Origin of the sequence: Marinobacter sp. NFXS9 (assembly GCF_040148665.1) — a bacterium.
Taxonomy (GTDB): Bacteria; Pseudomonadota; Gammaproteobacteria; order Pseudomonadales; family Oleiphilaceae; genus Marinobacter_A; species Marinobacter_A mangrovi.
On the sequence record NZ_JAGDDW010000007.1, the window covers coordinates 172765 to 229921 of the forward strand.

The 57157-nt window shown below is 61.6% G+C and carries 55 protein-coding genes and 1 tRNA gene (2 of these 56 running past the window's edge); 26 read left to right on the plus strand and 30 right to left on the minus strand.

Annotated elements, in window-relative coordinates; genetic code table 11:
• Together J3364_RS12865 and J3364_RS12870 are read left to right on the plus strand one after the other, a co-directional pair.
• A protein-coding gene (locus J3364_RS12865; RefSeq protein WP_349558733.1) for a YajG family lipoprotein crosses the window boundary here: on the plus strand, nt 1-39 show its end. Its footprint begins 606 nt before the window's first position; the window shows 39 of its 645 coding nt (coding positions 607-645); its start codon lies beyond the left edge, outside the window; its stop codon occupies nt 37-39.
• A 4-nt stretch (nt 40-43) separates the two neighbouring features.
• Nucleotides 44-580, plus strand: coding sequence for a hypothetical protein (locus J3364_RS12870; protein WP_349558734.1), 537 nt, complete (start codon nt 44-46; stop codon nt 578-580).
• A gap of 184 nt (nt 581-764) precedes the next feature.
• On the opposite strand, the gene J3364_RS12875 is transcribed toward J3364_RS12870, so the two are convergent.
• From J3364_RS12875 to rpmH, 7 genes are all read right to left on the minus strand, one after another.
• Nucleotides 765-1517 (minus strand): substrate-binding periplasmic protein, encoded by a 753-nt coding sequence (locus J3364_RS12875; protein ID WP_349558735.1) that lies wholly within the window; start codon nt 1515-1517, stop codon nt 765-767.
• Nucleotides 1518-1718: 201 nt separating this feature from the next.
• Nucleotides 1719-2480, minus strand: coding sequence for a substrate-binding periplasmic protein (locus J3364_RS12880; RefSeq protein ID WP_349558736.1), 762 nt, complete (start codon nt 2478-2480; stop codon nt 1719-1721).
• Between the two features lie 195 nt (nt 2481-2675).
• Complete coding sequence (gene mnmE / locus J3364_RS12885; RefSeq protein WP_349558737.1) at nt 2676-4037, minus strand: tRNA uridine-5-carboxymethylaminomethyl(34) synthesis GTPase MnmE; 1362 nt, start codon at nt 4035-4037, stop codon at nt 2676-2678.
• 97 nt (nt 4038-4134) lie between these two features.
• Nucleotides 4135-5844 (minus strand): membrane protein insertase YidC, encoded by a 1710-nt coding sequence (gene yidC, locus J3364_RS12890; RefSeq protein ID WP_349558738.1) that lies wholly within the window; start codon nt 5842-5844, stop codon nt 4135-4137.
• A gap of 3 nt (nt 5845-5847) precedes the next feature.
• A complete protein-coding gene (yidD, locus tag J3364_RS12895; RefSeq protein ID WP_349558803.1) occupies nt 5848-6132 on the minus strand; it encodes a membrane protein insertion efficiency factor YidD in 285 nt (94 codons plus the stop codon).
• A 21-nt stretch (nt 6133-6153) separates the two neighbouring features.
• Nucleotides 6154-6528, minus strand: a complete 375-nt coding sequence (gene rnpA / locus J3364_RS12900) for a ribonuclease P protein component (protein WP_349558739.1) — start codon at nt 6526-6528, stop codon at nt 6154-6156.
• Between the two features lie 19 nt (nt 6529-6547).
• Nucleotides 6548-6682 (minus strand): 50S ribosomal protein L34, encoded by a 135-nt coding sequence (gene rpmH / locus J3364_RS12905; protein ID WP_004579611.1) that lies wholly within the window; start codon nt 6680-6682, stop codon nt 6548-6550.
• 878 nt (nt 6683-7560) lie between these two features.
• Here rpmH and dnaA point away from each other — a divergent pair.
• The 5 genes from dnaA (at nt 7561) to gyrB (ending at nt 15759) form a co-directional block, all read left to right on the plus strand.
• Nucleotides 7561-9054, plus strand: a complete 1494-nt coding sequence (gene dnaA, locus J3364_RS12910) for a chromosomal replication initiator protein DnaA (protein WP_349558740.1) — start codon at nt 7561-7563, stop codon at nt 9052-9054.
• 50 nt (nt 9055-9104) lie between these two features.
• Nucleotides 9105-10208, plus strand: coding sequence for a DNA polymerase III subunit beta (dnaN, locus tag J3364_RS12915; protein WP_203142094.1), 1104 nt, complete (start codon nt 9105-9107; stop codon nt 10206-10208).
• Between the two features lie 71 nt (nt 10209-10279).
• Complete coding sequence (locus tag J3364_RS12920) at nt 10280-11542, plus strand: ABC1 kinase family protein (RefSeq protein ID WP_349558742.1); 1263 nt, start codon at nt 10280-10282, stop codon at nt 11540-11542.
• 656 nt (nt 11543-12198) lie between these two features.
• A complete protein-coding gene (gene recF, locus J3364_RS12925; protein WP_349558743.1) occupies nt 12199-13320 on the plus strand; it encodes a DNA replication/repair protein RecF in 1122 nt (373 codons plus the stop codon).
• 24 nt (nt 13321-13344) lie between these two features.
• Nucleotides 13345-15759 (plus strand): DNA topoisomerase (ATP-hydrolyzing) subunit B, encoded by a 2415-nt coding sequence (gyrB, locus tag J3364_RS12930; RefSeq protein ID WP_123633884.1) that lies wholly within the window; start codon nt 13345-13347, stop codon nt 15757-15759.
• Between the two features lie 103 nt (nt 15760-15862).
• Here gyrB and J3364_RS12935 read toward each other — a convergent pair whose 3' ends face one another.
• The 10 genes from J3364_RS12935 to def all read right to left on the minus strand — a co-directional run bounded on the left by J3364_RS12935 (nt 15863) and on the right by def (nt 26465).
• Nucleotides 15863-16621 carry a VC0807 family protein gene (locus J3364_RS12935; RefSeq protein WP_349558744.1) on the minus strand — a complete coding sequence of 253 codons (759 nt, stop codon included), beginning with the start codon at nt 16619-16621 and terminating at the stop codon, nt 15863-15865.
• Nucleotides 16622-16799: 178 nt separating this feature from the next.
• Nucleotides 16800-16876 (minus strand) — tRNA-Pro (locus J3364_RS12940).
• Nucleotides 16877-16956: 80 nt separating this feature from the next.
• The gene (gmhB, locus tag J3364_RS12945; RefSeq protein ID WP_349558745.1) at nt 16957-17511 is read right to left on the minus strand and encodes a D-glycero-beta-D-manno-heptose 1,7-bisphosphate 7-phosphatase; all 555 of its coding nucleotides are present in this window, start codon (nt 17509-17511) and stop codon (nt 16957-16959) included.
• A 9-nt stretch (nt 17512-17520) separates the two neighbouring features.
• Nucleotides 17521-19599, minus strand: a complete 2079-nt coding sequence (gene glyS / locus J3364_RS12950) for a glycine--tRNA ligase subunit beta (protein WP_349558804.1) — start codon at nt 19597-19599, stop codon at nt 17521-17523.
• Between the two features lie 2 nt (nt 19600-19601).
• Nucleotides 19602-20546, minus strand: a complete 945-nt coding sequence (gene glyQ / locus J3364_RS12955) for a glycine--tRNA ligase subunit alpha (RefSeq protein WP_349558805.1) — start codon at nt 20544-20546, stop codon at nt 19602-19604.
• A 187-nt stretch (nt 20547-20733) separates the two neighbouring features.
• Nucleotides 20734-22182 (minus strand): TrkH family potassium uptake protein, encoded by a 1449-nt coding sequence (locus J3364_RS12960; protein WP_349558746.1) that lies wholly within the window; start codon nt 22180-22182, stop codon nt 20734-20736.
• 19 nt (nt 22183-22201) lie between these two features.
• On the minus strand, nt 22202-23575 hold the full coding sequence (gene trkA / locus J3364_RS12965) for a Trk system potassium transporter TrkA (protein WP_123633889.1): 1374 nt from the start codon (nt 23573-23575) through the stop codon (nt 22202-22204).
• Nucleotides 23572-24900 carry a 16S rRNA (cytosine(967)-C(5))-methyltransferase RsmB gene (rsmB, locus tag J3364_RS12970; RefSeq protein WP_349558747.1) on the minus strand — a complete coding sequence of 443 codons (1329 nt, stop codon included), beginning with the start codon at nt 24898-24900 and terminating at the stop codon, nt 23572-23574. The genes trkA and rsmB overlap by 4 nt, the downstream gene beginning before the upstream one ends.
• A 1-nt stretch (nt 24901) precedes the next feature.
• Nucleotides 24902-25837, minus strand: coding sequence for a methionyl-tRNA formyltransferase (gene fmt, locus J3364_RS12975; RefSeq protein WP_349558749.1), 936 nt, complete (start codon nt 25835-25837; stop codon nt 24902-24904).
• A 124-nt stretch (nt 25838-25961) separates the two neighbouring features.
• A complete protein-coding gene (gene def, locus J3364_RS12980; protein WP_123633892.1) occupies nt 25962-26465 on the minus strand; it encodes a peptide deformylase in 504 nt (167 codons plus the stop codon).
• Nucleotides 26466-26839: 374 nt separating this feature from the next.
• On the opposite strand from def, the gene J3364_RS12985 reads away from it, so the two are divergent.
• From J3364_RS12985 to J3364_RS13020, 8 genes are all read left to right on the plus strand, one after another.
• Entirely contained in the window at nt 26840-27862 is a 1023-nt protein-coding gene (locus J3364_RS12985; protein WP_123633893.1) for a LysM peptidoglycan-binding domain-containing protein, read from the plus strand.
• 117 nt (nt 27863-27979) lie between these two features.
• Complete coding sequence (dprA, locus tag J3364_RS12990) at nt 27980-29134, plus strand: DNA-processing protein DprA (RefSeq protein WP_349558750.1); 1155 nt, start codon at nt 27980-27982, stop codon at nt 29132-29134.
• Nucleotides 29135-29241: 107 nt separating this feature from the next.
• Nucleotides 29242-29832 carry an L-threonylcarbamoyladenylate synthase type 1 TsaC gene (tsaC, locus tag J3364_RS12995; protein ID WP_502882513.1) on the plus strand — a complete coding sequence of 197 codons (591 nt, stop codon included), beginning with the start codon at nt 29242-29244 and terminating at the stop codon, nt 29830-29832.
• Between the two features lie 18 nt (nt 29833-29850).
• Nucleotides 29851-30777 (plus strand): oxygen-dependent coproporphyrinogen oxidase, encoded by a 927-nt coding sequence (gene hemF, locus J3364_RS13000; RefSeq protein WP_349558751.1) that lies wholly within the window; start codon nt 29851-29853, stop codon nt 30775-30777.
• Nucleotides 30774-31598: a shikimate dehydrogenase gene (gene aroE / locus J3364_RS13005; protein ID WP_349558753.1), complete on the plus strand. Its 825-nt coding sequence runs from the start codon at nt 30774-30776 to the stop codon at nt 31596-31598. Before hemF ends, aroE begins: the two co-directional genes overlap by 4 nt.
• Before the next feature lie 138 nt (nt 31599-31736).
• Entirely contained in the window at nt 31737-32510 is a 774-nt protein-coding gene (locus J3364_RS13010) for a motility protein A (RefSeq protein WP_349558754.1), read from the plus strand.
• A 3-nt stretch (nt 32511-32513) separates the two neighbouring features.
• On the plus strand, nt 32514-33365 hold the full coding sequence (locus J3364_RS13015; protein ID WP_123633899.1) for a flagellar motor protein MotB: 852 nt from the start codon (nt 32514-32516) through the stop codon (nt 33363-33365).
• A gap of 321 nt (nt 33366-33686) precedes the next feature.
• The gene (locus J3364_RS13020) at nt 33687-33998 is read left to right on the plus strand and encodes a PA4642 family protein (protein WP_349558755.1); all 312 of its coding nucleotides are present in this window, start codon (nt 33687-33689) and stop codon (nt 33996-33998) included.
• 55 nt (nt 33999-34053) lie between these two features.
• On the opposite strand, the gene J3364_RS13025 is transcribed toward J3364_RS13020, so the two are convergent.
• Complete coding sequence (locus tag J3364_RS13025) at nt 34054-34731, minus strand: GntR family transcriptional regulator (protein WP_123633901.1); 678 nt, start codon at nt 34729-34731, stop codon at nt 34054-34056.
• A gap of 304 nt (nt 34732-35035) precedes the next feature.
• Here J3364_RS13025 and J3364_RS13030 point away from each other — a divergent pair, with 304 nt between their 5' ends.
• The gene (locus J3364_RS13030; RefSeq protein WP_349558756.1) at nt 35036-36097 is read left to right on the plus strand and encodes an aromatic ring-hydroxylating dioxygenase subunit alpha; all 1062 of its coding nucleotides are present in this window, start codon (nt 35036-35038) and stop codon (nt 36095-36097) included.
• A 53-nt stretch (nt 36098-36150) separates the two neighbouring features.
• Nucleotides 36151-37104, plus strand: a complete 954-nt coding sequence (locus J3364_RS13035) for a PDR/VanB family oxidoreductase (RefSeq protein WP_349558757.1) — start codon at nt 36151-36153, stop codon at nt 37102-37104.
• Nucleotides 37105-37177: 73 nt separating this feature from the next.
• Here the strand turns inward: J3364_RS13035 and J3364_RS13040 are convergent, their stop codons facing one another.
• Nucleotides 37178-37633, minus strand: a complete 456-nt coding sequence (locus tag J3364_RS13040) for an Hsp20/alpha crystallin family protein (RefSeq protein ID WP_123633904.1) — start codon at nt 37631-37633, stop codon at nt 37178-37180.
• A gap of 208 nt (nt 37634-37841) precedes the next feature.
• Nucleotides 37842-38384: a gamma carbonic anhydrase family protein gene (locus J3364_RS13045; RefSeq protein ID WP_349558759.1), complete on the minus strand. Its 543-nt coding sequence runs from the start codon at nt 38382-38384 to the stop codon at nt 37842-37844.
• A gap of 158 nt (nt 38385-38542) precedes the next feature.
• Between J3364_RS13045 and prlC the strand changes: the two genes are divergently transcribed.
• Together prlC and J3364_RS13055 are read left to right on the plus strand one after the other, a co-directional pair.
• Nucleotides 38543-40588 carry an oligopeptidase A gene (gene prlC / locus J3364_RS13050; RefSeq protein WP_349558760.1) on the plus strand — a complete coding sequence of 682 codons (2046 nt, stop codon included), beginning with the start codon at nt 38543-38545 and terminating at the stop codon, nt 40586-40588.
• A 51-nt stretch (nt 40589-40639) separates the two neighbouring features.
• Nucleotides 40640-40903 carry a YheV family putative zinc ribbon protein gene (locus J3364_RS13055; protein ID WP_349558761.1) on the plus strand — a complete coding sequence of 88 codons (264 nt, stop codon included), beginning with the start codon at nt 40640-40642 and terminating at the stop codon, nt 40901-40903.
• A 231-nt stretch (nt 40904-41134) separates the two neighbouring features.
• Here J3364_RS13055 and J3364_RS13060 read toward each other — a convergent pair whose 3' ends face one another.
• The 9 genes from J3364_RS13060 to J3364_RS13100 form a co-directional block, all read right to left on the minus strand.
• The gene (locus J3364_RS13060) at nt 41135-42463 is read right to left on the minus strand and encodes a Na+/H+ antiporter family protein (protein WP_349558762.1); all 1329 of its coding nucleotides are present in this window, start codon (nt 42461-42463) and stop codon (nt 41135-41137) included.
• A gap of 105 nt (nt 42464-42568) precedes the next feature.
• A complete protein-coding gene (locus tag J3364_RS13065) occupies nt 42569-42784 on the minus strand; it encodes a DUF1653 domain-containing protein (protein WP_349558763.1) in 216 nt (71 codons plus the stop codon).
• Nucleotides 42785-42859: 75 nt separating this feature from the next.
• Nucleotides 42860-43246 carry a DoxX family protein gene (locus tag J3364_RS13070; RefSeq protein WP_123636523.1) on the minus strand — a complete coding sequence of 129 codons (387 nt, stop codon included), beginning with the start codon at nt 43244-43246 and terminating at the stop codon, nt 42860-42862.
• Between the two features lie 53 nt (nt 43247-43299).
• Entirely contained in the window at nt 43300-43770 is a 471-nt protein-coding gene (locus J3364_RS13075) for a group I truncated hemoglobin (RefSeq protein WP_349558764.1), read from the minus strand.
• Nucleotides 43770-44630 (minus strand): DUF3034 family protein, encoded by an 861-nt coding sequence (locus tag J3364_RS13080; protein ID WP_502882514.1) that lies wholly within the window; start codon nt 44628-44630, stop codon nt 43770-43772. Before J3364_RS13080 ends, J3364_RS13075 begins: the two co-directional genes overlap by 1 nt.
• A gap of 15 nt (nt 44631-44645) precedes the next feature.
• A complete protein-coding gene (locus J3364_RS13085; RefSeq protein WP_349558765.1) occupies nt 44646-47009 on the minus strand; it encodes a putative bifunctional diguanylate cyclase/phosphodiesterase in 2364 nt (787 codons plus the stop codon).
• Complete coding sequence (locus tag J3364_RS13090) at nt 47006-47659, minus strand: methylamine utilization protein (RefSeq protein WP_349558766.1); 654 nt, start codon at nt 47657-47659, stop codon at nt 47006-47008. Before J3364_RS13090 ends, J3364_RS13085 begins: the two co-directional genes overlap by 4 nt.
• A gap of 102 nt (nt 47660-47761) precedes the next feature.
• A complete protein-coding gene (locus tag J3364_RS13095; RefSeq protein ID WP_349558767.1) occupies nt 47762-48418 on the minus strand; it encodes a hypothetical protein in 657 nt (218 codons plus the stop codon).
• A gap of 199 nt (nt 48419-48617) precedes the next feature.
• Nucleotides 48618-49889, minus strand: coding sequence for an MATE family efflux transporter (locus J3364_RS13100; RefSeq protein WP_349558808.1), 1272 nt, complete (start codon nt 49887-49889; stop codon nt 48618-48620).
• A 441-nt stretch (nt 49890-50330) separates the two neighbouring features.
• Between J3364_RS13100 and coxB the strand changes: the two genes are divergently transcribed.
• The 3 genes from coxB to J3364_RS13115 all read left to right on the plus strand — a co-directional run bounded on the left by coxB (nt 50331) and on the right by J3364_RS13115 (nt 54068).
• On the plus strand, nt 50331-51449 hold the full coding sequence (gene coxB / locus J3364_RS13105; RefSeq protein WP_349558809.1) for a cytochrome c oxidase subunit II: 1119 nt from the start codon (nt 50331-50333) through the stop codon (nt 51447-51449).
• A gap of 93 nt (nt 51450-51542) precedes the next feature.
• Nucleotides 51543-53129, plus strand: a complete 1587-nt coding sequence (gene ctaD / locus J3364_RS13110; RefSeq protein ID WP_123636526.1) for a cytochrome c oxidase subunit I — start codon at nt 51543-51545, stop codon at nt 53127-53129.
• A 51-nt stretch (nt 53130-53180) separates the two neighbouring features.
• Complete coding sequence (locus J3364_RS13115; RefSeq protein ID WP_349558768.1) at nt 53181-54068, plus strand: cytochrome c oxidase subunit 3; 888 nt, start codon at nt 53181-53183, stop codon at nt 54066-54068.
• A 12-nt stretch (nt 54069-54080) separates the two neighbouring features.
• Here J3364_RS13115 and J3364_RS13120 read toward each other — a convergent pair whose 3' ends face one another.
• Nucleotides 54081-54284 (minus strand): twin transmembrane helix small protein, encoded by a 204-nt coding sequence (locus tag J3364_RS13120; protein ID WP_349558769.1) that lies wholly within the window; start codon nt 54282-54284, stop codon nt 54081-54083.
• Nucleotides 54285-54334: 50 nt separating this feature from the next.
• Here J3364_RS13120 and J3364_RS13125 point away from each other — a divergent pair, with 50 nt between their 5' ends.
• The 4 genes from J3364_RS13125 to cyoE form a co-directional block, all read left to right on the plus strand.
• A complete protein-coding gene (locus tag J3364_RS13125) occupies nt 54335-55072 on the plus strand; it encodes an SURF1 family protein (RefSeq protein WP_349558770.1) in 738 nt (245 codons plus the stop codon).
• Complete coding sequence (locus J3364_RS13130; protein WP_349558771.1) at nt 55065-55682, plus strand: redox-active disulfide-containing membrane protein; 618 nt, start codon at nt 55065-55067, stop codon at nt 55680-55682. Before J3364_RS13125 ends, J3364_RS13130 begins: the two co-directional genes overlap by 8 nt.
• 67 nt (nt 55683-55749) lie before the next feature.
• Nucleotides 55750-56835, plus strand: coding sequence for a COX15/CtaA family protein (locus J3364_RS13135; RefSeq protein ID WP_349558772.1), 1086 nt, complete (start codon nt 55750-55752; stop codon nt 56833-56835).
• Nucleotides 56832-57157, plus strand: partial view of a heme o synthase gene (gene cyoE / locus J3364_RS13140; protein ID WP_349558773.1) — the 5' portion only. Its footprint extends 577 nt past the window's final position; the window shows 326 of its 903 coding nt (coding positions 1-326); its start codon is at nt 56832-56834; the stop codon falls past the right edge of the window. The genes J3364_RS13135 and cyoE overlap by 4 nt, the downstream gene beginning before the upstream one ends.

Here is a 57157-nt window from a genome sequence, read left to right on the forward strand (position 1 = left end):
GCGGAAGTCCTCAACCAAGATATCAGTCACAGCGAGTGAACCGATGATCAACCTGCGTAATGGCGTTCTTTCAATGCTGGCTGCCGGCACCCTGGCCGGCTGTTCCAGCCAGTCCCTGACCCTGGGCAGCAACGATCCCTGCACCGATCTGAAAGCGGTGGTGGCGGATTACCCCAGCGGCTTCTCGGATTTTCGTGGCAAAGCCAATCAATTCAACCTGCTCACGATCTATGCCGCCAAGCGGGAGCTCATCGAAGGTCATTGCGAAATCTGGGCCTGGAACCAGGCCGATGCCGCCTATGTGTGTACGGCCAACGCGCCCAACGTCGACGTAGCCGACGCCCGCTGGGAGAAAGCCGATCGCGCGGTGAGCCAGTGCCTGGGAGAAAGCTGGCAGCGCCAGGAGCAGGCACGTACCCGTAACGAAGACGCCGCCGGTCACCTGGTGCGCTACACCCGCGACGGGACGCCAGCGGTCATTTCTATCCACAGCATTGTCCGCAAAGGCGGCCCTCGGGATCGCCTCTCCACCAGCCTCTACGTCGGCAGTCCCGCTCGGGTTAATGAACTGACGCAATAAGTCAGTCGCTACGCCTGGCGCAGCTTGTGGAAAATTGAAGCAAACCCGCCCCTAAAAAGGCTTTCATAGGGTTATCCACAGGGCCAATCGACCGGTTGCGTGCCGTAACCTACACCTCAATTCACACACAAAAAAAGGCACCCGAATCGCCCCGGGTGCCTTTATCAACTATAGAGCCGGCTGATCAGAGGCCGTACTTGTCCTCGATGGCCTCGTACATGCCGTTCTCGTGAATCTTCTTCAGCCCTTCCTTCATCTTTTCGACGATCGCGTCCGGCGTGGATTTGTTGATCGCCAGATACAGGTCGGTCTTATTGAAGGAGTACACCGGCTTCAGACCTTCCACATCCTGCTGGGATGCGAAGTAGGGGCCGGCCAGGCGGTCGGCAATCCACAGGTCGATCTGGCCCAGCTCGAGGCGTTTCGGGTTCAGGTCGTCGCTGTCCAGTTGGGACACGGTGTAACCACGCTTGAGCAGATACTCGGTCATGACGTCACCCCGGTAGCCGCCAATGGTTTTGCCTTTGGCATCTTCCAGGCTGTCCATCTTGATGTTGCTGTCGGCGCGGGCAAAGATCGTCCACAAGTTATGGGTGAGCGGTCCGACCCACTTGAACAGCGGCGCACGATCCTCGGTGTAGGTGGTGCAGAAAATACCGTGGTTCTTCTTCTCCAGAACGCGGTTATAGCCATAGTCCCAGTTCCGCAGCTTCATACGGTATTTCAGATCAGTCTGGGCCATCAGGGCCTTGACCATTTCGGCACAGATACCGTCGATGTCCTCACGCTTATGCTCGAACGCACGACCCGAGGCGCTCATGTTATAGGGAGGGAAGTTCTCGGTGTAGAAATACAGCTTGTCGGGATCTGCCGCCTGGACGCCGGCGGAGGACGCCAGAGTCAGGGCGAACAGGCACAGGGCGAGCACGTTGCGCATCAGGGAACCTCTCCGTCGATTGTGTTTTTTTGGCGAACCGCTCCCGGTCCGTCCGGATTATAAATCGGCGGAAAGTCTACCTTACTCTGGGGTTGCTCTTCGTTGGTTACGCTGTTCGTTTTTGTAAAGCAAACAGAAAATAACCCGATGAATCAATAAGTGAATTCCGTTTCACGAATGAACCAGCAGGCCGTGCCGTCGCTACAGCCCGTACTTGTCTTCGATGGCCTGGTACATGCCGTTCTCGTGGATGGCTTTCAGGCCGTCCTGCAATTTCTGGACGACGGCATCGGAGGTGTCCGGATTCATCGCCAGGTAGAGTTCCGTCTTGTTGAAGGAATAGGCCGGAATGAGCCCCTCCACATCCTGCTGGGAGGCCACGTACGGACCTGCCAGACGATCTCCGATCCAGACATCGATCTGCCCCAGCTCCAGGCGCTTGGGATTCAGGTCGTCGCTGTCCAGCTGCGACACTTTGAAGCCGTGCTTTTCCAGGTAGACGGTTTTGACGTCGTTGCGGTAGCCGCCAATGGTCAGACCGCGAATGTCGTCCAGACTGTTGATCTTCAGCTTCGAATTGGCCGCGGTGAAAATGGTCCACAGGTTGTTGGTCAGCGGTCCGACCCACTTGAACAGCGGTTTGCGATCATCGGTGAGGGTGGTGCAGAACAGGCCGTGATTCTTGTGGTCGAGCACCCGCTTGTAGCCGTAGTCCCAGGTTCTCAGCTTCATGCGGTAATCCAGGTCGGTGTGCGCCATGATCGCCTTGACCATTTCGGTACACAGGCCGTCGATATGGTCCCGATCGTGCTCGAAGGCCCGTCCGGACCCGCTCATGTTGTAGGGCGGGAAATTTTCAGTGTAGAGGTACAGCTTGACCGGGTCCTTGTCGGCGGCCTGCAGGCCGGCCATTGGCAGGATCACGGAAAGCAGTAACGAGCAGAAAGCGAGTATCTTGCCCATGACGTGGTTCTCCAGGGTGCATCACATTCACAAATGCCAATGCATTGCACAGACCAAGCCACTTTCAGTGGATCGACGTAACCCCGCCCGGCCACAGGCTTTTTCCGGACACAGGGCCGGTTACACAAGGTAACATACTGAATTTATGGGCAATCCTGGTGCCACCCGAGCCATTTGAGGGCACCGGATTAGGGGTCACTTGCCGATGCAGAAGCTGCTGAAAATCTTGCCCAGCAGATCGTCCGGGGTCATGGCGCCGGTGATTTCGCCGAGCGCATCCTGGGCCTGGCGCAAATCCTCGGCCAACAGCTCGCCGGCACCATAGCCTTCCAGTTGGGCCTGGCCCTGCTGCAGGGACGCCTGGGCCTGCTGCAGCGCCACCAGATGACGGCGCCGGGCCAGGAAACCGCCCTCGGTGGTGGTGGCGTAGCCCATGCAGGCTTTCAGGTGATCGCGCAGGGCCTCGATGCCGTCACCGGACTTGGCGGCGATACGGACCACCGGAACCGGGCCATTTTCATTCAGGCCCGCCGCTTCCCCGGACAGGTCTACCTTGTTGCGAATCACGGTCAGGGGTGCGCCGGTGGGTAACCTGTGGATAAAGTCGGGCCAAATGGCCTCCGGATCCACAGCATCGGTGGTGGTCGCGTCCACCATCAACAGGATACGGTCGGCCTGCTCGATCTCCTCCCAGGCGCGGGCGATGCCGATTTTCTCCACTTCGTCGGGGCTGTCCCGCAACCCCGCCGTATCGACAACGTGCAACGGCATCCCGTCGATGTGGATATGTTCGCGCAGGACATCCCGCGTGGTGCCTTCGATGGCCGTGACGATGGCGGCTTCACGGCCGGCGAGGGTATTCAGCAGGCTGGATTTGCCGGCATTGGGGCGCCCGGCAATCACCACCCGCATACCATCCCGCAGGATCGTGCCCTGCTGGGCCTCGACCAGGATGCGGTCGAGATCATCCATGATGGACTGCAGGTCGCCAGCCACCTTGCCGTCGGCCAGGAAATCGATCTCCTCCTCGGGGAAGTCGATCGCGGCTTCCACATAGATCCGCAGGTGGGTGAGGGCTTCGACCAGGCTGTCGATCCGCTGGGAAAACGCCCCCTGCAGCGAGCGCATGGCGCAGCGCGCCGCCTGCTCCGAGCTGCTTTCGATCAAGTCGGCGATGGCCTCAGCCTGGGTCAGGTCCATCTTGTCGTTGAGGAACGCCCGTTCCGAGAATTCCCCCGGCCGGGCCAGACGCGCGCCCCGCTCACAGACTTCCCGCAACAGCAGATCGAGAATAACGGTGCCGCCATGCCCCTGCAGTTCCAGCACGTCTTCACCGGTAAACGAATGCGGGTTAGGGAAAAACAGGCCGATGCCTTCGTCGATCACCTGACCGTCACCGCCGAGAAAGGGTCCGTAGTGGGCATAGCGGGGTTTTGGATCCAGGCCCAGCAATTGACGGCCGATGGTCCCGGCCAACGGCCCGGAGACCCGGATGATCCCCACACCGGCCCGGCCGGGTGCGGTGGCGATTGCAGCTATGGTGTCGTTTACAGTCATCGGTGCTCTTTCGGCTGGAGACAGGGAAACCGTTTTCAGCATCCTAAACGAAAACAGGGCTCCGTGCGGAGCCCTGTCTCGAGTCAGACATGAAGGATCAGGACTTGTTGCCGATCCCTTCCGCCTGGATCTTGCGAGTGATGTAGTACTGCTGGGTAATCGACAGCACGTTGTTCACCAGCCAGTACAGGACCAGACCGGCCGGGAACCACAGGAAGAAGATGGTAAAGACGAACGGCATCGCCTTCATCACCTTGGCCTGCATCGGATCCGGCGGCGTCGGGTTGAGGCTCATCTGTACGAACATGCTGATACCCATCAGGATCGGCAGCACGAAGTACGGGTCCATCACCGACAGGTCGTGGATCCACAGGAAGAACGGCGCGTGGCGCAGCTGCACACTTTCAAACAGAACCCAGTACAGCGAGATAAACACCGGCATCTGCACCAGGATCGGCAGACAGCCGCCCAACGGATTGATTTTCTCGCGTTTGTACAGCGCCATCATTTCCTGGGACATGCGCTGCCGGTCGTCGCCGTAGGTTTCCTTGAGCCGCTGCAACTGGGGACCGACCGCACGCATGCGCGCCATGGACCGGTAGCTGGTGGCAGACAGCTTGAAGAACAGCGCCTTGACGGTGCAGGTCAGCAGGATGATCGCGATACCCCAGTTGCCGAAGATGCTGTGGAACCAGTTCAGAACGACGAACAGCGGTGTGGCGATGAAGAACAGCCAGCCGAAGTCGACCGTGCGGTCCAGGTTCGGGGCCACGTTTTCCAGGCGATCGATGATCTTGGGGCCGACGTAGGCGCGTGCGCCGATTTTTGCCTGCTCGCCTGGAGCGACCGTTGTGGCGCTGCTGACAAAGCCCATCACATTCAGGTTGTTACGCTGAGTGGTCTGGTACTTGTGCTTGGTGTCCGCATCCGGAATCCAGGCGCTGAGGAAGTAATGCTGCAGGAAAGCGACCCAGCCGCCTTCCGCGGTCTGGCTGATGGGCGTCTCCTTGAGATCGTCCAGGCTGTACTTCTCGTAAGGGTCTTCGTTAGAGCTCAGCACCATACCCAGGAACGAGCGGATACCAACGCTCTTCTGAGCCGTGGGATCCGGGCTGCTGTCCCGCACGATCTTGCCGGCAAAGTTCGCCTGCCAGGGCTTATCGGACTGGTTGTCGACCAGGTACCGGACGTCGATCTCATAGCTGTCGCGCTTCAGGGTGTAGCGCTTGGTGATCTTGACGCCTTTGTCGCCGCTGTAGGTCAGGTCGACGGTGAGGGTGTCCGTCCCGTCGGCCAGGGTGTATTGGGTCTGCGCGGCCGAGTAGGTGGGTACCGCCCCGTTGCTGGGGGAATCAATCCCGTCGCGACCAATCAGGCTGCTTTCCATCACATAGGTGCGGGTCGCGTTGTTCTGCAGCAGCTCCAGGGGATTGGGCTTGTCCAACGACTCCTTGTACTTGAGCAGGGACGCACGGGTGATGTTACCGCCCTGGAGATTGATGCTCAGGTCCAGGACATCGGTCCGGATATCGATCTTCTGGCCGTTATCGGCTGCCTTGACGGCGGAGCCTTCAACCTGGGTCTGGCCCTGGTCTTCAGGGGTGGCGAACTCGTTGTCGGCCGCCTGGCTGCTGGCCTGCTGCTGCCCGGAATCCGAAGACAGCGAGGGCGTAGACCCGTCGGTCGCCTGCTGGCTTTGTGCCACCGGCTCAGTGGGCGTCTGGTGATAATCTTCGTTCCAGGCGAGCACCATCATGTAACTGACAATGGCAAGGCCTACCCAGAGGATCGTGCGTTGAATATCCATAGGTTAATGTGTCGGCTGTTTTGTTTGGTGAGAACAATGTGTGTGGTGCTCGTCCTGGCCGTGATCGTGGCCGCATACCGACGGTACCGGATCATATCCTCCCGCGGTCCACGGATGACAGCGCAAGAGCCGTCGAATCGTCAGGTAGCCGCCGCGCAGAATACCATGTCTTTCAATCGCTTCCAGTGCGTAAGCGGAGCAGGTGGGGTAGTGGCGGCAGTGTGATGCCATAAGGGGACTGATGGCATACCGGTAGAACCGGACCGGGAGGAGGACGAGCTGTCGTATCATGAGATCCGGTACCCCTGGTCAGCCGGAGGCAGTATCCGCTCGTTGGGCCTTGCGCCGCAAGCGCTGCCACAGCTCATTGAGAATTCGATGAGTGGCCGGGTTGTCGAGTTCAGCCAATCCCTGCCGCCCGAGGACCACGATGTCCATGGCGGGCATATCCGTTTGCTGGCGAAACGTTTCGCGCACCAGCCGCTTGATGCGGTTGCGCTGGACGGCCAGCTTCAGGTTTTTCTTGGAAAAAATCAAACCAATCCTGGCGTGCCCGAGAGTGTTGGGCGTCGCCAGGATCAGGAAATGCCGGTGAGGCACTCGGACAGTGACCTGACTGAACACCCCACTGTAATCACGGGGTTTGAGCAGACGGTCTTGCTTGGTAAATCGCCGGTCCGGCATCGGTACCTGTCAGTCTGAATCAGGCAGACAGGCGGGCACGACCTTTCGCACGACGACGGGCAATGACCTTGCGGCCGTTGGCAGTGGCCATACGGGCACGGAAGCCGTGAACGCGCTTACGCTTCAGGACGCTGGGTTGAAACGTTCTTTTCATGATGTCGATCTCACACTGGTGATGTATGTAAAACGGAATCCGGGTTCTGGCTGCCAATTACCGGTGGCCAGCACCGGTTCCGGGAATCGTTCGATCCCTGGAAACCTGTCAAAAAATGAACAGCCAAAATAGGAGCGGGATTTTAGACAAATGAGTCCGGGAATTCAATCGTTATGGTTCCAGGATGCGGGATTTACGGAGCTGGGTCTCGAGAGTGCGGATGAGCGAGGGGATTCCGGTCGCTCCGGAGTCACCAACAATAACTTCATAAAGTCTTTTTCTTATTTAAAAGAATTTAAGACAGTTACTGTTACTGTTAGTCACCCGCTTTTCTGTGGAAAACCAATAAATATCCTTTTATATCAGTCGATTGTCAGCTTTAGAAGCCTGGGTGTAACCCACCCTGAGCTCTGGGGAAAACCGGTCGTTGAAATGGGGATAAGTGGTGGTTGTTCTCCGGCATGGAGTTATTCATGGATTCGGACTCAGGTTACTCACAGCGTTGCTGACGGGATAACCACAGACTCTTGTGGAAAACTTTTTTTAAGGGAATTTCTGTACACAAGCCAGTGCGTAAGTTGTTAGTTTGTTGATATTTAAATTAAAAGATATTCACAGGGTGTTTATGGCCTGGTTGGAAGGTCTTTTTTTGGTGGCCTTCAGCGCGTAAAATGAGCGGCTATTCAGGCTTTCCATACGCGTCCATTGCTGTTGCCTCTGGATAACTCGCGCTCGTGCGATGTTGTCCGGGATCGTTTTGTGCATAACAAGATGCTCCGGGTACCGTCCGGCAACGTGATGACGCGATAAGAAGAAAGCGATCCGTTTTTTTATCGTCCTTGAATCAGGGATTGGATACGCATTGGAGGCAGGCTTTCGTGCCGCAGAGTATCTGGCATCAGTGTCTTGACGTGCTGAGGGACGAGTTTCCCGCACAACAGTTCAATACCTGGCTTCGTCCCCTGCAGTCTGATCACCGGGAGGACCAGCTGTTGCTGTTCGCCCCGAACCGGTTCGTGATGGACTGGGTCAATGAGAAGTACCTGCGTCGGATCGAAGAGGTGCTCAAGGACCTGCAGGGCGGTCAGGCGCCACGCATTAATATGAAGGTGGGGTCTGCACCGGTACAGAGTGAACCGGTCAAGCGAGCTGCTCCTCCGCCTCCCGCTAACGGTCACGACGAGAATGCGGGTCCGGTCAGTGAGGAAGAGAAAGGCGTGGCGGCGACCGTAGTGGATCGTCCGTCACTGTCGTCGCCGGCCAGCCACAGGGCAAGACCGGCAGCGGCACCAACCCCGACGCCGGCCGCCCCCGAACGTCGCCGGGTGCAGGTCGAAGGCGATATCAAGCACCAGAGCTTCCTGAACGAGAGCTTCACCTTCGAGACGTTTGTCGAGGGTAAGTCCAACCAGTTGGCGCGGGCGGCGTCGATGCAGGTGGCGGAGAACCCCGGTGGTGCCTACAACCCGCTGTTTCTCTATGGGGGCGTGGGCCTGGGTAAAACCCACTTGATGCATGCGGTGGGTAACGAGATCGTGCGTCGTAACCCGCGGGCCAAGGTGGCTTACCTGCGTTCCGAGCGGTTTGTGGCCGATATGGTCAAGGCGCTTCAGCTGAACGCCATCAATGAGTTCAAGCGCTACTACCGGTCGGTGGATGCACTGCTGATCGACGATATCCAGTTCTTTGCCCGCAAGGAGCGCTCGCAGGAGGAGTTTTTCCACACCTTTAACGCGCTGCTTGAAGGCGGGCAACAGGTCATCGTCACCTGTGACCGGTTCCCCAAGGAAATTTCCGATATGGAGGAACGGCTCAAGTCGCGGTTTGGCTGGGGCCTGACGGTGATGGTCGAGCCGCCGGAGCTGGAAACCCGGGTGGCGATCCTGATGAAGAAGGCGGAACAGGCGAACGTTCGCCTCAGCAGCGAAGCCGCCTTCTTTATCGCCCAGAAAATTCGCTCAAACGTGCGGGAGCTTGAAGGGGCGTTGCGTTTGGTGATAGCGAATGCTCACTTCACCGGGCAGGAGATCACCCCGCCGTTTATCCGCGAAAGCCTGAAGGACCTGTTGGCACTGCATGAGAAGCAGGTCAGCATCGACAATATTCAGCGCACCGTGGCAGAGTACTACAAGATCAAGGTGGCAGATCTCCTGTCCAAGCGGCGCACCCGCTCGGTCACCCGTCCCCGTCAGGTGGCGATGTCTCTGGCCAAGGAGCTGACCAACCACAGCCTGCCGGAAATCGGCGATGCCTTTGGCGGGCGCGATCACACCACGGTACTGCATGCCTGCAAGAAGATCGTTGAATTGCAGGAATCGGACGCCAATATCCGGGAAGACTACCAGAATTTCATGCGGTTACTGACAACCTGATCCCATTGCGTATCCTATAACTCTCAACCGACAAGCAGAATCCGAGTGCCATGAAACTGACGATCAGCCGAGAATCCCTTCTTACCCCGCTGCAATCCATTGCCGGCGTGGTGGAACGCAAACAGACAATGCCGGTCCTGTCCAACGTGCTGCTGGTAGCCGAGGACAACACGCTGACCCTGACCGGTACCAACATGGAAGTGGAGCTGGTTGCGCGGATTACGCCCGTGCATGTGGATCAGCCGGGACGCATCACCGTACCCGCCCGCAAGCTCTCGGACATCTGCCGGGCATTGGGTGACGAAGCCCCGATCGAGCTGAACCTGGAAGGCGATCGGCTGCACCTGCGCGCCGGGGCCAGTCACTTCACCCTGTCCACCTTGCCGGCCGAGCACTTCCCCAACGTGGAAGACGATGAGGAAAGCTTCCGGCTTGAGTTGGCCCAGGCGGATCTGCGCAACATGCTGGACGCAACTGCGTTCGCCATGGCTCAGCAGGATGTGCGCTATTACCTAAATGGCCTTCTGCTTGAAGTGGATCCGGAGCATCTGCGTGCGGTAGCGACGGACGGACACCGTCTGGCGCTGTCGGGCCTGGGTGTGGCCACCGGCATCAGTGAACCGAGGCAGGTGATCGTGCCGCGTAAGGGCGTGCTGGAACTGGCTCGCCTGCTGGACGATGTGCAGACGCCGGTAACGCTGGTCTTCGGTGACAATCACCTGCGAGCCACGGTTGGCGCTTACACCTTTACCTCCAAGCTGATCGAAGGCAAGTTCCCGGACTACAACCGCGTGATTCCGCGGGGTGGCGACAAGACCGTCATGGCCGATCGCACCACTTTGAAGAATACGCTGCAGCGGGCCGGAATCCTGTCTCACGAGAACATTCGCGGTATCCGGCTGAGTCTGGCCCCGGGCGAACTTCAGATCTTCGCCAATAACCCGGACCAGGAACAGGCCGAAGACGCCATGTCGGTGGACTACCAGGGTGAAGGTTTGCAAATCGGCTTTAATGTCGGCTACCTGGTGGACGTCCTGAACGCACTGGACGAAGAGCAGGTCAAGATCACCCTTTCCAATCCCAACAGCAGTGCCCTGATCGAGGCCCAAAATGACCCCAGCTGTCTGTATGTGGTCATGCCCATGAGGCTGTAAAGTAGAGGCTGGGCACACCGGGGGGGATTGCAGCCGCGATCCCCTTAGCTTATTGAAGGAGGCAGTCTGCTATGGTGGTGAACGGCATCAAGGGTGCGTTGCGCATCGGTCAGACGCTGACGGTGCTGAGTCGCACGGGAATCAACTGGCTGCGAGGGGATCGACCGCCTACGCCGCGCCTGCTGCGCCAGACGTTCGAGAATCTGGGCGCCACCTACATCAAGCTCGGCCAGTTCATCGCCAGCTCTCCTACCTTCTTTCCTGCCAGCTATGTGGAAGAGTTCCAGCAGTGTCTGGATCGCACACCGGCCCTCCCCTTCAGCGTGATGCGCCGGATCCTGCAGGACGAACTCAAGGTGCCTCTGGAATCCATCTATGCCGAGATTGACCCGGTGCCGCTGGCGTCTGCGTCCATTGCGCAGGTTCATGCGGCGACCCTCGTTTCCGGTGAACAGGTGGTGATCAAGATCCAGAAGCCCGGTGTGGAAAACATCCTGCTGACGGATCTCAATTTCCTCTATGCCTCGGCGCGAATTCTGGAAACCATTGCGCCGAAGCTGTCCTGGACGTCGCTGTCCGGGATTGTCGAAGAGATCCAGCGCACCATGATGGAGGAATGCGACTTCATCAAGGAAGCCAACAACCTCAAGACGTTCCGTCAGTTCCTGCTGGACACGCACAATACCGATGCGACGGTACCCCAGGTTTATGAACGGTGGAGCACTCGGCGGGTCCTGACTATGGAGCGGTTTTACGGTGTGCCCCTGACGGATCTGGAAACGATTCGCACGGTGACATCGGATCCGGAACGCACACTGATCACGGCGATGAACACCTGGTTCTCCAGCCTGACCCAGTGCGAGTTCTTCCACGCGGATGTGCATGCTGGCAACCTGATGGTCCTGAAAGACGGTCGCGTCGGCTTTATCGATTTCGGTATCGTCGGGCGCATTCGTCCAGACACCTGGCAGGCGGTGTCTGATTTCATATCGGCGGTCATGGTGGGCCAGTTTGAAGGGATGGCCGACGCCATGGTGCGAATCGGCGTCACTCACGAAACCATCGATGTGAATCAGCTGGCCAACGATCTGCGCCGGCTGTACAACCAGATGGACCGAATGGTGCCTGACACCCCATATGCGGCCGAGGAAGCTGAAGACGAGGTCAACAATATCCTGATGGACATGGTGAAGATCGGCGAATCCCACGGCCTTCATTTCCCCCGGGAATTTGCGCTGTTGATCAAGCAATTCCTCTACTTTGACCGCTATGTCCATATCCTGGCGCCCGAGATGGATGTGTTTATGGACGAGCGGTTGAATTTGTTGCATTGAGGCCTGAGATTGCAGCCAGGAGATAGAGAGGTGTCATTTGGCCTCATAAAAAAAGGTTCCACGTGGAACCTTTTTTTGTGGGTGAAAGGGAAGTACGCACATTGCGTCGTTTTGAATCAATCCACTGCATTCGAGTTCAGTTGATTGGTCTTGATGTCCGTCGAATTCGTCGGCGTAGGTTATCGTCAGATTGCAGACCTCGCGAATCGGCGCTTTCCTGGAATGTCCGGATCGGGATACGGGAGTTTGGTGTTAGCCTTCGGCGACAATGAGCGTGGTTTTTCAGTGGTGAATTCATGCGCTGATGCTTTAAGAGGTCAGGCTACTCTCGAAGCGGAGTGCCAGATACCTTCAGCTCTGCTAGCGGCGTGTCGTGCTTGGCCGTTGATGTATTCCGGGCATGAGACGCCTTATACCGTCTGGTGCCTTACCCCCCTGCCCTAAGCGTGTCGTAACCGGTAGACTACGGCATTGGTTAGCTCGTTCGTTAGTCCGTCGAACTTCAGACAGCGTCGTCCTCGGTTGCGCTGGTTATCCGGTTGGCAATCCGTTGAATCACAATGCCAACGGACGGAATCTTGGGGATCTGTGATCTACCCAACGATGAACAAATGGGCCAACTGAACCCTCTATTCCTCGACGGATCCTTGTGGTGCATGGCGCTTCTTAAATTACAAACCCAACAATTCCGGAACCTCGCGCCCGTCGCCCTCTCTTTTTCTCCGTCCGTCAACCTGATCTACGGTGCTAACGGCAGTGGCAAAAGCAGTCTGTTAGAAGCCATCGCATACCTCGGATTGGGTCGATCATTTCGGGTGAACCGACACGAGGCCGTCGTGCGCCATGGTTCGGAAAGCCTGACCGTTTTCGGGGAGATTCTGGAAACTCCCGCCAGCGCGTCGCCTACCGCCTCGGCAGATACCCACCGGATCGGGATGTCCCGAGATCTGACCACCAAGGAGACCCGGCTGAAGGTCGATGGCGAGAAGGTGAGGAGTCTGTCCGCCATTGCTCGCCACCTTCCGGTGTCGGTCATCGATCCAGGCACGTTTGATATCGTAACCGGCGGTCCCGGTAAACGTCGGCAGTTTCTGGATTGGTCGGTGTTCCACGTGGAACATGGCTTCGCTGCCTTGTGGCAACAGTTCCAGAGAGCAGTTTCCCAGCGGAATAAAATTCTCAGAAATGGTAGAATTGACGAATCGCTGCTCAGGATCTGGGACAGCCAATACATCGCGTTGGCCAACCAGGTGACTGACGCCCGACGCCGAGTCTTTGAGCAGTTCCTGCCGCTCCTGGAAGCCGTTATCGGTGATGTGGAAGTGGCCTGGAGCGACGAGCTCAAGTTTGAGTTGTTCCCCGGTTGGGACCGGAAGGCGGATCTCGTGGATGTGCTGTTGAGCCATCGCGAGCAGGAAGCCAAGATGGGCCACACCCTATATGGGCCAAACCGGGCGGATGTGCGAGTGAAGTATCAGGGCCGTCCGGTGGCGGAAACCCTGTCTCGTGGCCAGCAAAAAACCCTGGTTATATTGATGAAGATCGCGCAGGGCCAGCTTCTTCGGGAGCACGCCCGGCAGTGTACGTTTTTACTGGACGATATCAACGCGGAGCTCGATGAGGCCCATCGACAGATGCTGGCCGGCAAGCTCCGCGATCTCGGCAGCCAGGTGTTCATCACCTCGATCGAGCCGCCCCGCCCCGAACGACTGTGGCGGGATCCCATGCCCGATTTCAAAGTGTTCCACGTGGAACATGGCGACTTTACGGAAGAATAAGATCTGCGCTTTAGGAGCGTCCGAATGACTACGTCGACTTATAATTCCTCCAGCATCAAGGTCCTCAAAGGGCTGGATGCCGTTCGCAAGCGTCCCGGTATGTACATCGGCGACACGGACGACGGCACGGGCCTGCATCACATGGTCTTCGAGATCGTGGATAACTCCATCGATGAGGCCCTGGCCGGTTTCTGCAGTGAAATCGGTATTGTCATCCACGCCGACGAGTCCGTGACCGTCCGGGATAACGGCCGGGGTATCCCGGTCGACATGCACGAGGAAGAAGGGGTGTCTGCCGCGGAGGTCATCATGACCGTCCTTCACGCCGGCGGTAAGTTCGACGACAACACCTACAAGGTGTCCGGTGGTCTCCACGGTGTGGGGGTTTCCGTCGTAAACGCCCTCTCCTCCCAGCTGCGCCTGACCATTCGCCGGGACGGCACGGTCTGGGAACAGACCTATCATGATGGCGTTCCTGACGCACCGCTGTCCGCCAAGGGCGAGACCGACAAGAGCGGTACCGAAGTCCACTTCATTCCGTCGCCCGAGACCTTCACCAACATCGTTTTCCATTACGATATCCTGGCAAAACGTCTGCGTGAGCTGGCCTTCCTGAATAGCGGTGTCCGTATTCGTCTTCAGGACGAGCGCACCGGTAAGGAAGACCTGTTCGAATACGAAGGCGGTCTGCGGGCCTTTGTGGAGCATCTGAACAACAACAAGACCCCGATCAACCGGGTCTTCCATTTCCTCCACGAGCGTGAAGACGGGATCGCGGTGGAAGTGGCGATGCAGTGGAACGACGCCTTCCAGGAAAACATCTTCTGCTTCACCAACAACATTCCCCAGCGCGACGGCGGCACCCACCTGGCGGGCTTCCGCGCTGCCCTGACCCGCTCGTTGAACAATTACATCGAGCAGGAAGGGCTGGGCAAGAAGGCCAAGGTGTCCACCTCCGGTGACGACGCCCGGGAAGGCCTGACGGCGATTATCTCGGTGAAGGTGCCGGATCCCAAGTTCTCCTCTCAGACCAAGGACAAGCTGGTGTCCTCCGAAGTGAAGACCGCGGTGGAACAGGAGATGTACCAGAATCTGGCGGCGTATCTGGTCGAGCAGCCCAACGAAGCCAAGATGATCGTCAACAAGATGCTCGAAGCGGCCCGGGCCCGTGAAGCCGCGCGCAAGGCTCGGGAAATGACTCGCCGCAAGGGCGCGCTGGATATCGCCGGCCTGCCGGGCAAACTGGCGGACTGCCAGGAAAAGGACCCTGCCCTGTCTGAACTCTACATTGTGGAGGGTGATTCTGCGGGTGGCAGCGCCAAGCAGGGGCGCGACCGGAAGACCCAGGCGATCCTGCCGCTGAAAGGTAAGATCCTGAACGTGGAAAAAGCCCGTTTCGACAAGATGCTGTCCTCCGCCGAGGTCGGCACGCTGATCACCGCCCTGGGCTGTGGCATCGGTCGCGAGGAGTTCGATCCGGACAAGCTGCGTTATCACTCCATCATCATCATGACGGACGCCGACGTCGACGGCTCGCATATCCGTACGCTGCTACTGACCTTCCTGTTCCGGCAGATGCGGGAGATCATCGAGCGTGGCCACGTCTTTATCGCCATGCCGCCGCTGTACAAGATCAAACGGGGCAAGCAGGAGCAGTACATCAAGGACGAGAAGGCGAAGGAAGCCTACCTCACCCAGACCGCTCTGGAAGGGGCCCAGTTCTATGTGAACCCGGATGCACCGCCGATTGCCGAATCCGCGCTCGAATCCCTGGTCAAGGAATACCAGACCGTGATGACCATGGTCGACCGTCTGGCCCGGGCCTATCCGGCCAAGGTGTTGGAGCAGATGATCTACAACAGCACCCTGACTGCCGACGACCTGCACAGCCAGGACGCGGTCACCCAATGGGTCGGTCGCCTGGGCGCGAGCCTGGAGCTGGATACCCGCACCGGTACCAAGTACGTGTTCTCAGTGCATGAGGACACCGAGCGCAAACTGTTCCTGCCCAAGGTGGATGTGTACGTCCACGGCATCCCTCAAAGCCACGTGTTCAATCACGAGTTCTTTGAGTCGGCCTCCTACGCGGCGATCGCCAAACTGGGTGAGAAGCTGGACGGTCTGATCGAGGATGGGGCCTACATCCAGCGCGGTGAGCGCAAACAGGCGGTGTTAAGCTTCGAAGGCGGCCTGCAGTGGCTGATGAAGGAAGCGCAGCGGGGCCTGAGTATCCAGCGCTATAAGGGGCTGGGCGAGATGAACCCGGAACAGCTGTGGGAAACCACGATGGATCCGGAAACCCGTCGGATGATGAAGGTCACCATCGAGGACGCCATCGCGGCAGACCAGATCTTCACGACCCTGATGGGTGACGAAGTGGAACCGCGTCGCGATTTCATCCAGACCAACGCCCTGGCGGTAACCAACCTCGACGTCTGATTCGTCACCGCGCCATCCGGACCTGTTTTTCGGTCCCAAAAAAGCCCGGGTTTTCCCCGGGCTTTTTTGTGTCTGTCGAGTCTGCGTTCGTCTCGTCAGTGGGCTATTGCTGCTTCTTTGACTCTTTTTCTTCCTGGGCGGCGACCAGCGCCGGTGACAGTACTTCATCCAGCTTGAAGCCCGTCAGGTTGCGGATGGCCCGCCAGAGGTAGTAGAAGATGGCGATCATCATCAGCATGGAGGGGATGGCGATCATCGGATAGCTGACCAGCGTCATCTGCCCCAGTTCCTCGTTGAACGCCGGCGTGCCGGACGGACTGGTGACGATCCATTTGGCCAGTACGTAATTCATGATCGAGGAGAACAGGAACGTGCCGGCAAAGTAGTAGCTGGCCCGCATCAGCCGGGATTCGAAGACGCCTTCGTTGCCCTTCTCCACCAGGGCATCGTGGATCTTGTCCACATCCAGGACGGTGCGGTTATAGAGCAGGGTGCGGACCAGGGGATAGCGTGTCTTGGTGGATATCAGTACCGCCAGGCCGATAATCAGAGGCACGGCAGCTTCCTTGATGGCAAGCCACTGGGCATCCAGGTGCAGCAGGCCGATACCACCGGTCAGCAAAATGCTGATCAGACCCAGCACCGCGATAAAGTTCTTCTTACCGAATCGGATCAGTTCATACAGCCCCCAACCCAGTGGAAACGCCAGCGCAACGAGGAGTGCGTTGGCCGATCCCAGATCCTGCTCACCGCTGAACTTCATCAGGATGACAGAGGGAATGACAATACTGATCAGCAGGTCGGCCCAGGGGCGCTGTTGTTGCTGGGGCGCTGGTGCGGTCGACGTGGACTTCTGGTTCATAGTGCTTCGGGCCTGATTTCTGGAAGGGAATCGACAGGTCGTTGGAACCCGGTTTGGCTATAAGCAGTATAACGAAGAATGACCCGTGAGGCGCACGCATGCAAGCCGTAAGGTGATACGGATGAGGTTATTGGCTGAACGAGCTAAGTGATTGATCAAGAAGGGAAAAGCGGGAAAATGGTCGGCGTGGCAGGACTTGAACCTGCGACCCCTTCGTCCCGAACGAAGTGCGCTACCAGACTGCGCCACACGCCGAATTTGGGCGGTATTATACTGATGATTCGGAGGATTGCCAGCCCCCTGAGGTGACTTTTCGTCTTTCGGTTTCCCGAAGGTCAGTGACCTGCCCCTTCCAGGAAATGATCCACGAACGCGGACAGATTCTTCCAGACCGTTACTGGCCCCAGAGGCGCCGTCTGGAGCTCTTTTTCGGTACGCCGCCCGTTACCCGTACGAACCAGCGCCGCGGCCTGACAGCCGGCTGCCAGGCCCGCCTCCAGGTCCTTGCGACTGTCCCCGACCATGATGGCGTCGTGAAGGTCGTCCAGGCCCAGTTGATCGCGGATATCCTCCAGCAGACCGGTACGGGGTTTGCGGCAGCGGCAGTCTTCGTCGGGATGATGGGGGCAGTAGACGATGCAGTCCACCCGGCCCCCGAGCGCTTCCACCAACCGTTCCAGCTGTGCGTGCATGGCCTCGAGAATGAGGTGATCGTAGAAACCCCGGGCGATGCCGGACTGGTTGGTGGCCACCGCCACCTGATGCCCGGCCCGGGTCAGTCGCGCGATGGCATCGATACTGCTGGCAATGGGCAACCACTCCTCGACCGAGCAGATGTATTCTCCGTGGTAACGGTTTATCACACCGTCACGATCGAGGATGATCAGCACCGTGCGTGCCTAGCCTGTGGGCAGCAATGAAATGTCCGCCACCTGCAGGAACAGGTTGCGCAGACGGTTGAGCAGCGCCAGGCGGTTGTTGCGGATGGCGGTATCGTCGGCCATGACCATCACGTCGTCGAAGAAGCGGTCGACGGTTTCCCGCAGGTCCGCCAGGGACGTCAGCGCCGCGCCATAGTCACCGCGGGCAAACAGCGGCGTGACCTTGTCCGCCTGGGCGTCAACGGCCTCGGCCAGGGCTTTTTCCGCAGCGTCCTGCAGCAGGCTGCTGTCCACCCGCTCGGAGAGGCCCTCACCACCCTGCTTCACCAGGATGTTGGACACCCGCTTGTTGGCGGCGGCCAGGGCCTGGGCGGCCGGCAACTGACGGAAGGCTTCTACCGCGCGGATACGCTGTTCGAAGTCCAGCGGCCGGGTCGGGCGACGGGCATGCACCGCCAGGTAGACCTCGGCCCCGATGCCCTGCTCTTCGTAATGGGCGCGGAAACGGTCGAGCATGTAGTCCACCACCGGCGTCACCGGATCCTCGACCGTCAGGCTGGTGAAGTTCGCAGCCGCCCATTCGCAGCAGGTCTGCAGGTCCAGCGGCAGCTCCCGCTCGACAATGATGCGCAGCACACCCAGGGCCGAGCGACGCAGGCCGAACGGATCACGCGTGCCCGAGGGCGGCTGGTCGATGCCGAACAGGCCCACCAGGGAATCCAGACGATCCGCCAGGGCCACGGCACAGCCGGTCAGCGTCTGCGGCAGGTCGTCGCCGGCGAAGCGCGGCATGTATTGCTCGTTCAGGGCGGCGGCGACATCGTCCGGTTCGCCGTCATTGCGGGCGTAGTACTCGCCCATGATGCCCTGCAGGTCAGTGAACTCGAGCACCATCTCGCTGACCAGGTCGGTCTTGGCCAGCATGGCGGCGCGTTCGGCGTTCTCCGGTTTGCCGTCGATGGCTTCTGCAATCTTTTTGGCCAGCGCCGCCACCCGCACGGATTTGTCGTGGAGGCTACCCAGCTTTTCCTGGAACACGATCGGTTTGAGCGCGTCGATGCGGCTTTCCAGCGTGTGCTTGCGGTCGGTGTCGTAGAAGAAGGCAGCGTCAGCCAGGCGTGGCCGGATCACCTTCTCGTTTCCGGAGACGACCTGCGACGGGTCCTTGCTTTCCAGGTTGGCCACAGTAATGAACAGCGGCAGCATGCGGCCGTCCTTGTTGACCACGTGGAAATACTTCTGGTGCTCCTTCATGGAGGAAATCAGCGCCTCGGCGGGCACCTCCAGGAAGCGTTCCTCGAAATGGCCCAGCAACGGGACCGGCCACTCGTTGAGGGCGGTGACCTCGTCCAGCAGATCGTCGTCGATCACGGCCTGGGCGTCGCCCTTCTCACGGGCCAGGGCTTCGACGCCGGCGCGGATCTTGTCACGGCGCTCTTCGAAGCTGGCCAGCACGTAGCCTTCTTCACGCAGGACCACCTCGTAGGCGTCCGGCGTGGGAATGATCAGTTCTTTCGGGCAGTGGAAACGGTGCCCGCGGGTTTCGTTGCCGGTGGGCAGACCCATGATGTTGGCGTCGATGATCTTGTTGCCCAGCAGCAGCACGATCCAGTGCACCGGGCGCACGAATTCCGCCTTGTGGGCACCCCAGCGCATCCGCTTGGGAATGGGCAGGCCGGCCAGTGACTGCTCCACCAACTCCGGGATCAGCTCGGCGGTGGCACGGCCCTGTTCAACCGTACGATACACCACCCAGGCACCCTTCTCGGTTTCCAGCGTGTCCAACTGGTCCGGGGTGACGCCTGCGGAGTTGGCAAAACCGGTGAGCGCACGGGTCGGGTTACCGGCGTCGTCAAAAGCGGCCTTGACGGCGGGACCGCGTTTTTCCACCGCCTTGTCCGGCTGGGCATCGGCCAGCCCGTGGACGCGAATGGCCAGGCGCCGGGGAGCGGCAAACGACTCCACCTTGCCGTAGCTCAGGCCGGCGTCATCCAGCCCCTTGCAGAAGCCGGACGTGAACGCGTCGGACAGTGTCTTGAGGGCCTTGGGCGGCAGCTCCTCGGTGCCGATTTCGACCAGAAAATCCTGTTTTGCCATGATCATGCGTCCCCTTTTTCCGCGTTGGCCAGTATTTCGTTACGCAGCGCTTCCGGTGCCATGGGGAAGCCCAGGGCCTGGCGGCTGTCGAAATAGGCCTTGGCCACAGCCCGGGCCAGGGTCCGGACGCGGAGAATATAGCGCTGGCGCTCGGTGACGGAAATCGCGTGACGGGCATCCAGCAGGTTAAACGTGTGCGAGGCCTTGAGGACCTGCTCGTACGCCGGCAGGGCCAGACCCACTTCAATCAGTCGCTGGCTTTCACGCTCATGGACATCGAAGCAGTGGAACAGGAACTCGGTATCGGCGTGCTCGAAGTTGTAGGTGGACATCTCCACCTCGTTCTGGTGGAACACGTCGCCGTAGGTGACGACGCCATCCGGACCGTTGGTCCAGACCAGGTCGTAGACGCTGTCCACGCCCTGCAGGTACATGGCGATGCGTTCGAGGCCGTAGGTCAGCTCGCCGGTGACCGGATAGCATTCCAGGCCACCCACCTGCTGGAAGTAGGTGAACTGGGTCACTTCCATGCCATTGAGCCAGATTTCCCAACCCAGACCCCAGGCACCCAGCGTCGGGGATTCCCAGTTGTCCTCAACGAAACGGATATCGTGGACCAGCGGGTCCAGGCCCAGCGCCCGCAGGGAATCCAGGTAGAGCTCCTGGATGTTGTCCGGTGAGGGTTTGAGCACCACCTGGAATTGGTAGTAATGCTGCAGGCGGTTGGGGTTTTCGCCGTAACGGCCATCGGTGGGGCGTCGGCTGGGCTGTACGTAAGCCGCGTTCCAGGTTTCGGGGCCGATTGCCCGCAGGAAGGTGGACGGGTGGAAAGTACCGGCCCCGACTTCCATATCCAGCGGCTGCTGAACGACACAGCCGTGCCGCGCCCAGAATTGCTGCAGGGCCAGGATAAGGCCCTGGAAAGTCTTGATGTCCGTGTTTGCCATCTCAGTCACGACAATTGCCTGTTGATCCGTTTGGGTGTGGCGCCGCTGTCTTCAAAAAATGGGGGTTTCCGGCGGGGAAATAACCCGGGCTGGCGCACGAAGACGGGCATTATACGCTTCTCGCCACGCTATTTCGAAACCTGTTCGCGGATTGTACAAATTACTGACAGGGGCGTGGTATGAGGGCCTAGCGACGCCAGAATGCGGGGGTAAACAACACCAGCAGGGTGAACACTTCGAGGCGCCCCAAAAGCATGGCAAAGCACAGCACCCACTTGGCCACATCGTTGAGGGTGCCGTAATGGTAGGTGACTTCGCCCAGACCCGGGCCGAGGTTATTCATGGTGGCGCCCACGGCAGTCCAGGCGGTGACCTGGTCCAGGCCGGTGGCCTGAAGGATGACCAGCAGCACCAGGAACATGAACATATAAACCGAGAAGAACCCCCAGACGGCCTGCAGGACACGGTCGGACACCGGCCGGTTGCCGAGCTTCACCGGCATGACGGCGTTGGGATGCAGCAGACGCTTCATCTCACGCGAGCCCTGTCGGAAGATCAGCAGCATCCGCACCACCTTGATACCGCCCCCGGTGGATGCCGCACAGCCCCCCATGAACGACATCACGAACAACAGGAATGGCAGCATCAGCGGCCAGACCGAAAAGTCGGCGGTGGCAAAGCCGGTGGTGGTGGCCAGTGAGACGACCTGGAACATCCCCTGCGTTACGGCTTCCAGCGGCGGCAGCGTGTTGGTGGCGATCAGCACCAGAATGGTCACCAGGCTCACCCCCGCCAGGGCGCCGATGTACAGCTTGAATTCGGAGTCGCCCCAGTAGAGCAGGACGTTGCGCTGGCGCCAGGCCATGAAATGCAGCGCGAAGTTGGCGCCGGAGAGCACCATGAACACCACGGCGATCAGTTCGATGGCCGGGCTGTTGAAATAGCCGATGCTGGCATCGTGGGTGGAAAACCCGCCGATGGCGACGGTGGAGAAGCTGTGGCCAATGGCGTCGAACCAGCTCATGCCGGCGATCCAGTAGGCCACGGCACAGGCGATGGTCAGCGACACGTAGATGTACCAGAGCGCCTTGGCGGTTTCAGCGATGCGGGGTGTGAGCTTGTTGTCCTTCACCGGTCCGGGCACTTCCGCCCGATACAACTGCATGCCCCCGATGCCCAGCATGGGCAGGATGGCGACCGCCAGGACGATGATCCCCATACCGCCCAGCCACTGCAGCTGCTGGCGATACCAGAGGATGGAGTGTGGCAGCTGGTCAATGCCGGTGATGACCGTGGCGCCGGTGGTGGTCAGGCCGGAGACGGCTTCAAAGAGCGCGTCGATGTAGGTGTGCGGAGCGTCGTTACTGAGGTAGAACGGGATGGAACCGGCGACGCTCAGCACTACCCAGAACAGCGTGGTCACCAGAAAGCCGTCGCGCACCCGCAGGTCGCCATGCTCGGAATGGAACGGGGCCCAAACGAACAGGCCGCCCACAAACACGATGGCCATGGCATCGGCAAACCGGTTCCACTGGCCGTCGTCGTAGGCGAGGGAAATCGCCAGCGGTGGCAGCATGGTGAAGCTGAACAGCATCATCAGGATGCCGAGGATCTTCAGGATGACCGGCAGTCGCATAGGATCGGATCCGTCCGATTCAGAAGAAGGTCAGACCCACCTGGAACAGGCGTTCCACGTCGCGGATGCGGGACTTGTCCACCAGGAACAGGATCACGTGGTCGTCCGGCTGCACCCGCAGGTGGTCGTGGGCGATCAGGACCTCGTTGTGGCGCACGATGGCCCCGATGGTGGTGCCTTCGGGCAGCGTGATTTCATCGAGGCGTTTGCCGACCACCTTGGAGGACCGGTGATCCCCGTGTGCAATCGCCTCGATCGCCTCGGCAGCGCCCCGGCGCAGTGAGTGAACGTTGACGACGTCTCCTCGGCGAACGTGCGTCAGCAGGCTACCGATGGTGGTCTGCTGCGGCGAAATCGCCACGTCGATCTCACCGCCCTGGATCAGGTCCACGTAGTCCGGGTTGTTGATCAGGGTCAGGACCTTGCGCACGCCCAGCCGTTTGGCCAGCAGCGAGGCCATGATGTTGGCTTCGTCGTCGTTGGTCACCGCACAGAACACGTCGGTGCTCTCGATGTTCTCTTCCAGCAGCAGGTCCTTGTTGGCGGCGTTGCCCTGCAGCACGATGGTCTTGCGCAGGTTCTCCGACAGCATCACGCAGCGGTCCCGGTTGCGCTCGATCAGCTTCACCTGATAGCGGTTTTCCAGGTTGTGGGCCAGGCGTTGGCCGATGTTACCGCCGCCGCAGATGAAGATGCGCTTGTAGGGTTTTTCCAGCGGCTGGAGCTCGCTCATCACGGAGCGGATGTGATCGGTGCCGGCGATGAAGAACACCTCGTCGCCATCCTCGATCACCGTGTCCCCCTGCGGGATGATGGGCCGGTCCTTGCGGAAAATGGCGGCCACGCGGGTATCGATCTTGGGCATGTGGGTGCGCAGGTAGGACAACTCATGCCCCACCAATGGTCCGCCGGCGGTGGCCTGGATCGCCACCAGCCGCGCCAGCCCTTTGGAGAATTCCAGCACCTGCAGGGCGCCGGGATACTCGATCAGCCGCGTGATGTGGCGGGTGACCACCTGCTCCGGACTGATCAGCACGTCGATGGGAAAGCCTTCGGCGCTGAACAGTTCCTTGCGGGCGAGATAGGCATTGGCCCGGACCCGGCTGATCTTGGTGGGCGTCTTGAACAGCGAGTAAGCCACCTGGCAGGCCACCATGTTGGTCTCATCGCTGTTGGTGACGGCGATCAGCATGTCCGCATCCTCGGCACCGGCCTGGCGCAGGACGCTGGGATAGGAACCATGCCCCTGCACCGTGCGGATGTCGAGCCGGTCCTGGAGTTCCCGCAGGCGGGAGCCGTCGGCGTCGATGATGGTGATATCGTTGGCTTCGTTGGCCAGGTTTTCGGCGAGTGTGCCACCGACCTGACCGGCGCCCAGGATAATGATCTTCATGACGTAGGAGTCCGATTGGCTGCTTGGTCGTCCATCCGGGTCAGGCAGGCATAGAAAAACCCGTCGTGTGATCCGGTCTCCGGGAATAACTGACGCCCCGCCCCGGTATCCAGTCCCCAGGCCAGGTCTTCCGGCAGGGTCAGGGCGGCTTCCTCATGCGCTTTCATGAAACGCTGGATTATACGGTGATTTTCCTGCGGGAACACGGAACAGGTGGCGTATACCAACCGCCCGCCCGGTTTCAGCGTAGACCACAAGCGCTCCAGCAGGTTGAGCTGGACCTGTGCCAGCCCGGCAATGTCCTGCTCCCGGCGCAACAGCTTGATGTCGGGATGCCGTCGGATCACGCCGCTGCCGCTGCAGGGCACATCCAGCAGGATGCGGTCGAACGGCTGGCCGTCCCACCAGTTATCGAGATCGGCCGCATCGGCGGCGGCCAGCTGGGCGTTCAGTCCCAGACGGTCGAGGTTTTCCCGCACGCGATTGAGCCGGTGATCGGATTGATCCAGCGCGACCATTTCCAGGCCTTCAACCGCTTCCAGCATCGCGCAGGTCTTACCGCCCGGTGCGGCACAGGCGTCCAGCACCCGTTGTCCGGGGGCGAGATCCAGCAACTGGGTACACAGCTGGGCGGCTTCGTCCTGAACGCTCACCCGGCCTTCGTCAAACCCGGGCAACTGGTCGACGCCGCAGGGCTTTTCCAGCTGGATGCCCTGTGTCGCAAAGCGAGTGGCTTGAGCCTGGATACCGGATTCGGCGAGCTGTTGCAGATAGTCGTCCCGGCTGATCTGGCGCCGGTTCACCCGCAGGGTCATCGGCCCCTGCACGTTATTGGCTTCCAGCGCCGCCTGCCAGTGGTCCGGCCAGTTGTGGCGCAGCTTTTCCACCATCCATTCCGGGTGGCTCAGGGCCGCGGCGTCCGACGCGGGTTCTGGCTCCCCGTCCCGCTGGGCCGCGCGCAGGATGGCGTTCACCAGTCCTGCAAGATGGGGTTTGCCGAGTGAGCGGCAGGCTTCGACGGTTTCGTTGACGATGGCGTAATCCGCCTGACCGCTGTGACGCAGCTGGAACAGCGCCACCAGCAATAACGGCACCACGATGCGGTCGCCTTTGCGCAGCGGTTTGTGCAGCCGGGTCTGCAGCTCGGCCTGGAGTCGGTGATACCAGCGGCAGGTGCCAAAGCAGAACGCCTGCAGTTGGCTGCGTTCCTCATCACTGACCTGGGCCAGCGCCGGCGGCAGCGCATCGGACAAGGACTGGCCCTCGCTCACCGCATGGATGACGCGGGCGGCGACGGCGCGAAGGGGAAGATGCTGTCGCGCCATGTCAGTGCAGGACCTCGCCGAGGGTCAGCACGTCGCGGCCGCCGTTGATCAGATCAGAGATGGACTGGGCGCGGCTGCCGGGCAGCTGTACGCGATGCAGACGCAGCACGCCTTCGGCGCAGGCCACATCGATGCCGTCCCGTCCCCGGGCGATGAGGGTGCCGGGGGCCTGGTCGCTGGTTTCAGCCAATGCTTCGGCCGCGTGGATGCGCACCCGGTCGCTGTCGGTATCGACGAACGTGCCCGGCCAGGGATTGAAGGCCCGGACCAGCCGTTCCAGTGCGATGGCCGGCTGTTGCCAATCCAGGTGTCCTTCCTGTTTGTTCAATTTATGGGCGTAACAGGCCTGGCTGTCGTCCTGCGTCTCGGCCTGTAACCCACCGTCGGCCAGTTCCTTCAGTGCGGTCAGGATCGCCTGGCCGCCCAGGTCCGCCAGCCGGTCGTGCAGGCTGCCACCGGTGTCGTCGCCGGTAATCGGGGTGCTCAACTTGAGCAGCATGGCACCGGTGTCGAGGCCCGCGTCCATCTGCATGATGGTGATGCCGGTTTCCTCATCGCCGGCGGCGATGGCCCGCTGGATCGGTGCCGCACCGCGCCAGCGCGGCAGCAGGGAGGCGTGGATGTTGAGGCAGCCGCGGGCCGGGATATCCAGCACCGCCTGGGGCAGTATCAGGCCATAGGCGGCGACGATCATGACGTCCGACTGGAAGGCGGCCAGCTCGGCCTGGGCGTCGGCGGATTTCAGGGATTCGGGCTGGCGTACGGGCAGATCCGCGTCCAGGGCCACCTGTTTGACCGGGCTGGGTGTGAGCTTGCGACCGCGACCGGCGGGCCGGTCGGGCTGGGTGTAGACGGCGACCACTTCGTGGTCCTGTTCCAGCAGCGCTTTGAGTGCGGTGGCGGCAAAATCCGGTGTTCCGGCAAAAACGATGCGCACGCAGCGCCTCCTCGAATCCGTGGTGTGACTGGAATGACCGCGATGGCCTTCTACAAACGAAAAGACCGGGCCTGTTGCCCGGTCCATCGTGTTCTATTGTAAACCACTTGGGGTGGGTCTGTGATCAGGCCCGGATTTTGTGCTGTTTTTCCAGCTTCTTGCGGATCCGCGTGCGCTTGAGCGGACTCAGGTAATCCACGAACAGCTTGCCCTTGAGGTGGTCCATCTCGTGTTGGATGCAGACCGCCAGCAGGCCTTCGGCTTCTTCCTCGAAAGGTTGGCCGTCTCGGCCGATCGCGCGGATGATCACGTGATCCGGGCGGCTGACTTCCTCATAGAAGCCGGGTACGGACAGGCAGCCTTCCTGCATGTCCTGAACATCCTGACCCAGGATTTCCACCTCCGGGTTGATAAAGACCCGCGGCTCGCTCTTGTCTTCCGACAGGTCCATGACGATGATCTGTTCGTGCCAGTTCACCTGTGTCGCCGCCAGCCCGATGCCCGGGGCATCGTACATGGTCTCGAACATGTCATCGATCAGCTTGCGCGTCTCGTCGGTGACCTCCTGGACGGGTTTGGCCACGGTGCGCAGGCGCGGATCGGGAAATTCCAGAATCTCAAGTATCATGGCTATCTATATCGTTCGTTTGACCGCGTGTGTTGATCAAAATGCGACGGCGTACCGCACATCATGATCGGCATGTTGTCTATGATCGTGGCACGGTCGGAAGTTTCAAGATGACAACATCAATAGTGCTGATAGTCTATTATCTATCAACTCCCGGACTGATTACAATCTGACCAGGCTTGCGGATAGCCGCGATCCAGGTTCGGCCGTGTTACGGTCTGAATCCAGAATTTACTGGAAGAACAAAAGATAACATCACAAATAGGCTGACATCTTCTATAGTAGGGGGATGTGGGTATGGGAACCCGTCTGCGGACGCCATCCGGGGTTTCAGGTTCCATTGGATAAAAGTAAAGCAATCAAGGACCCAGACAATGAGGAAACTGCTGTACGTTCTTACGGCTGTGCTGCTGTTTATGCAGGTGGCGCACGCGGCCGGCCCTGAGTTGCGGTCGGATCACCCCGATCGATATACCGTGGTCAAGGGCGATACCCTCTGGGACATTTCATCCCGTTTTCTGGACAACCCCTGGTACTGGCCGGAAATCTGGCACGCCAATCCGCAGGTTGAGAATCCCCACCTGATCTACCCGGGCGATGTCCTGGCGCTGGTGTACATTGACGGCCAGCCCCGTGTGACCAAGGTGGCCCGTTCCAACAACGGTGTGGTCAAGCTGTCGCCCAAAGTGCGCTCTACGCCGATCGATACACCGGTTCCGACCATTCCGCTGGACGCGATCGAAGGGTTCCTGAGCGACACCCGCATCGTGGATCCGGAGGTGCTTGATGCCGCACCCTACGTGCTGGAAGGTGAAGACTCCCGCATCGTGACCGGCGCTGGCGACCGTATCTATGCCCGCGGCAAGACCGACGCGGACAGCCTGGGCGTGTTCCGCCGCAACAAGGCCTACCACGATCCGGACACCAACGAGTTCCTGGGCCTGGAAGCCAAGTCCATCGGCGCGGCCGACGTCAAGGAAACCAACGGTGAAGTCCTGACCCTGATGCTCAAGCGCACCGACGAGGAAGTCCGCATCGGTGATCGTCTGCTGCCGACCGAAGACCGTCGCATCAGCCCGACCTTCACCCCCAGCGCGCCGGACAGCGACATCGACGGCACCATGATCGCCGTTGAAGGCGGCGTGACCCAGATCGGCCAGTACGATGTGGTGGTGGTCAACCGCGGTACCCGCGAAGGGCTGAAGCCCGGCAACGTGCTGGCCGTGTTCCAGGCCGGCAATACCGTGACCGACCCGTACACCAAGGAAGCCGTCAAACTGCCGGACGAGCGTGCCGGCCTGATGATGATCTTCCAGAGCTACGAAAAAATGAGCTACGGCCTGATCCTCAAGGCCAGCCGTACCCTGGCTGTCGGAGACCGCGTAGGCAATCCGTAACAGCAACGGTAGAATACGAACGGGAGCCGGTTTACGCCGCCTCCCGTTTTTTATGGCCTAGAGGCCGGTTTTGTCGGTACCAGGACGGTGCCGTCCCCGTCGAAGGAATGACAACCCATGACAGACACCACCCTGTCGCCCGCCGACGCGTTTCTGCGGGACCCCTGCAGTCCCTGGTTGCTGCTGGCCCACCTGCCCGGCCTGGGCGAACGCCGCTGGCAGGCCATTCTCGATCACCTACCGGACCCGTCCGAACTGCTCACGCTCGACCCGGCCAGCCTGAGAACCATTGGTTTGCCGCCGCTGGCCCGTGCCGGCGTGCTGGCCTGGCAGCAGGGGGATCCGGATCACCCGGCCATGCAGGACGCGCAGGCCTGCTGGCATCGTCTGAAAGACCAAGCCATCCAGGTCATCCACTGGGGGCAGCCCAACTACCCGTCGGCCCTGCGCCAGATCCATGGCGCCCCGCCAGTCCTTTATCTCAAAGGTCAGCGCGATCTGCTGTCACGTCCGCAAATCGCGATCGTTGGCAGCCGGAACGCCACCCGCAGCGGCCTGGACCATGCCCGCCAGTTTGCCCGCGCCCTGGCCGAGCGAGGTTTTGTAGTCACCAGCGGCATGGCGCTGGGGATCGATGGCGCGGCGCATCAGGGTGCCCTGGACGTCGGCGGCACCACACTGGCGGTGTTGGGCACCGGTGTCGATGTGGTCTATCCGGCTGCCCATCGCGGGCTCGCCGCCGCCATTCCGGAAAACGGGGCCCTGCTGTCAGAGTTTCCTCCCGGGACCCGCGCCCGGGCCGGTCATTTTCCCCGGCGCAACCGCATCATCAGCGGCATGGCCCAGGGCACGCTGGTGGTCGAAGCCGGCCTGCGCAGCGGTTCGCTGATCACCGCGCGGCTGGCGCTGGAGCAGGGCCGGGAGATCTTTGCCATTCCCGGCTCCATCCATAACCCCCTGGCCCGGGGTTGTCATCAGCTCATCCGCCAAGGGGCCACGCTGGTGGAGTCGGTGCAGGACATCGAGGAGCAACTGGCGGCCTGGGGGCCGCCCGCACCGGCCCCGGCACCTTCCGAGGACGAGCCCGTCGTGCCGGAACATCTCGGCGCTGAGGCCCAGGCGGTGTTCCGTGCCCTGGCCTTCGATCCCTGCTCCACCGACGATTTGTGCGATCGCACCGGCCTCAGCGCCGACGCCCTGTTACAGGCTATCCTGATGTTGGAGATGGACGGTCTCGTTCTGACGGTTCCGGGGGGGTATCAGCGCGCCTGACAAGGGGACCGTTATTGCGGGCAGATTGAGTGATGGTCATCGCTTCGGTCTGTTCACCCGCCAGAGCAAACGCCATAATGCGAGGCCAACTCCTGGCAGGTCGAGTCATGAACGAATTCCGAAATCCAACAAGCGACTACCCACCGGGCTGGTGGCATGTGCGGGAAAGCGCAGCGGTGATGGACGCCGGGGGCGTGATCGCCTACCCGACCGAAGCGGTCTGGGGCCTGGGCTGTGATCCCTGGGATGGCGCCGCCGTGGACCGGTTGCTGGCGCTGAAGGATCGCCCCCAGCACAAGGGCGTTATCCTGGTGGCGTCGTCTCCGGCGCAGATTGCGTTCCTGCTGGAGCCCCTGGAGCCGGCCCTGCGCGAGAAGGCGCTGTCCCATTGGCCGGGTCCGGTGACCTGTCTGATCCCGGATCTCCTCGACCAGATCCCGGAATGGATCAAGGGCGAGCACAGCGCCGTGGCCATCCGCGTCAGCGATCATCCGCTGGTGCGCCGCCTCTGCACCGCGTTTGGCGGTCCGGTGGTCTCCACGTCCTGTAACCCGGCGGGCCGACCGCCAGCGCGCAGCCGCCTGCAGGTGGCCCGCTATTTCGAAGACCGCCTTGACTACATCCTGCCCGGTGCCCTGGGCCGTCAGCGACAGCCCAGCCGCATTATCGACCTGGTGTCCGGCCGCCAGTTGCGTTGAACCGATTCGGAGAAAGCCATGGAACCCAATAGCACTGAAGTAAAGAAGTACTTACTATCGCTTCAGGAGCGGATATGCGAAACCCTGTCCCGACTGGACGGGCAAGCCAGTTTCGCAACCGACAGCTGGGACCGGCCGGAAGGCGGTGGTGGCATCAGTCGGGTCATTACCGAAGGCCGGATCTTCGAGAAGGGGGGCGTTAACTTTTCCCACGTCACCGGCAACCAGATGCCCCCGTCCGCCACTGCGCACCGGCCAGAACTGGCGGGCGCGCCCTGGGAGGCGATGGGCGTTTCCCTGGTCATGCACCCGTGCAACCCCTATGTGCCCACCTCCCACGCCAACGTCCGTTTTTTCATCGCCCGGCCCGACGACAAGCCGCCGGTCTACTGGTTCGGCGGCGGCTACGACCTGACGCCCTTCTACGGTTTCCGGGACGACTGCGTCCATTGGCACCGCACGGCGCGGGCCGCCTGTGCGCCCTTTGGCGACGAGGTTTACCCGCGCTACAAGCAATGGTGCGACGAGTACTTCCACATCCGCCATCGCCAGGAACCCCGTGGCATCGGTGGCCTGTTCTACGATGACCTGAACAGCGGCGACTTCGACCGGGACTTTGCCTTCATGCAGTCGGTGGGCGATAGCTACCTGACCGCCTACACGCCCATCGTCCAGCGTCGCCAGACCATGGACTACGGCGAGCGTGAGCGGAATTTCCAGCTCTATCGCCGCGGTCGCTACGTGGAATTCAACCTGGTCTACGATCGCGGTACCCTGTTCGGCCTGCAGTCCGGGGGCCGCACCGAATCGATCCTGATGTCCATGCCGCCCCTGGCCCGCTGGGACTACAACCGCCAGCCCCGACCGGGCACGCCGGAATACGAACTGACCGCCTATTTCCTGACCGATCGGGACTGGCTGGCCGAGGAGGACGCCAACGCATGACCCAGGACCTGTACGCCGTGATGGGCAACCCCATCAGTCACAGCAAGTCGCCGTTGATTCACAGTCTGTTTGCCACCCAGACCGGGGAGCCGGTGGAGTACACCGCCATCCAGTGCCCGATGGACGGTTTTCACGGCGCGGTAAAGATGTTTTTCGAGCGCGGCGGCAAAGGCCTGAACGTGACGGTGCCATTCAAGGAACAGGCCTGGAAACTGGTGGACGTCCTGAGCCCCGGCGCTGAAGCGGCCGGAGCCGTGAATACCCTGTTTCAGGACAGCGACGGTCGCCTGTGCGGTGAAAACACGGATGGCCTGGGGCTGGTTCGCGATCTGACCGTCAACCAGCGCATCAACCTGAAAGGCGCCCGCATCCTGGTGCTCGGAGCCGGCGGCGCCGTACGCGGTATCATGGCGCCGCTGCTGCGGGAGCAGCCGGCCGAGGTGGTCATAGCCAATCGCACGGTGGCCAAGGCGGAAGCCCTGGCGGACTTGTTCGCCGGCGATGTGCCGGTGACAGGCTGTGGTTTCACCGACCCGAAAGACGCGTTCGATTTGATCATCAACGGCACCAGCGCCAGCTTGCAGGGCGATCTGCCGCCTCTGGACCGCCGCGTGGTGGGGCCGAAAACCATCACCTACGACATGATGTACGGTCCCGACCTGACGCCATTCAACCAATGGGCGCGGGATCACGGCGCACCACGCGTTATCGACGGCCTGGGCATGCTGGTGGAGCAGGCGGCGGAAGCGTTTGCGTGCTGGCGTGGCGTGCGGCCGGAGACCTCGCCGGTGATGGCCGCATTGCGGGACCGCGTGGGTTAGTCGGCTTTAACACCCTCCCTTAACGCTTGGTTACAGGATTGGGGCCGCCAAGTAGGCTATTCTCAGGATTGTGCGAATTGGGGCGAGTTGATTGGAACGATCGACGCCCGCGTATTCCTGAACCAGATAAGGCAATCCATGGATATCCTGACCCTCGTCGGACTGATCGCCGGTGTCGCGATCGTGACCGTGGCGATGCTCGCCGATGCGACCATCAACACCTTCCTCAATATCCCCGGCCTGATGATCGTCGTGGGCGGCACCTTTGCCGTCACCCTGATCAAGTTTCGCCTGCGGTCTGTCACCAGTTCGTTTCGGCTGGCGCTGAGTACCGTCTTTCGTGAGACCTCAGATCGGCCCATCGAATTGATCCGCAACGTGTCCGAGCTGGCACGTGTCGTACGCAAGGAAGGCATCCTGGGTCTCGAATCCCACGAAACCGGCAACGACTTTCTCGCCAAGGCCATCAACCTCTGCGTCGACGGCCACCCCCCGGAACTGATCGAGGAAGCCCTGCTGGAAGACATGCAGCAGCGCATGGAGCGCTACGACGTGGCCGAACGTATCTTCCGCGGGATTGGCGACGCGGCTCCGGCCATCGGAATGCTGGGCACCCTGGTGGGCCTGGTGCAGATGCTCAACACCCTGGACGACCCCTCCTCCATCGGGCCGGCGATGGCCATTGCCCTGCTCACCACCCTGTACGGCGCCTTCATTGCCCAATTGATCGCCCTGCCCCTGGCGGACAAGATCCAGCTCAAGGCGGAAGACGAACAGCGCAACATGGCGCTGATCGTCACCAGTATCCAGAACATCATGAAAGGCCAGAACCCGCGGGTCATTACCGAATTGCTGTCGGCCTACATCACTCCGGAACAGCAACAGGTCCTGGCGCGGGAACGGGAGGCCTGATCCATGCCGGCATCCCGACTGCCGCGTCAACGCCGGAAGAAACAGGCCGCGGGCGCACCCAACTGGATCGTCACGTTTGCGGACCTGGCGACCCTGCTGCTGACCTTCTTTATCCTGCTGCTGTCGTATTCCACCATGGACGTGGCCAAGTACAAGGCGATGGCGGGCTCCCTGGCGGGCGCCTTTGGCAGCAGTGTGATCCAGGACGATGCGGTCGGCGGCAGCCCGTTGACCCTGATCGAAAGCGATACCGTCCCTCCGGCACCGGCGCAGCAACCGGCCGTGATTCCGCCGGACCAGCCCCAACTGATCGACGACAGTCCCAAGTCCACGGCCGATGTCACCGAAATACCGGAAGGCGTGACTGAACTGGCCAGCCGCCTGATCCGGGAGCTGGAAAGCGAAGTGGCCGAGGGCGCGCTGAACGTGAAGTACGACACCGAGAAGGTGGTGATCCGCTTTGCCGAGGACGCGACCTTCCAGTCCGGCAGCGCCGAGCTGAAACCGGACATGGAACCCATCCTGGCGCGGGTGGTGGACGTGCTGGCCGAGTGCCAGGGCGATGTGGTGGTGGCTGGCTATACCGATGATCGGCCGATAGTGAGTACCCGCTATCGGTCCAACTGGGACCTGTCGGCTGCGCGGGCGGTTTCGGTGGTCCATGAACTGGTGATGAACCGCAAGGTCCCGGCCAAACGGGTCGTCGCCGCCGGCCGGGCCGAGACCAATCCGCTGGTGCCCAACAATTCGCCCGAGAACCGGGCCAAGAACCGCCGGGTGGAAATCAGTATTCGCGACCCGCAGTGCACGGCCAAGGCGAACACGGCGGACTTACCGGTGGAGATCAATCCCTGATTTCGATGTAAACCAAGCCTACAATCCCTTGCCGGAACAGCGAATGGATACCCTTGCCTGCGCTGCATTAGACGGCCGTCCCTGGCCGGCTAATGCGACCGGGACGTCCCTGTCCCTCCTCCGGCAAGGATATCCATTCGTTGTCCTTAAACGTTGGGCGTTACCGCAATCTGCAGATGCTCTTATGACGCCACGCGAGAACGTCATGCGCTATTCATATAACGTTTAAGCGCCAACCCCGTTATACTGTCGCCCCTTCAGAGGCGCACGCCGGCCTCGTGAGGGTATCGGAAAACTAATAAAGCATTGATGAGGGTAGCTATGAGTGGACCGGACAAGCCGAAGGTCATTGGGGAAGAATGGAGCGATGAGCGGGTCAAGAGCTTCCTGTTCATAACCCCGTATGACACCGCCCTGAACCCGGACTACCAGGTTCTCATCAAGGCCTACCAGGCCATGCGGGCCGGGGATTTCGAACGGTTCCTGGGCTTCTTCATCGAAGCGGGCCGCGACCTGAATGCAAAGAGTGAAAGCGGCCAGACCATCCTCGACCACATCAGTGAACACCGTCGCAGCGTCGAGTACGTGGCATCGCTCAAGAAGTTCGGGGCCAAAGGCGCAGCCGAAGTCTGATCCTACGGATGGCTGACATGGGTGGGCTTAGACGCCCACCTTCTGATCCTCTTCCCTAATCGGTCAGCCCGAACAACGAGCCATAACGCAGGCCGATATAGGCGTGCTCACGCATGAGCATTTCCGCCCGGGCGCCCTCGCCCTCCCGCAACGCCTGAAAGACCAGCCAATGCTGCTGGTGCGCCATGAAGAGCTTGCGGTATTCCCCGTCCAGGCAGCGTTTATCGATGATGATGGATTCCGCTGAGGCAAACGGCAGGTGGTCATTACGGCGGATGGCATCGGCAATCACCCGGGTGCCGGTGGCTTCTATGATGGTGCGGTGAAAATCTCCATTGAGCCGGCTCCAGTCGGTAATGTCCGCGTCTTCCAGATACCCTTTGCTGAACAGCCGGTCGCCTTCGGCCAGGTAGCGTTCAAGTTGCTCGCGAACCGGATCCGTCAGTCCCGCCTCGGCCAGTCGGCGTGCCGCCAGTCCTTCCAGGACCCCGCGCACCTCCACCGCAACCTGGACGTCCCTCTCGGAGAATTCCCGCACCACAAAGCCGCGCTTACCGGTACGCTCCAGCAGACCTTCCTGCTCCAGTGTCCGAAAGGCCAGGCGCACCGGCGTGCGTGACACGCCGAGATCTTCCGCCACGCGCACTTCACCGATCCGTTCACCCTGATGGTATGCGCCTTCGCTGATCATCTTGCGCAGCTGGGTGACCACGCTCCTGTTTTCACTTGCCACAGACTACCTGCCTCATGCGTTGCTGTTGTGTTGTGCGGCGTTGCATTTCCGCTGGATTCAGGGGCTTCCCTGAAACAACCGTTTTGGATCCAGAAACGTCGCCATTATGACGACAAACGGTCGTAATCCCTAATCAGTCCCGAGTCACCTCCTTTCTCGCCCGGCCCATCTCCGTGGACTATGTCACCCGGAGTTATTGGATCCAAAAAATTGGTTTTTGTTTGACATTGCCCTCTAAAACTTATTTATTGGATCCATAACCTGAAGTACCCACACAACGACAACACTGAACTGAGGGTTTGATATGTATCCCAAGAACACTTGGTACGTCGCCTGTACCCCTGATGAAATCGATGGTCAGCCCTTGGGCCGTCGTGTCTGTAATGAATCCATTGTGTTCTTCCGTGGCGAGAACGACCGGGTCGCCGCCGTAGAAGACTTCTGTCCTCACCGCGGAGCACCGCTGTCGTTGGGTTTTGTCCGCGATGGCCAATTGGTCTGCGGCTACCATGGCCTGGAAATGGGCTGCGATGGCAAATGCTCCAGCATGCCGGGACAGCGGGTGCGCGGCTTTCCCGCCATCCGCACCTACCCGGTGGTGGAGCGTCACGGCTTCATCTGGGTGTGGCCGGGCGAGGCCGACAAGGCGGATCCGGCGGACATTCCCCACCTACACTGGGCCGAGAGCGACGACTGGGCCTACGGCGGCGGTCTTTACCATATCCAGTGCGACTACCGGCTGATGATCGACAACCTGATGGACCTGACCCACGAAACCTACGTGCACGCCTCCAGCATTGGCCAGAAGGAAATCGATGAAGCGGCTCCGGAGACCAAGGTCAACGGGCAGGAAGTCACCACCAGCCGGCACATGTACGACATTCCGGCGCCGCCGTTCTGGCAGAACGCGCTGCGCGGCAACGACCTGGATCCGGATGTGCCGGTGGATCGCTGGCAGATCTGCCGGTTCACGCCACCCAGCCACGTCATGATCGAAGTCGGCGTGGCCCACGCCGGCAAAGGCGGTTACGACGCAGCGCCGGAAGACAAGGCCGCCAGCATCGTGGTGGATTTCATCACTCCGGAAACCGACACCTCCATCTGGTACTTCTGGGGTATGGCCCGCAACTTCAAACCGGATGACGAGGCGCTCACCGACAGCATCCGTGAAGGCCAGGGCAAGATCTTTTCCGAAGACCTGGAGGTGCTCGAGCGCCAACAACTCAACCTGCTCCGATATCCGGAGCGCAAGCTGCTCAAGCTCAACATCGACGCCGGTGGCGTCCAGGCCCGCAAGATCATTGATCGGCTGATTGATCAGGAGCGTGCTGCGGAGAGCTCCACGGAAACCGCCCGGGCCGTCTGAGACGGACGACCGTTTTACCGACGCGCGGTCGTCCGGACCGCCAGGGGGAAATCATGATTGATGTTGTTGTTATTTCCGTCCGTCAGGAGGCGACTGATATCCGCAGCTTTGAGCTGGCTCGGGCGGATGGCGCCGAGCTGCCGCCGTTCGAAGCCGGCGCCCATATCGATGTGCATTTGCCGGATGGGCTGATCCGCCAGTATTCGCTGTGCAATCCCGGCGCGGTCTCGGGCTACTACCAGATCGGTGTTCTGCTCGAACCCGGATCGCTGGGCGGCTCCCGAGCCATGCACGCACTGCAGGTGGGCGACCAGCTGCAAATCAGTGAGCCCCGCAACCTGTTTGCATTGGCGCCCGAGGGGCGTCGAAGCCTGCTGTTTGCCGGCGGCATCGGCATTACGCCGATCCTTGCCATGGCTGAGGAGTTGGCGCAATCCGGCCGGGCGTTCGAATGTCATTACAGCGTTCGGTCACCGGACCGGACCGCATTCCGGGAGCGGTTACGGCAACCGGCGCTGGACGGCCGGGTGCATGTGTACAGGGACGAAGGCGGCGATGCCCGACTGGATGCTGAGAGCGTCCTGGCGTCGCCGGCCTCGGATACCCACCTTTATGTTTGCGGGCCGCCGGGCTACATCGACTATGTCCTCGGTATGGCCAGAACACTGGGTTGGCCTGACGCCAACCTGCACCGGGAATACTTCAGTGCCGGCGAGGATCCGGCCCACAAGGCGGACGATGGCCGCTTTGACGTGAAGATCGCCAGCACCGGACAGGTCATCGCCATACCGGCCGACCAGACCGTCGCCGAAGCCCTGGAGCGTGAGGGCATCGATATTCCCCTGTCCTGCGAACAGGGTATCTGCGGTACCTGCCTGACCCGGGTTCTGGACGGCGTACCCGATCACCGGGACCTGTTCCTCAGCGAAGCCGAGCAGGCGGCCAACGATCAGTTTACCCCTTGCTGCTCAAGGTCGTTGAGCAAACAGCTGGTCATCGATCTGTAGACCAGGCGCCAACTGCAGGAAAAGAGTGAATGCCCCCCGCCCGGAAGGCGAGGGGCAAACCGATGGGATCGGCTTATTCGACCTGTACTTCAATGGAGCGGGGTTGAGCCGGCTCCACTTTCTTCAGGGTCAGGGACAGCACACCATCCTTGAAGTTGGCGTTGATCTCGTTTTCCGAGACGTTGTCCGGCAGGGTGAAGCGGCGCATGAACGAGCCGTAGACCCGCTCGACCCGGTGGGTCTTGCCTTCGCCGGACTCTTCCTTCTTCTGGCGCTCACCCTGCAGGGTCAACACGCCGTCGTGCACGGTGACTTTCACGTCTTCTTTCTTGATGCCCGGCAGTTCCGCGTGGATTTCGAAGGCCTCGGGCGTTTCGTGGATGTCCACGGCCGGGGCCCAGTCGCTGCGGCGGAACAGGTCGCGGTTTTCGCGATCGCCCTGGGTGCTCGGGAGTCCGAAATGACGGTTGTAGCGATCCAGCAAATCCTCGAATTCGCTGATGGGGTTCCAACGTGTGAGATTGCTCATGAGAGTTTCCTCCAAACGAACCTGAGATCATGTTTGAGCGCCCCCTGATTCGATCAGGAGGCAACGACTTCAGACCCGTTCAAGGAAGATCCCGACACAGTGGCGCCAACTGGCTGGGCTTTCCTGAACTGGCTATTTCCGTATCTAAGAGCGCTTCGACGGATTTCAAGGGCTCATTTTTTGATCTGGATCAGCAAAATCGCCAGGTCTACTGACCGGCCTCCGCCCGGTATTCGTCCTTGAGCTTCACGTAGTTGGCCGCCGTGTACTTGAAGAATCCGCGTTCCTTGTCGCTCAGCGGGCGGGCCTGTTTGCACGGACTGCCCACATACAGGTAACCGGATTCCAGCGTCTTGCCCGGCGGCACCAGGCAACCGGCGGCGACGATCACCTCGTCTTCGACCACAGCGCCATCCATGACGATCGACCCCATGCCGACCAATACCCGACTGCCCACGGTGCAGCCATGGAGCAAAGCCTTATGGCCGATGGTGACGTCGTCGCCGATGGTCAGCGGGTAACCGCCCGGGTTGTAGTCGCTGGCGTGGGTGATGTGCAGGACCGAACCGTCCTGGACGCTGCAGCGGGCGCCGATGCGGATCCGGTGCATGTCACCGCGGATGACCGTCAGCGGCCAGACGGAACAGTCATCGCCCAGTTCCACGTCACCGATCACCTGGGCGCTGGGATCGATCCACACCCGTTCGCCGGTTTTTGGGCTAAACCCCTTGTGAGAACGTACTTGAGTCATTACATAAGTCCTATACAGATCCGCGTGCGGGCGGCATTGGCGTATGATGAGTCATACAGTAGAGCACCGGTCCCGTGCCTGTCACGGACCACCACCGCCCGCAACAGCCCGTCATTGATCCGGTATCAGTGACTTTAATTCGGCGAGTAAGGAGCCCCATGAACAATCCGCTGCTGAGTGACGACCTGCTTCCCCGCTTCGACCATGTCCGGGTGGAGCACATGGAACCGGCGATCGACCAGATCCTGAGCGACAATCGCATGCAGATCCAGGAACTGGCTGCCCAGTCCGAACCGACCTGGGAAACCCTGTTCCAGCCGATGCAGGCCCTGGACGATCGCTTGAATAACGCCTGGTCGGTGATCTCCCACCTCAATGGGGTGATGAACAGCGACGAGCTGCGCGATGTCTACAAGCGCTGCCTGGAAAAGTTGACCGAGTACGGCACCGAGCTGAGCCAGAACACCGAGCTGTGCAACGCCTACAAGCGGCTGGCCGAGAGCCCGGCGTTCCAGGAGCTGGACGAAGCCCAGCAGAAGGCGGTCAACAACACCCTGCGGGATTTCCACTTGGGCGGCGTCGACCTGCCTGAGGACCAGAAAAAGCAGTTTGCCGACCTGTCCCGGGAACTGGCCGAACTGACCAACCGCTTCAGCGACAACGTGCTGGACGCCACCCAGAACTGGTTCAAGCACATCACCGATGAAGGCGAGCTGGCCGGCCTGCCCCAGAGCGCGCTGGACGGTGCCCGCCAGGCCGCCGAGCAGCGCGACCTGGATGGCTTCGTCATCACCCTGGATTTCCCCAGCTTCTTCCCGGTCATGACCTATGGCGAAAATCGCGAACTGCGCCGTGAAGTCTACGAGGCCTTCGTCACCCGCGCTTCCGATGTCGGCCCGGACGGTGGCCACTGGGACAATACCCCGGTGATGGCGGAAATCCTCAAGCGGCGGCACCAGCAGTCCCAACTGCTGGGATTTAATAACTACGCCGAACGCTCCCTGGCCACCAAGATGGCGCGCAGTGTCGATGAGGTGATGCACTTCCTGCAGGAACTGGCCGCCAAGTCCCGTCCGGTCGCGGTGCAGGAATTCGACGACCTCAAGGCCTTCGCGAAAGACGAGTTTGGCGTGGACGAGCTGGAAGCCTGGGACATTGGCTACTACAGCGAGAAAATGCGTCAGGCGCGCTATGACATTTCCCCGGAAACCCTGCGCCCCTGGTTCCCGGCAGAGACGGTGGTCAACGGCCTGTTCCGCGTCGCCGAACGCCTGTTCGATCTGACCATCGAACCGGACACCGGGGTTGAGACCTGGCACAAGGACGTCACCGCCTACCGCATCCGCCGCGGTGACGAAACCATCGCCTGGTTCTATCTCGACATGTACGCCCGCAAGGGCAAGCGTGGCGGCGCCTGGATGGCCGACTGCCGGGTCCGCTGGCGCAATCTGCGGGGCAGCCTGCAATTGCCGGTCGCGTTCCTGACCTGCAACTTCACGCCGCCGGTGGGCGACAAGCCGGCACTGCTGACCCACGACGAGGTCACCACCCTGTTCCACGAGTTCGGCCATGGCCTGCACCACATGCTGACCCAGGTCGAGGTGGCGGACGTGTCCGGCATCAACGGCGTGGCCTGGGATGCGGTGGAACTGCCCAGCCAGTTCCTGGAGAACTGGTGCTGGAACCCCGAATCCCTGGGCCTGATCGCCAAGCACCACGAAACCGGCGAGCCCCTACCCCAGGACCTGCTCGACAAGCTGCTGGCGGCGAAGAACTTCCAGTCCGGCATGCAGATGGTGCGGCAGCTGGAATTCTCCCTGTTCGATTTCCGCCTGCACTCCGAGTTCACGCCGGAAACGCCGGTGAACCCGCTCGACATGTACCGTCAGGTACGGTCGGAAATCGCCGTCACCGAGACGCCCGAGTTCAACCGCTTCCCCAACAGCTTCTCGCACATCTTTGCAGGTGGCTACGCGGCCGGTTACTACAGCTACAAATGGGCGGAAGTGCTTGCGGCAGACGCCTTCTCGCTGTTCGAGGAAAACGGCATCTTCGATCCGGAGACCGGCCACGCGTTCCTGCACAACATCCTGGAACGGGGCGGTTCCCGCGAGCCGATGGAACTGTTCAAGGCCTTCCGCGGGCGCGAGCCGGAAGTGGACGCCCTGCTGCGGCAAACCGGCATCACCGACGACGCGGCCTGATCGATTCATGGCGGGGCCACGGCCCCGCCGAACACAACTCCTGGAGAGCCGATGGCGACCCCCAAACGATTCATCGCGGGCGCAGTCTGTCCCCGCTGCGGCGAGATGGACAAGCTCATGATGCAACAGACCGAGGAAGGCCAGTTCCGCGAATGCGTGGCCTGCGGTTTTGAAGACGCCCAGACCCCGGACGGCCAGCCCTTGGGCGAGCTGGAAACCCGCGTGAACAAACGCAGCAACGAGGACGACCACACCGTGAAGCAGGTGGTCTTCTTCAAGGCCGCGGCGGATGAGGATGAGGATGACGAGGTGTAACGGCCTCCCCCCTCTCCGATTCGTCGGACCGCCCCGGCCCCTCTCCCGCAAGGGGCGAGGGGAGCTCATGGATGTAGTTCGAGTTGAAGGCCTCATAAGCCTCTCCCCCCTGGAGGGAGAGAGGTTTGGAGAGAGGGGGACGAGGCGATAGCCTCGCCGCATCTGTGCCATCAGAAGTAAAAAGGCCCAACCAATCGGTTGGGCCTTTTTCGTTCGCCGTTGCGGTACGTATTACAGCACCATCGCCGCAATCCAGCCAAACACCAACAGCGGCAGGTTGTAGTGCAGGAACGTTGGCACCACCGTGTCCCAGATGTGGTTGTGCTGACCGTCCGCGTTCAGGCCGGCGGTGGGCCCGAGGGTCGAGTCCGAAGCGGGCGACCCCGCATCCCCCAGTGCCCCGGCCGTGCCCACCAGCGCCACGATGGCCAGCGGGCTGAAGCCCAGCTGCACCGCCAGCGGCACGTAGATCGCCGCAATGATGGGAATGGTGGAGAACGACGAGCCAATGCCCATGGTGATCAGCAAACCCACCACCAGCATCAGTAGCGCCGCCAGCGCCTGGTTGTCGCCGATGGCACCCACCGAGCTTTCCACCAGCGTCTTGATGTCGCCGGTTTCCCGCATCACTTCCGCGAAGCCGGAGGCGGCAATCATGATGAAGCCGATCATCGCCAGCATCTTCATGCCTTCGGTGAACAGGTCGTCGGCTTCTTTCCACTTCACCACGCCGGACAGGTTGAACAGCACGAAGCCCGCCAACGCCCCGAGGATCATGGAATCCAGCGTCAGTTGCACCACAAACGCCACCAGGATGGCCACCAGCGCCATGATCAGCGTCCACTTGTTGTAGGCGATGTCCACCCGCTCGGTGCGCTCGATCGGCGCCAGGTCGTAGGTGCGGTCCTTGCGGTAGCTGAAGAACACCGCCACCAGCAGACCGATCAGCATCCCCAGCGCCGGCAGGGCCATGGCGTGCATGACGTTGAGACCGTCTACGGCCACGCCATTGGTTTCCACCTTGGCCAGCAGGATTTCGTGCAGGTAGATGCTGCCGAAGCCGATCGGCAGGAACATGTACGGGGTGATCAGGCCGAAGGTCAGCACGCAGGCCACCAGCCGGCGATCCAGCTTCAGCTTGGCCATGACGTACAGCAAGGGCGGCACCACCAGAGGGATAAAGGCAATGTGGATCGGCAGGATGTTCTGGGAGGAGATGGCAATCGCCAGCAGCAGGCCGATCATCACGAACTTGATGGCCCGGCCGCCGCCGCTTCCCGCCGATTCCTGACGACCGACCATGGCCAGCGCCTTGTCCGCCAGGGCATGGGCCAGGCCGGACTTGCCGATGGCGACGGCGAACGCCCCCAAGGTGGCGTAGGACAGCGCCACCGTCGCCCCACCGCCGAGACCGTTGTTGAAGGCGGCAATGGTGGCATCGAGGGACAGTCCGCTGATCAGGCCACCGGCAACGGCACCGACAATCAGGGCAACAACGACGTGGATCCGGCACAGGCTCAGGACGAGCATGATACCGACGGCGGCGACAACAGCATTCATGGCGCTTTTCCTTGGGGGAGGTTCAGAAAAGCGCGCTAATGTGCAGGAAACGACCAGCGGAGTCAAAGCGGATTACCGAAGTCGCCCACGCAATCGGTAAAGGCGTTATTCGACGAAGGTGAAGCGCGGGACGGTTTCTCCGGCGACCTCGACGTTTTCGCGGAACATGCTCAGCGGGCGAACCCAGAGGCTGTGGTCCCCGTAGAGACACCGGTAAACCACCAGTTCCTCTTCGGTTTCACTGTGGCGGGCCACGCCGATGACCTCGTAGTCCTTACCCTTGTAGTGACGGTAGCGGCCGGGTTTGAGGGGATGTGTCATGGTGTCTGCTCAGGCGTGCATGTAACGTTTATTCTACCCGGAAACGGTGCCGGACACCGCTTCCGGGTGAGGGTATCAGGAGTGCAGCTTGTAACGCCCCGGCCCAAGGAAAACCACGCCCAGTGCAATAAACAGGTAGAAACCCTGCAGTTCCAGCGCCCAGCCGCCACTCTGGCTCAGAGTCAGCAACTGCCCCATGTGCACCAGTGCGAAGGCGACAATCATGTTCACGACGATGATCATCGCGCCGATGCGGGTGTGGTAGCCCAGGATGACCATCAGCGGCGCCAGGATTTCACCGATATAGACACCGTAGGCCAAGACCGTCGGCAGCCCATGGCTGGCCAGCTGCGACTCCACGAAACCCACCCCGTGAAACAGTTTGGCAATCCCGTGAAACAGGATAAGGCCACCCAGGGTAAGGCGCACGATCAGTTTGCCCAGATCCGCATTTTCCAACATCAATCGGTCCTTTCGTGAGTTAAAGCAGCAGCTTAGCGCGTTGGCCCGCCACGTCAATGTGTCGTTGGTCGGGCTTCCGGAATCCGGACGACCTGATCGTGCAGCCGCGCCAGACGATTCAGCAGCCGGTTCTGTGCGGAAACCGGCACCTGGTTCTGTTCCATGGCGAGAATCAGGTCTTCCACCAACGCGTTGAAATCCGTCTCATCGATCCCGAGTCCGGCGTGGGCTTCGGTCATGCTGCGGCCGTTGTAGGCACATGGGCCGTTGGCGAGGTGGCAGATCTGGTCGGTCAGGTTGCGGTGCAAGCTGGCGATATCGACGCCTTTGAAGGTTTCCGCAATCCGGTCGTCCTCCACCACGATATACAGCATGTCCTTCACGAACCGGGCGATCCCGTGGCGTTCGCCCAGGTCGTTGTATAGCGTGTCCTGGCTTGCGGGCGGTGCGCTTTGGCAGCCGGCCAGCACGGTCAGCAACCCAACGATGAAAAACGTCTTGCGAGCGGACAAACGGCGTAACATCAGAAACTCCCCTGCAGCGACAGGTAGGCACCCTGCTGGTCATCCAGCCCGGCGATGCTGCCCAGGTTGACCCAGGCGGCGGTGACGGCCAGGTGCCGCTCGGGCACCCAGGCGACGAACAGGTCGTACCCGTCCTCTTCCTGGGCAAAGCCCAGGTTGTCCGGCTTCTGCCGATATTCGGTGCCGACCAGCCATTGCCGGTTGATGAAGACACCGGCGCTGCCCTCCAGCACCGCGTCGTAGCTGTCTTTTTTGTCGCCGCCAAACCCCAGCAGTCCGCCCTGGTTGGCTTTGGTGCCGCGAACCACGCCATTCAGCAGCACGTTGCGGCCGAACAGGGCCCCCAGGAACACCTTGGTGCCGGCCAGATAAACGTCCGTGCCGCTGTCGTCACGGGCGCCCACCGCATCGGGCACGGTGAAAGTCCGGTTGTGCTTGTACTGGACGCCCAACGACCACTGGCCGTAGGGCGAATAGAGGACATCGCCGGTCAGGCGCAGCTTGGCGCCCAGAATGTCCTGCTGCAGATCGTCCTGATTGAGGGCGGCGCCCAGGGTATCCAGATCCAGGGTCTGGCGGGCGGCGCTGATCTCAATACGGTTGTGCCAGTTCAGGGCGCCGGCCACCACGTCCACGGTGTAGTCGTCGAGGGGCGCATGGGACAGGGCCACGGAGCCGCCCCACTCCCGGTCGCTGGCGTAGCCGGTGAGCACCGCCATGGGCACCAGGCCACCGCCGGCCGTGCCCTCGATGGTGGTCACGCCCCCGGTGGCCCAGAGCCGACTGCCGGGGGCGGCCAGGACTGGTGGCGCCGTCATCAGGGGGACGAGTAGCCAGGGCAGGAATCGGATCAGAGGCACGTCAGGCTCCTTGCGCTATTGATCGATCGTGGAGGTGTCGGCGGCGAGCGCGCGGGCCTGTTCGGCGCGATCCCGATGCCATTCCACCAGTTGAGACGGCCGCATCGGCCGACCCAGCAGGTAACCCTGGCCCAGATCGCAGCCCCAGGCCTGCAACAGCCGCCAGCTGAGTTCGTTCTCGATGCCTTCGGCCACGACGCTCAAACCCAGGCTGTGGGCCATGTCGATGGTGGAGCGGACGATCAGCTGGTCCTGTTGGGTGGAATCCAGGCTGAGAACGAACGACTTGTCGATTTTCAGCTCGTGAACTGGCAGCTGACGCATCTGGGCCAGCGAACTGTAGCCGGTACCGAAGTCGTCCACCGACAGCTTGGCGCCCAGGTCCCGCAGCCGGTTGAGGGTGCGCAGGGCCGTCTGGGTATCCGCCATGGCCACACTCTCGGTGATCTCGAAGGTCAGCCTGTTCAGGGGCAGCGCGCCGTCGGCAAACACGGTGGAGATCAGATTGGGCAGGCTGTGGTTGAGCAGATCCAGCGCCGACAGGTTGATGGCCACGCCCAGGTCCGACAGCCCGGCGTCCGCCCAGTCGTGGCTGTCCCACGCCACGCGTCGGAGGATGTAGTCGGTCAGTTCATGGATCTGACCGGACCGTTCCGCCAGGCCAATGAACTCGTCGGGACTGATCGGCCCCAACGCCGGATGGGCCCAGCGCACCAGCGCTTCCACCTGCACCGGATGAGCCGTGTCGAAGCGTACCTTGGGCTGGTACAGCATCTCCAGCTGGTTGTCCGCCAGGGCTCTTTGCAGATCACGGATGATCTGCAGCTCGCGTAAATGATGCTCGTCGCCGCCTTCAAGGTAGAACGCGGTGCGGGTGTCGTCGTGGCGGGCCCGCTCCAGCGTCAGGCTGACCCGGCGGCGGATGTCGTCGAGAGTGTGGGCATCCTGCGGCAACTGCAGAATGGCCGCCGACAGGTCCACCGTGACCGGCGTGTCCCGGATCACCACCGGCTCTTCGGCCGCGGCCCGCATCCGGCCCAGCGCGGCATGGAAGCGCTTTTCATCCAGCCCGGGGATGACGGTCATGAATTCGTTGCCGCCGGCCCGCGCCAGCATGCAGTGGGCATCGAGCGCGCCGCGCATGCGCAGGGCAGCGGCGATGATGATCTGGTCGCCCAGGTCGTAGCCCAGGGTTTCACTCAGCTCCTTGAGGCCGTTGATGCTGAGGCTCACCAGGAAGCCGGGTTCCTTCCGCGCCAGTAGCGGCCGCAACACGTGTTGCATGGCCTTGCGATTGGGCAGACCGGTCAGGCTGTCGTGGTTGGCATCGTGCCGGATCCGGTGTTCCCGGCGACGGATCCGGTGGGCCATGTCGCCCAGCGCGTTCTGCAGTTGGCCCAGCTCGTCCCGCCCGGACAATCCAGGGGATGGCGTGGCGGGATCGCTGCCCAGGTCGCTGGCGAAGCGCGCCAGCAGCAATACCGGCCGGCCCAGGGCGCGGGCCAGGGCAAACGCCAGCAGCCCGGCGATGGCGAGACAGGCGAGCACGATCAGCCCCAGCTCCAGTGCCAACTTGTAATAGTGGGCCAGCGCGGTCTGACGATCGAGCAGCAACAACGCGTTGACCGGCGCTTCCTGGCCATTGCGGGACAACGACGCCACGCGGGTGAAATAGCGATGATCGCCGGTCATCTTGCTGCGGGACGCCAGGACCCCCTGCCCAACGACATCGTCGATGGCGTCGTCCGACAGACTGCGGCCGTAATAGGCAGTCTCGGGTGCCACGGCGGTAAACACCACGTCCACGCCGGTCAGGTCGCTGATCATCCGGGCGAAAGCGTCGTCCAGGTTGAACCCCATCACCAGCCAGGCCCGCAATCCGGGCGCCTGCACCGGCACCAGCAAAGCCTGGAATGCCTGCCCCTGCCAGGTCAGCAGGCCGGTGGCTGCGCCCTGGCGTTCAGCCCGCTCGAGCAGATCGTTGAAGGGCAGCTGGGTGCCATTGGGCAATCCCTGAAGGTTGGCCAGCAGGCGGCCGTTGCGGTCGGCCAGCATGGCCATGTCCGCCTTGAAGCGCTGGCTCTGGTTTTCCAGGGCGCTGGTTATGGTGGGTTCGTCCTTCGAGGCGACGGCCGAGCGGAAGCCGAAGTCGTCCACCAGCACGCTCAGCGTGTCGATCAGCAGCTGAGTGCGGCGGGCCAGCAGTTCCCGCATGACATCGCTGGCCACGTCGAGACGTTCCCGGGCGCGGTATTCTTCATCCTGGAAGGTGGACAGCATGAAGATGGCCGCGATGGTCACACTGGTCACCAGGGCCAGTGCGAGCATGGCGATCAGCAGGCGACCGCGGAAACCGGGGAGTCTCGGGCGCAGGGTCACAGGTTATCGAACCGCCGTTGCAGATCAGCGAAGGGGTCGGCCTCGACCTTTTTCGGGGTCAGGTCGAGGGAAATCACACGGGGCTCTTCTCCGGAAGCGGGAATCGTCAGCGTCACCGGCTGGCTGTTGTCGCGCAGGCGTTCGTGCCAGACCTTGACCGTGACCGGTGCTGCGGTGGGAGGCTCTATCCGGGCGACGCCATCGGGCCCGGTCGTGACCGTCTGTGCGGCATCGGTGACGTAGATAAACGCCTGCATGTTGTCGTGGATGTTGCAGCCCAGTTCCACCACGCCGGCGGTATCGAACGTGACCGGTGCCTCGGGCCGCTTGGCGTACAGCTCAATGTTGAACGTCTTGGCCGGGGAGAAGGAATAGACGTGATGCTGGGTGTTGTCGTGATTGGGAAACTCCACCATCGACCCGGCCGGGATAACCAGCAGGTGCGGTTCGAACGTGCGGTTTTCCTGCGCCATGACAGCCGGGCTGGCCAGAGGGGAAGCCGGTCCGCTGGCCGGCAGGCTGACCACGGCATGAGGTACCGGATCGCCATTGGCGGCATCGCGAATGTTCAGGGTCAGGGCCTGGCTGTGGCTGCACAGCGCAAAAAGCAGTGCCAGCGTGGCCAGAATTGGGCGTCGCAGTCGCATCATGGTTCGTCATTATAGATGATCGCGCAGAGCCTCTTGCCTGTGGCGATCTACCCCGGTTTCTTTCCATTCTTGACAGAGGTACGTATTTGTTTGGGACACAGTTCAACTCAGACCGAGCCCCGGATTCAAGGTGAAGGCAATCTGGTTGCGCGTCAGCAGTTTCTCCCAGTAATCGCGCATCCAGTCCCAGGCGGCATCCTGGGCCTGTTCCACAAAGGGGGTCAGGTTCAGGCGGTAATAGTTGGGCGTTCCGGCGATCTGCACCACGGTGATGGCGATGGACTGGTCGAGCTCGTTGGCGAACGGCTCGCCGATCAGGTAGTGGGTGACGAGGTTGGCCTGGATGGCTTCCAGGTCCACCAGGCGGCTGGCACGTATGGAGTAGTTGTTTTCGTACATCTCCTCCATCAGCCGGTGACACAGATAGGCCTTGATCAGCAGGCCGTCCAGGCCATCGTACTGCGCCAGCAGGATGGATGGCCGGGTGAAATAACGGATGGCGGCATCGACGAACGGTTCGAACAGGGCTTCGTTGCCGGAGTCCCGGGCACAGGTGGTGACGCACTCGATCAGCCGCGGGGCCATCTCGATGTATTCAATCGCAAACTGGAACAGACAGGTGGCCGGATTCGGTCCCTCGACGGTAATGCTGTCCGGCAGACTGGCGGCACGTTCCGCCATCTGCCCCAGGAAGGTCCCGGAGCGGGCCTCCTGTCGACGTGCCTGGTCGATGATGTGAAGTACTGCGTTGGGTGTCATCACAGGGACTGCTCGTGTAGCTCCAGGATCGGGTCGCAAGACGCCTCCCCACTGCGTGGCAGGCGGGTCCTGATGGCGTCGCCTGCGGTTGTCTGTCAAAAACCAATATCAGTGTAGTTGAGAATCAGACGTATCGCGGCATTGTTAATTTTTTGGACATGATCCAGGTTGTGTCGCTATGGGACGCATATCCGGTGGCTCAGTTCCCCGCGAACCAGCGATCCTCTCGCGTGTGGCGTAGGAAAAGCCACCCCATACTGGCGGCGCGGGCCAGCATCAGGCTGGTGATGGCCAGCCACAGACCGTGGTTGCCCCAACCCTGGCTGAGCCACCACACCGGCAGATAGACGACCACCACCGAGAACACCATGGTGTTCTGCATGTCCCGGGTGCGGGTCGCGCCGATGAAGATGCCGTCCAGCAGGTAGCTCCAGACGGCGGCAAACGGCAACAGCCAGATCCACGGCAGGAACTCGCGAGCTGTGCCGGCCACTTCGGGAAGGCTGGTCAGCAGGCTGATGATCCAGCCGCCGGCCACCAGGAACAGCAGCGTGAACAGTCCGGCGCCCCACACCGACCAACGCAGTGCGGTGCGGCAGACGGCGCGGAAGTGCTCCCGGTCGCGTTGGCCGACGGACTCACCCACCAGGGCCTCGGCGCCGTTGGCGAAGCCGTCCAGCCCGTTGGAAATCAGCATCAGGAAGGTGAGCAATACGGCATTGGCGGCCAGAATGGTGTCGCCCTGTTGCGCCCCCTGGGCGGTGAAGAACGCCAGCGACAACAGCAGCAGGATGGTGCGGACCATGATATAGCGGTTCACCTTCAGGATGGCCAGGTAGTCGGCCATCTGGCCCAGCAGACGGCGGTCGAACACCAGGTCCGTCGGGCGCCGGGTCCACACCAGCCAGAAGCCCAGGCCCGCCGCGGCGTATTCCGCGATCGCGGTGGCGGCGGCCACACCGCGGCTGTTCCAGCCGAACACCGTGACGAACAGCAGGTCGAGCCCGATGTTGAGCGTGTTGGCCAGGATCAGCATCAGCATGGGGCCGCGCGGGTACTGGGTGCCGATCAGCCAGCCCACCAGCGTGTACTGGCACAGTACCGCCGGCGCACTCCAGATGCGGATTTCGGTATACCCACGGGCGAGTTCCGTCACGTTCTCGCTGGCCCCCATCAGTTGCAGACCGAGGCTCACCAGCGGCGCGCGCAGCAGGATCAGCAGCAAACCGATGCCGATGGCCAGCAGCAGCGAACGCACCAGCAGTGCGCTCTGGGCAAAGTCGTCGCGCCGGCCGAAGGCCTGGGCGGCCAGGCCGGTGGTGCCCATGCGCATGAAGCCGAAAGTCCAGTACAGGATGCTGAACAGGTTGCCGCCCACGGCGACGGCACCCAGGTAGTCCGGCTGGTCCAGGTGGCCGAGCACGGCGGTGTCCACCAGACCCAGCAGGGGAACGGTGATGTTGGTCAGCATCAGGGGCCAGGCCAGATGCCAGAGACGGCGGTCGAGCGGGTTCAGGGTCACGGGCGATTCAACTTTTCGGAGGCTACTTATTCAAAAATGCACTAAATACGGCGTTTTAAGATGTCTAAATTTTAAACAGCTTTTTGAGGGATTCCGGAACCTCTGTCTATACTCCAATCGGGTCTGTCGATTTTGGCAACCCAGGAATCCGTGAAAAGACTTCCTTCCCGGGACAGATGCGCTGGTGCGGAGTCGCACCGGGATAAGGGACGGGAAGCACGCGCTTCCCGATGGAAGTGTCACGCAGAAAAAGCTGATCGACCCGAGTTGGCAAGGATCTGCCTCACTGTTCTCAGGGCTGGGTCTTACCGTCGCCACAGGGTCGTATCCACGACAAGAATAAGGGGCTTCGTGCGAAGCGCCAGAACTCTGTGGAGACACGGTATGCGCATGACGGCATTACGAGTCGGCACTCTGTTGGCCGGGCTCCCGGTTTGCCAGTCGGTTTTCGCCGACTGGACCGTCAATATGACCCCCGGTGTCACCAGTGTCAGTCGTGACATCTACGGTCTCCACATGACCATTTTCTGGGTCTGCGTGGTGATCGGCATCGTGGTGTTCGGCGTCATGTTCTGGTCGATCTTCGCGCACCGCCGATCCAAGGGCTACAAGCCGGCCAACTTCCACGAGCATACCTGGGTCGAGATTCTCTGGACCATTATTCCCTTCCTGATCCTGGTGGTCATGGCCATCCCGGCCACCGCCACCCTGCTGCGCATGTACGACACGAAAGAGGCGGACATCGACGTCAAGATCACCGGCTACCAGTGGAAATGGCACTACGACTTCCTCAACGAGAAGTTCGGCTACTTCTCCAATCTCGCCACGCCCCAGGAAGAAATCCACAACCTGGCCAACAAGAACGAACATTACCTGCTGCAAGTGGATGAACCACTGGTGCTGCCGGTGGGCAAGAAGATCCGCTTCCTGGTCACCGCCAACGACGTGATCCATTCCTGGTGGGTCCCGGCACTGGGCGTGAAGAAAGATGCGATTCCCGGCTACATCAATGAAACCTGGGCAAAAATCGACAAGCCCGGAATCTATCGCGGTCAGTGTACCGAGCTGTGCGGCAAGAATCATGGCTTCATGCCGATCGTGATCAAGGCGGTGCCGGAAGCCGAATACCAGAGCTGGGTCCAGGACAAGGTGGCCCAGGCCGAGAAGCTGCGGGAACTGACCAGCAAGGACTGGACGAAAGAGGAGCTGATGGCCCGCGGCGAGAAAGCCTACAACACCACCTGCGCCGCCTGTCACCAGCCGGATGGCTCGGGCGCACCGCCCACCTTCCCGGCGCTCAAGGGCAGCCCGATTGCAACCGGCCCCCTAGCGGACCACCTGAACATCGTCGTCCACGGCAAGAAGGGCACCGCCATGCAGGCCTTCGGTGAGCAGCTCAGTGAAGTCGACCTGGCAGCGATCATCACCTACGAGCGTAACGCCTGGGGCAACAACACCGGGGATATGGTCACGCCCAAACAGCTTCTCGATTACAAGCAGTCGGAGTAACCGAACACGCGGCGTCCGGCGGCGGAGCGCGGCCGGGCACCACACGATCACAGTGAGGCCAGCGCCGGCTGACGGCGCCAACGGGGGTTCACCATGAGTGCGGTCATCGACACCCACGACACCGAACACGCCCACCACGGGCCCGCCAAGGGCATCCGCCGGTGGCTGTTCGCCACCAACCACAAGGACATCGGGACCATGTACCTGGTGTTCAGCTTCACCATGTTCCTGCTGGGTGGGTCGATGGCGATGGTCATCCGCTCAGAGCTGTTCCAGCCCGGGCTGCAGATTGTCGAACCCGAGTTCTTCAACCAGATGACCACCATGCACGGCCTGATCATGGTGTTCGGCGCCGTCATGCCCGCCTTCGTGGGGCTGGCCAACTGGATGATCCCGCTGATGATCGGCGCGCCGGACATGGCCCTGCCGCGGATGAACAACTGGAGCTTCTGGATCCTGCCGGCGGCGTTCGCCCTGCTGGTGTCCACCCTGTTCATGGACGGCGGCGCCCCCAACTTCGGCTGGACCTTCTACGCGCCACTGTCGACTACCTACGGGCCACCAAGCACCACCTTCTTTATCTTCGCCATCCACATGATGGGGATCTCGTCGATCATGGGCGGCATCAACGTGATCGCCACCATCCTCAACCTGCGGGCGCCGGGCATGACGCTGATGAAAATGCCCCTGTTCGTGTGGACCTGGCTGATCACCGCCTTCCTGCTGATTGCCGTGATGCCGGTGCTGGCGGGCGTGGTCACCATGATGCTGATGGACATCCACTTCGGCACCAGCTTCTTCAACGCCGGTGGTGGCGGGGATCCGGTGCTGTTCCAGCACGTGTTCTGGTTCTTCGGCCATCCCGAGGTGTACATCATGATCCTGCCGGCGTTCGGCGCCGTGTCCGAGATCATTCCCGCGTTCTCCCGCAAACCGCTGTTCGGTTACGCCTCCATGGTGTACGCGGTGGGCGCCATCGCCCTGCTCTCCTTTGTGGTCTGGGCGCACCATATGTTCACCGTGGGCATGCCGGTGGCCGGGCAACTGTTCTTCATGTACTGCACCATGCTGATCGCCGTGCCTACCGGGGTGAAGGTGTTCAACTGGGTGGCCACCATGTTCCGCGGCTCGCTCACCTTCGAGGCACCGATGCTGTTCGCGGTGGCGTTTATCATCCTGTTCACCATCGGCGGCTTCTCCGGGCTGATGCTGGCCATCGCCCCGGCGGACTTCCAGTACCACGACACCTACTTCGTGGTGGCTCACTTCCATTACGTGCTGGTGCCGGGCGCCATCTTCGGCATCTTCGCCTCGGCCTATTTCTGGCTGCCCAAGTGGACCGGCCACATGTACGACGAGACGCTGGCCAAGACCCATTTCTGGATGTCGTTCATCGGCATGAACATGGCCTTCTTCCCCATGCACTTCCTGGGGCTGGCGGGCATGCCGCGGCGGATTCCCGATTACGCCCTGCAGTTCGCCGACTTCAACATGATTTCCAGCATCGGCGCCTTCCTGTTCGGGGCGACCCAGTTGCTGTTCCTGTACATCGTGGTCAAGTGCGTGCGCGGCGGCGAGAAGGCGCCGGCCAAACCCTGGGATGGCGCCCGGGGCCTGGAGTGGACGGTACCGTCACCGGCGCCGTTCCATACCTTTGCCACCCCGCCGGAAGTGAAGTGAGCCGGCGAGAGTCTGGATTTCTGAAGCGCGGCATTGCCGTCGGAGGCTGCCATGGCAACTGAACACAGCTATTACGTCCCGGAGCAGAGCAAGTGGCCGATCATCGCCACCATTGGCCTGCTGACCACCCTGGCGGGCACCGGCTCGATCATGGTCAATGCGGACCAGGGCGAGTCCACGACTGCCTCCTGGGTGGTGTTCTTCATCGGCGCGATGATCATGGCCTATATGCTGTTCGGCTGGTTCGGCAACGTCATCCAGGAAAGCCGGGCGGGGCTGTACAGCGCCAAGATGGACCGCTCCTACCGTTGGGGCATGAGTTGGTTCATCTTCTCCGAGGTGATGTTCTTTGCCGCCTTCTTCGGCACCCTGTTCTACGCCCGCCACTTTGCCGTGCCCTGGCTGGGGGGGGAAGGCGACCGGGGCTCCAGCCATATGCTCTGGGAAGGTTTCGAGGCCACCTGGCCGCTGCTGAGCACGCCGGACACAGAGACCTACACCCAGACCAAAGGCATCATCAATCCCTGGCACTTGCCGCTGATCAACACCGTGTTGCTGCTGAGCTCTTCGTTCACCGTCACCATCGCGCACCACGCGCTGAAGAGCGACAACCGCACCCGGGCCAAGATCTGGCTGGCGCTGACCATCATCCTCGGGCTGTGCTTCATCACCTTCCAGGCGGAAGAGTACATCCATGCCTACACCGAGCTGGACCTGACCCTGAACTCCGGCATCTACGGCAGCACCTTCTTCATATTGACCGGGTTCCACGGGGCCCACGTCACGCTGGGGGCGCTGATGCTGACGATCATGCTGATTCGAATCACCAAGGGGCATTTCTCGCCGGAGAAACATTTCGGGTTCGAGGCGGCCAGCTGGTACTGGCACTTCGTGGATGTGGTCTGGCTGGGCCTGTTTATCTTCGTCTACATCCTTTGATGGGGGCGCGGATCAGGGTGTGGGATTCATCGACAGGTCGCCGTGCCACAGGGCCAGGCCGATGATCAGCAGCAACAGGCCACTGAGGGTGACGCGCAGGATGAGGGAATTGAGCACCCGTCGGCTCCTGCTCTCGTCGCGCAACAGGAAGAACAGGCCGCTGAACAGCGACGCAATCACCGCGAACAGGAGAACGACGATCAGGATCTTGAGCATGCCAACAGCTCCCATGGGCCGATTGGATGATGGAGTCACTATAGCAAAGCATGACTGACCGGGTGCAAAGACGCTGGCAGCCCGATTGGCGTCTGTGGTTGTTGGCCCTGTTATTACTGCCGGTGCTGGTGGGTCTGGGCATCTGGCAACTGAACCGGGCCGGCGAGAAAGAGGCCCTGCTGGCCCGCTGGGCCCAGCAACTGGAGAGCGGCAGCTGGACGGAAGCCGTACGTGCGGGCCTGACCGACGGCCAGCCGGTGGAACTGAGAGGGCAGTACGTCGCGGCGCACCAGTGGTTGCTGGACAACCGCACCCGCGATGGTCGCCCGGGCTACGAGGTGCTGACCCTGTTCGAACCGGCCGCCGGCCCCCCGGTGCTGGTCAACCGGGGCTGGGTGCAGGCGCCGAGGCGCCGGGATGACTTGCCGGGCCTGGTCACGCCGCAGGGCACGGTCACGATCCGGGCCCGGGTAGCGGACTATCCTACACCGCCGGTGCTGGAAGAGACGCAGCCCGAGACCGGGTGGCCCCGGCGGGTGCAGGCGCTGCATCCGGACGAGGTGAAACAGCAGGCGCCCGGAGCCGTAGACCAGCTGCTGCGGCTGGAAGACCCGGCCCAGCCGGGCGCCTACCGGGCGGATTTCGCACCGGATCTGATGGGGCCGCAGACTCATTACGGCTATGCGGCGCAGTGGTTCACCATGGCCGCGGTGCTGCTGGTGCTGACGGTGGTGGCGAGTTACCGAAAACAACAAGGACAGAATCAGGATGACGCTGGCAATGACTGACCCCAGGCAAACCCAAACCGGCCCCACGCCCGAGCAGGTCCGGCGTGGCCGGCGCACGGCCCTGTTGCTGTTTGCCATCGGCTTCGGCCCGCTCGTGCTGGCGACCATCATGTACTACACCGGCTGGATGAATCCCACGGGCCAGTCCAACAACGGCGTCCTGATCGATCCTTCGGTTCCGGTGGCCGACCTGGGCCTGGTGAACGCCAACGGTCAGCCCTTCGCCGATCGATTCGGACCGAAGCACCCGGACGCCAGATGGCTGATGCTGGTGGCCAACGAAGGGCCCTGCAGCGAGGCCTGCCAGCAGCAGATCTACCTGGCGCGCCAGGTCAACGTGGCCCTGGGCAAGAACCAGGACCGGATGAGCCGGGCCGCCTACCTGCCCGAGCCGCCGGCGGACCTGAGCGGCTATCCGGACATGCCCCTGCTGCGAGCCGGCGAGACGGAAGCGATCCGCTGGCCAGGTGGCGTGGACCTGGAACAGGCCCCCCAGATTTACGTCATCGACCCGTTCGGCAACGTGATGATGCGTTACGGACCGGCGATGGACGGCAAGGCGATTCTTGAGGATCTCAAGCACCTGATGAAGATATCCCAAATCGGCTGACGTGGTCCGGCGCGGAAGCATCCCGCCACGTGGAAAGAACGCCAGCCACAGGTCGGAGGAGTGTGCCATGAACGCAACGCCTGACCGCATTGCCCAGCACCGTCGGTTGATGGGACGCCTGGCGCTGGCTGCGACCGTGCTGACACTGCTGGTGGTGATGCTGGGGGCCTGGACCCGCCTGACCCATTCCGGTCTGGGCTGCCCGGACTGGCCCGGCTGCTACGGCTTTTTAAGCGTGCCGCAATCCGCCGAACACATCGCCATCGCCGAAGCCCGCTTCCCGGAAGCGCCGTTCGACGCCAGCAAGGGCTGGCCGGAAATGATCCATCGCTACGCCGCCGGCACCCTCAGTCTGCTGGTGTTCAGTATCGCGTTCCTGGCGATTCGCTACCGCCGGGAAGGCCTGCCGCTGCGCCACCCGCTGCTGATTGCCGGCTTCATCCTGCTGCAGGCCGCGTTCGGCATGTGGACGGTGACCCTCAAACTCTGGCCCCAGATCGTGGCCCTGCATCTGCTGGGTGGTTTCACCACGTTAAGCCTGCTGACCCTCCTGACCCTGCGCCTGCGCGGCCGTCACGTGAATCCCTTGCCGTCCCTGGCGCACCGGCTCGGACATTTCCGGCCCGCCTTGCGGGTGGCCCTGTTCCTGGTGATTGCCCAGATCGCCCTGGGTGCCTGGACGGCCTCCAATTACGCCGCGGTGGCCTGCACCGACCTGCCCACCTGCCAGGGTCAGTGGTGGCCGCAGATGGACTTCCGCCACGGCTTCGATGTGACCCAGGCGGTGGGGCCCAACTACCTGGGTGGCCAGCTGACTGCTGAAGGCCGGGTAGCCATCCACGTGACCCACCGGATTGGCGCTATGCTGGTGTTGGCGGTGCTCGGCAGCCTGCTGCTGAGGCTGTGGCGACCGGCCCGTGAGGCTGGCATGGGCCGATGGGTATTACTGAGCGGCGGGGTGTTGCTGGCCCAGATTGCGCTGGGGATCGCCAATGTCTGGCTGCACATCCCGATTGCCGTGGCCATGGCCCACAACGCACTGGGCGCAGGGCTGCTGCTGACGGTCATCAACCTGCTGTGGCGACTGCAGCCTTTCCCGGTCGCGCGGTCGATGCCGAAACTGCGACTGATCAACCATGAGGTGCCTGCATGAGCGAGCCGTCCGACACCGTTGCGCTCGATCTCCAACGCGCCAGCTGGCGCGACTTCCTGGAGCTGACCAAGCCCCGGGTGGTGGCGCTGATGATGCTGACCACGGTGATCGGTATGTTACTGGCCCGCCCGGAATTGCCCGGCCTCACGGTGCTGGTGCTGGGCAACCTCGGCATTGCGGCGTTGGCGGGTGCCGCGGCGGTGGTGAACCATGTGGTGGACCACAAGGTGGATACCCTGATGGCGCGCACCCGCAAACGCCCGGTGGCCACGGGACGGGTGTCCATGCCCGAGGCGTTGGTGTTCGCGATGGCGTTGGCACT

Bases quoted from the DNA above. Each gene is read 5' to 3' on its own strand.
- J3364_RS13010 (WP_349558754.1), top strand. From the start codon at position 31,737: ATGGATATCCTGACCCTCGTCGGACTGATCGCCGGTGTCGCGATCGTG.
- def (WP_123633892.1), bottom strand. From the start codon at position 26,465: ATGATACTTGAGATTCTGGAATTTCCCGATCCGCGCCTGCGCACCGTG.
- J3364_RS13060 (WP_349558762.1), bottom strand. From the start codon at position 42,463: ATGAATGCTGTTGTCGCCGCCGTCGGTATCATGCTCGTCCTGAGCCTG.
- J3364_RS12870 (WP_349558734.1), top strand. From the start codon at position 44: ATGATCAACCTGCGTAATGGCGTTCTTTCAATGCTGGCTGCCGGCACC.
- J3364_RS13070 (WP_123636523.1), bottom strand. From the start codon at position 43,246: ATGTTGGAAAATGCGGATCTGGGCAAACTGATCGTGCGCCTTACCCTG.
- J3364_RS12985 (WP_123633893.1), top strand. From the start codon at position 26,840: ATGAGGAAACTGCTGTACGTTCTTACGGCTGTGCTGCTGTTTATGCAG.
- yidC (WP_349558738.1), bottom strand. From the start codon at position 5,844: ATGGATATTCAACGCACGATCCTCTGGGTAGGCCTTGCCATTGTCAGT.
- mnmE (WP_349558737.1), bottom strand. From the start codon at position 4,037: ATGACTGTAAACGACACCATAGCTGCAATCGCCACCGCACCCGGCCGG.
- J3364_RS13120 (WP_349558769.1), bottom strand. From the start codon at position 54,284: ATGCTCAAGATCCTGATCGTCGTTCTCCTGTTCGCGGTGATTGCGTCG.
- gyrB (WP_123633884.1), top strand. From the start codon at position 13,345: ATGACTACGTCGACTTATAATTCCTCCAGCATCAAGGTCCTCAAAGGG.
- J3364_RS12960 (WP_349558746.1), bottom strand. From the start codon at position 22,182: ATGCGACTGCCGGTCATCCTGAAGATCCTCGGCATCCTGATGATGCTG.
- recF (WP_349558743.1), top strand. From the start codon at position 12,199: ATGGCGCTTCTTAAATTACAAACCCAACAATTCCGGAACCTCGCGCCC.
- J3364_RS12935 (WP_349558744.1), bottom strand. From the start codon at position 16,621: ATGAACCAGAAGTCCACGTCGACCGCACCAGCGCCCCAGCAACAACAG.
- J3364_RS13100 (WP_349558808.1), bottom strand. From the start codon at position 49,889: ATGCTGACCAACATCACCGTTCCCCTGCTGGGTCTGGTGGACACCGCC.
- J3364_RS13125 (WP_349558770.1), top strand. From the start codon at position 54,335: ATGACTGACCGGGTGCAAAGACGCTGGCAGCCCGATTGGCGTCTGTGG.
- J3364_RS13030 (WP_349558756.1), top strand. From the start codon at position 35,036: ATGTATCCCAAGAACACTTGGTACGTCGCCTGTACCCCTGATGAAATC.
- glyS (WP_349558804.1), bottom strand. From the start codon at position 19,599: ATGGCAAAACAGGATTTTCTGGTCGAAATCGGCACCGAGGAGCTGCCG.
- rsmB (WP_349558747.1), bottom strand. From the start codon at position 24,900: ATGGCGCGACAGCATCTTCCCCTTCGCGCCGTCGCCGCCCGCGTCATC.
- J3364_RS12880 (WP_349558736.1), bottom strand. From the start codon at position 2,480: ATGGGCAAGATACTCGCTTTCTGCTCGTTACTGCTTTCCGTGATCCTG.
- J3364_RS12920 (WP_349558742.1), top strand. From the start codon at position 10,280: ATGGTGGTGAACGGCATCAAGGGTGCGTTGCGCATCGGTCAGACGCTG.
- J3364_RS13115 (WP_349558768.1), top strand. From the start codon at position 53,181: ATGGCAACTGAACACAGCTATTACGTCCCGGAGCAGAGCAAGTGGCCG.
- J3364_RS13130 (WP_349558771.1), top strand. From the start codon at position 55,065: ATGACTGACCCCAGGCAAACCCAAACCGGCCCCACGCCCGAGCAGGTC.
- prlC (WP_349558760.1), top strand. From the start codon at position 38,543: ATGAACAATCCGCTGCTGAGTGACGACCTGCTTCCCCGCTTCGACCAT.
- J3364_RS13135 (WP_349558772.1), top strand. From the start codon at position 55,750: ATGAACGCAACGCCTGACCGCATTGCCCAGCACCGTCGGTTGATGGGA.
- J3364_RS12875 (WP_349558735.1), bottom strand. From the start codon at position 1,517: ATGCGCAACGTGCTCGCCCTGTGCCTGTTCGCCCTGACTCTGGCGTCC.
- glyQ (WP_349558805.1), bottom strand. From the start codon at position 20,546: ATGGCAAACACGGACATCAAGACTTTCCAGGGCCTTATCCTGGCCCTG.
- J3364_RS13020 (WP_349558755.1), top strand. From the start codon at position 33,687: ATGAGTGGACCGGACAAGCCGAAGGTCATTGGGGAAGAATGGAGCGAT.
- aroE (WP_349558753.1), top strand. From the start codon at position 30,774: ATGACCCAGGACCTGTACGCCGTGATGGGCAACCCCATCAGTCACAGC.
- dprA (WP_349558750.1), top strand. From the start codon at position 27,980: ATGACAGACACCACCCTGTCGCCCGCCGACGCGTTTCTGCGGGACCCC.
- J3364_RS13015 (WP_123633899.1), top strand. From the start codon at position 32,514: ATGCCGGCATCCCGACTGCCGCGTCAACGCCGGAAGAAACAGGCCGCG.
- J3364_RS13035 (WP_349558757.1), top strand. From the start codon at position 36,151: ATGATTGATGTTGTTGTTATTTCCGTCCGTCAGGAGGCGACTGATATC.
- hemF (WP_349558751.1), top strand. From the start codon at position 29,851: ATGGAACCCAATAGCACTGAAGTAAAGAAGTACTTACTATCGCTTCAG.
- J3364_RS13045 (WP_349558759.1), bottom strand. From the start codon at position 38,384: ATGACTCAAGTACGTTCTCACAAGGGGTTTAGCCCAAAAACCGGCGAA.
- ctaD (WP_123636526.1), top strand. From the start codon at position 51,543: ATGAGTGCGGTCATCGACACCCACGACACCGAACACGCCCACCACGGG.
- J3364_RS13065 (WP_349558763.1), bottom strand. From the start codon at position 42,784: ATGACACATCCCCTCAAACCCGGCCGCTACCGTCACTACAAGGGTAAG.
- J3364_RS13040 (WP_123633904.1), bottom strand. From the start codon at position 37,633: ATGAGCAATCTCACACGTTGGAACCCCATCAGCGAATTCGAGGATTTG.
- J3364_RS13055 (WP_349558761.1), top strand. From the start codon at position 40,640: ATGGCGACCCCCAAACGATTCATCGCGGGCGCAGTCTGTCCCCGCTGC.
- rpmH (WP_004579611.1), bottom strand. From the start codon at position 6,682: ATGAAAAGAACGTTTCAACCCAGCGTCCTGAAGCGTAAGCGCGTTCAC.
- J3364_RS13090 (WP_349558766.1), bottom strand. From the start codon at position 47,659: ATGATGCGACTGCGACGCCCAATTCTGGCCACGCTGGCACTGCTTTTT.
- tsaC (WP_502882513.1), top strand. From the start codon at position 29,242: ATGAACGAATTCCGAAATCCAACAAGCGACTACCCACCGGGCTGGTGG.
- rnpA (WP_349558739.1), bottom strand. From the start codon at position 6,528: ATGCCGGACCGGCGATTTACCAAGCAAGACCGTCTGCTCAAACCCCGT.
- J3364_RS13075 (WP_349558764.1), bottom strand. From the start codon at position 43,770: ATGTTACGCCGTTTGTCCGCTCGCAAGACGTTTTTCATCGTTGGGTTG.
- dnaN (WP_203142094.1), top strand. From the start codon at position 9,105: ATGAAACTGACGATCAGCCGAGAATCCCTTCTTACCCCGCTGCAATCC.
- J3364_RS13095 (WP_349558767.1), bottom strand. From the start codon at position 48,418: ATGACACCCAACGCAGTACTTCACATCATCGACCAGGCACGTCGACAG.
- coxB (WP_349558809.1), top strand. From the start codon at position 50,331: ATGACGGCATTACGAGTCGGCACTCTGTTGGCCGGGCTCCCGGTTTGC.
- trkA (WP_123633889.1), bottom strand. From the start codon at position 23,575: ATGAAGATCATTATCCTGGGCGCCGGTCAGGTCGGTGGCACACTCGCC.